General features: G+C 57.0%; 67 protein-coding genes (2 of these 67 running past the window's edge). 36 read left to right on the top strand and 31 right to left on the bottom strand.

Going from position 1 to position 52542, the window contains the following annotated elements; translation table 11 throughout:
* Positions 1–29, top strand: the 3' end of a protein-coding gene (locus GQS_RS09745; protein WP_014013520.1) for an ASCH domain-containing protein. It extends 541 nt beyond the left edge of the window; the window shows 29 of its 570 coding nt (coding positions 542–570); its start codon lies off the left edge, out of view; it ends in the stop codon at positions 27–29.
* Here the strand turns inward: GQS_RS09745 and GQS_RS09750 are convergent.
* Positions 10–276 (bottom strand): hypothetical protein, encoded by a 267-nt coding sequence (locus GQS_RS09750; RefSeq protein WP_014013521.1) that lies wholly within the window; start codon positions 274–276, stop codon positions 10–12. The genes GQS_RS09745 and GQS_RS09750 overlap by 20 nt on opposite strands.
* 149 nt (positions 277–425) lie before the next feature.
* On the opposite strand from GQS_RS09750, the gene GQS_RS09755 reads away from it, so the two are divergent.
* Positions 426–1133 carry a TIGR02253 family HAD-type hydrolase gene (locus tag GQS_RS09755; RefSeq protein ID WP_014013522.1) on the top strand — a complete coding sequence of 236 codons (708 nt, stop codon included), beginning with the start codon at positions 426–428 and terminating at the stop codon, positions 1131–1133.
* Between the two features lie 85 nt (positions 1134–1218).
* Here GQS_RS09755 and pgsA read toward each other — a convergent pair whose 3' ends face one another.
* The 3 genes from pgsA to GQS_RS09770 are packed head-to-tail and all read right to left on the bottom strand — an operon-like array spanning position 1219 to position 3935.
* Complete coding sequence (gene pgsA, locus GQS_RS09760) at positions 1219–1785, bottom strand: archaetidylinositol phosphate synthase (protein WP_014013523.1); 567 nt, start codon at positions 1783–1785, stop codon at positions 1219–1221.
* A 9-nt stretch (positions 1786–1794) separates the two neighbouring features.
* Positions 1795–2331 carry a tRNA (cytidine(56)-2'-O)-methyltransferase gene (locus GQS_RS09765; RefSeq protein ID WP_014013524.1) on the bottom strand — a complete coding sequence of 179 codons (537 nt, stop codon included), beginning with the start codon at positions 2329–2331 and terminating at the stop codon, positions 1795–1797.
* Entirely contained in the window at positions 2328–3935 is a 1608-nt protein-coding gene (locus GQS_RS09770; protein ID WP_014013525.1) for a transglutaminase-like domain-containing protein, read from the bottom strand. Before GQS_RS09770 ends, GQS_RS09765 begins: the two co-directional genes overlap by 4 nt.
* A gap of 50 nt (positions 3936–3985) precedes the next feature.
* Between GQS_RS09770 and GQS_RS09775 the strand changes: the two genes are divergently transcribed.
* Genes GQS_RS09775 through GQS_RS09790 form a run of 4 tightly spaced genes read left to right on the top strand, consistent with a single transcriptional unit; the run spans position 3986 to position 6040 of the window.
* Positions 3986–4756, top strand: coding sequence for an S-adenosyl-l-methionine hydroxide adenosyltransferase family protein (locus GQS_RS09775; RefSeq protein WP_014013526.1), 771 nt, complete (start codon positions 3986–3988; stop codon positions 4754–4756).
* A gap of 45 nt (positions 4757–4801) precedes the next feature.
* Positions 4802–5002: a hypothetical protein gene (locus tag GQS_RS09780; protein ID WP_014013527.1), complete on the top strand. Its 201-nt coding sequence runs from the start codon at positions 4802–4804 to the stop codon at positions 5000–5002.
* Positions 4983–5459 carry a type II toxin-antitoxin system VapC family toxin gene (locus tag GQS_RS09785; protein ID WP_014013528.1) on the top strand — a complete coding sequence of 159 codons (477 nt, stop codon included), beginning with the start codon at positions 4983–4985 and terminating at the stop codon, positions 5457–5459. Before GQS_RS09780 ends, GQS_RS09785 begins: the two co-directional genes overlap by 20 nt.
* 14 nt (positions 5460–5473) lie before the next feature.
* Positions 5474–6040: a nicotinamide-nucleotide adenylyltransferase gene (locus GQS_RS09790; protein WP_014013529.1), complete on the top strand. Its 567-nt coding sequence runs from the start codon at positions 5474–5476 to the stop codon at positions 6038–6040.
* On the opposite strand, the gene GQS_RS09795 is transcribed toward GQS_RS09790, so the two are convergent.
* A complete protein-coding gene (locus GQS_RS09795) occupies positions 6037–7221 on the bottom strand; it encodes an MFS transporter (protein WP_014013530.1) in 1185 nt (394 codons plus the stop codon). The two genes, GQS_RS09790 and GQS_RS09795, sit on opposite strands and share 4 nt — an antisense overlap.
* 161 nt (positions 7222–7382) lie before the next feature.
* On the opposite strand from GQS_RS09795, the gene GQS_RS09800 reads away from it, so the two are divergent.
* Positions 7383–8501 carry a beta-galactosidase gene (locus GQS_RS09800; RefSeq protein ID WP_158306496.1) on the top strand — a complete coding sequence of 373 codons (1119 nt, stop codon included), beginning with the start codon at positions 7383–7385 and terminating at the stop codon, positions 8499–8501.
* A gap of 1 nt (position 8502) precedes the next feature.
* On the opposite strand, the gene GQS_RS09805 is transcribed toward GQS_RS09800, so the two are convergent.
* Genes GQS_RS09805 through GQS_RS09815 form a run of 3 tightly spaced genes read right to left on the bottom strand, consistent with a single transcriptional unit; the run spans position 8503 to position 10987 of the window.
* Positions 8503–9126 (bottom strand): N-acetyltransferase, encoded by a 624-nt coding sequence (locus GQS_RS09805; protein WP_014013532.1) that lies wholly within the window; start codon positions 9124–9126, stop codon positions 8503–8505.
* A gap of 13 nt (positions 9127–9139) precedes the next feature.
* On the bottom strand, positions 9140–10165 hold the full coding sequence (locus GQS_RS09810) for an aminopeptidase (protein WP_014013533.1): 1026 nt from the start codon (positions 10163–10165) through the stop codon (positions 9140–9142).
* Between the two features lie 9 nt (positions 10166–10174).
* A complete protein-coding gene (locus GQS_RS09815; RefSeq protein ID WP_014013534.1) occupies positions 10175–10987 on the bottom strand; it encodes a GNAT family N-acetyltransferase in 813 nt (270 codons plus the stop codon).
* Between the two features lie 65 nt (positions 10988–11052).
* On the opposite strand from GQS_RS09815, the gene GQS_RS09820 reads away from it, so the two are divergent.
* The gene (locus GQS_RS09820; RefSeq protein WP_014013535.1) at positions 11053–11553 is read left to right on the top strand and encodes a hypothetical protein; all 501 of its coding nucleotides are present in this window, start codon (positions 11053–11055) and stop codon (positions 11551–11553) included.
* Here GQS_RS09820 and GQS_RS09825 read toward each other — a convergent pair.
* Positions 11525–12688, bottom strand: a complete 1164-nt coding sequence (locus tag GQS_RS09825; protein ID WP_048056578.1) for an MFS transporter — start codon at positions 12686–12688, stop codon at positions 11525–11527. The genes GQS_RS09820 and GQS_RS09825 overlap by 29 nt on opposite strands.
* Positions 12689–12750: 62 nt before the next feature.
* On the opposite strand from GQS_RS09825, the gene GQS_RS09830 reads away from it, so the two are divergent.
* The 4 genes from GQS_RS09830 to GQS_RS09845 are packed head-to-tail and all read left to right on the top strand — an operon-like array spanning position 12751 to position 14539.
* Positions 12751–13353 carry a class I SAM-dependent methyltransferase gene (locus GQS_RS09830; protein WP_014013537.1) on the top strand — a complete coding sequence of 201 codons (603 nt, stop codon included), beginning with the start codon at positions 12751–12753 and terminating at the stop codon, positions 13351–13353.
* Positions 13354–13378: 25 nt separating this feature from the next.
* The gene (locus GQS_RS09835) at positions 13379–13819 is read left to right on the top strand and encodes a winged helix-turn-helix domain-containing protein (protein WP_014013538.1); all 441 of its coding nucleotides are present in this window, start codon (positions 13379–13381) and stop codon (positions 13817–13819) included.
* Positions 13820–13829: 10 nt separating this feature from the next.
* Positions 13830–14321: a hypothetical protein gene (locus tag GQS_RS09840; protein WP_014013539.1), complete on the top strand. Its 492-nt coding sequence runs from the start codon at positions 13830–13832 to the stop codon at positions 14319–14321.
* Entirely contained in the window at positions 14318–14539 is a 222-nt protein-coding gene (locus tag GQS_RS09845; protein WP_014013540.1) for a hypothetical protein, read from the top strand. The genes GQS_RS09840 and GQS_RS09845 overlap by 4 nt, the downstream gene beginning before the upstream one ends.
* A 13-nt stretch (positions 14540–14552) precedes the next feature.
* Here GQS_RS09845 and GQS_RS09850 read toward each other — a convergent pair whose 3' ends face one another.
* From GQS_RS09850 to GQS_RS09865, 4 genes are all read right to left on the bottom strand, one after another.
* Positions 14553–16442 (bottom strand): hypothetical protein, encoded by a 1890-nt coding sequence (locus tag GQS_RS09850; protein WP_014013541.1) that lies wholly within the window; start codon positions 16440–16442, stop codon positions 14553–14555.
* A gap of 71 nt (positions 16443–16513) precedes the next feature.
* A complete protein-coding gene (locus tag GQS_RS09855; RefSeq protein ID WP_238515765.1) occupies positions 16514–17050 on the bottom strand; it encodes a GNAT family N-acetyltransferase in 537 nt (178 codons plus the stop codon).
* A 4-nt stretch (positions 17051–17054) separates the two neighbouring features.
* Positions 17055–17720, bottom strand: coding sequence for a hypothetical protein (locus GQS_RS09860; protein ID WP_238515767.1), 666 nt, complete (start codon positions 17718–17720; stop codon positions 17055–17057).
* Positions 17721–17878: 158 nt separating this feature from the next.
* Complete coding sequence (locus GQS_RS09865; RefSeq protein WP_014013544.1) at positions 17879–18808, bottom strand: hypothetical protein; 930 nt, start codon at positions 18806–18808, stop codon at positions 17879–17881.
* A 59-nt stretch (positions 18809–18867) separates the two neighbouring features.
* On the opposite strand from GQS_RS09865, the gene GQS_RS09870 reads away from it, so the two are divergent.
* The 4 genes from GQS_RS09870 to GQS_RS09885 are packed head-to-tail and all read left to right on the top strand — an operon-like array spanning position 18868 to position 20670.
* The gene (locus GQS_RS09870; RefSeq protein ID WP_238515769.1) at positions 18868–19191 is read left to right on the top strand and encodes a hypothetical protein; all 324 of its coding nucleotides are present in this window, start codon (positions 18868–18870) and stop codon (positions 19189–19191) included.
* Positions 19160–19837: a carbon-nitrogen hydrolase family protein gene (locus GQS_RS09875; protein ID WP_048056579.1), complete on the top strand. Its 678-nt coding sequence runs from the start codon at positions 19160–19162 to the stop codon at positions 19835–19837. The genes GQS_RS09870 and GQS_RS09875 overlap by 32 nt, the downstream gene beginning before the upstream one ends.
* Before the next feature lie 49 nt (positions 19838–19886).
* Positions 19887–20216, top strand: a complete 330-nt coding sequence (gene metG / locus GQS_RS09880) for a methionine--tRNA ligase subunit beta (protein WP_048056580.1) — start codon at positions 19887–19889, stop codon at positions 20214–20216.
* Between the two features lies 1 nt (position 20217).
* Positions 20218–20670 carry a dual specificity protein phosphatase family protein gene (locus GQS_RS09885; RefSeq protein ID WP_014013547.1) on the top strand — a complete coding sequence of 151 codons (453 nt, stop codon included), beginning with the start codon at positions 20218–20220 and terminating at the stop codon, positions 20668–20670.
* Here GQS_RS09885 and GQS_RS09890 read toward each other — a convergent pair.
* Positions 20657–21220, bottom strand: a complete 564-nt coding sequence (locus tag GQS_RS09890) for a nitroreductase family protein (RefSeq protein ID WP_014013548.1) — start codon at positions 21218–21220, stop codon at positions 20657–20659. The genes GQS_RS09885 and GQS_RS09890 overlap by 14 nt on opposite strands.
* Before the next feature lie 41 nt (positions 21221–21261).
* Entirely contained in the window at positions 21262–22011 is a 750-nt protein-coding gene (locus GQS_RS09895) for an MBL fold metallo-hydrolase (protein WP_014013549.1), read from the bottom strand.
* Positions 22012–22075: 64 nt separating this feature from the next.
* Between GQS_RS09895 and GQS_RS09900 the strand changes: the two genes are divergently transcribed.
* Positions 22076–22540 (top strand): Mut7-C RNAse domain-containing protein, encoded by a 465-nt coding sequence (locus tag GQS_RS09900; protein ID WP_014013550.1) that lies wholly within the window; start codon positions 22076–22078, stop codon positions 22538–22540.
* Here the strand turns inward: GQS_RS09900 and GQS_RS09905 are convergent.
* Genes GQS_RS09905 through GQS_RS09925 form a run of 5 tightly spaced genes read right to left on the bottom strand, consistent with a single transcriptional unit; the run spans position 22537 to position 27980 of the window.
* The gene (locus tag GQS_RS09905) at positions 22537–23526 is read right to left on the bottom strand and encodes an ABC transporter ATP-binding protein (protein ID WP_014013551.1); all 990 of its coding nucleotides are present in this window, start codon (positions 23524–23526) and stop codon (positions 22537–22539) included. The two genes, GQS_RS09900 and GQS_RS09905, sit on opposite strands and share 4 nt — an antisense overlap.
* Positions 23523–24494, bottom strand: a complete 972-nt coding sequence (locus GQS_RS09910) for an ABC transporter ATP-binding protein (protein WP_014013552.1) — start codon at positions 24492–24494, stop codon at positions 23523–23525. Before GQS_RS09910 ends, GQS_RS09905 begins: the two co-directional genes overlap by 4 nt.
* Before the next feature lie 5 nt (positions 24495–24499).
* Entirely contained in the window at positions 24500–25348 is an 849-nt protein-coding gene (locus GQS_RS09915) for an ABC transporter permease (RefSeq protein WP_014013553.1), read from the bottom strand.
* Between the two features lie 10 nt (positions 25349–25358).
* The gene (locus GQS_RS09920; protein ID WP_014013554.1) at positions 25359–26378 is read right to left on the bottom strand and encodes an ABC transporter permease; all 1020 of its coding nucleotides are present in this window, start codon (positions 26376–26378) and stop codon (positions 25359–25361) included.
* 48 nt (positions 26379–26426) lie between these two features.
* Positions 26427–27980: an ABC transporter substrate-binding protein gene (locus GQS_RS09925; protein ID WP_048056581.1), complete on the bottom strand. Its 1554-nt coding sequence runs from the start codon at positions 27978–27980 to the stop codon at positions 26427–26429.
* A 129-nt stretch (positions 27981–28109) separates the two neighbouring features.
* On the opposite strand from GQS_RS09925, the gene GQS_RS09930 reads away from it, so the two are divergent.
* On the top strand, positions 28110–28811 hold the full coding sequence (locus GQS_RS09930; RefSeq protein WP_014013556.1) for a 6-hydroxymethylpterin diphosphokinase MptE-like protein: 702 nt from the start codon (positions 28110–28112) through the stop codon (positions 28809–28811).
* 17 nt (positions 28812–28828) lie between these two features.
* On the opposite strand, the gene GQS_RS09935 is transcribed toward GQS_RS09930, so the two are convergent.
* Together GQS_RS09935 and GQS_RS09940 are read right to left on the bottom strand one after the other, a co-directional pair.
* On the bottom strand, positions 28829–30136 hold the full coding sequence (locus tag GQS_RS09935; protein ID WP_014013557.1) for an ATP-binding protein: 1308 nt from the start codon (positions 30134–30136) through the stop codon (positions 28829–28831).
* A gap of 106 nt (positions 30137–30242) precedes the next feature.
* Positions 30243–31070 (bottom strand): hypothetical protein, encoded by an 828-nt coding sequence (locus tag GQS_RS09940; protein ID WP_014013558.1) that lies wholly within the window; start codon positions 31068–31070, stop codon positions 30243–30245.
* 62 nt (positions 31071–31132) lie between these two features.
* Between GQS_RS09940 and GQS_RS09945 the strand changes: the two genes are divergently transcribed.
* Together GQS_RS09945 and mobB are read left to right on the top strand one after the other, a co-directional pair.
* Positions 31133–31348, top strand: coding sequence for an LSm family protein (locus tag GQS_RS09945; protein WP_014013559.1), 216 nt, complete (start codon positions 31133–31135; stop codon positions 31346–31348).
* Positions 31349–31357: 9 nt separating this feature from the next.
* Complete coding sequence (gene mobB / locus GQS_RS09950; RefSeq protein ID WP_014013560.1) at positions 31358–32092, top strand: molybdopterin-guanine dinucleotide biosynthesis protein B; 735 nt, start codon at positions 31358–31360, stop codon at positions 32090–32092.
* A 2-nt stretch (positions 32093–32094) separates the two neighbouring features.
* Here mobB and GQS_RS09955 read toward each other — a convergent pair whose 3' ends face one another.
* The gene (locus tag GQS_RS09955; protein ID WP_048056582.1) at positions 32095–32493 is read right to left on the bottom strand and encodes a M67 family metallopeptidase; all 399 of its coding nucleotides are present in this window, start codon (positions 32491–32493) and stop codon (positions 32095–32097) included.
* Between the two features lie 64 nt (positions 32494–32557).
* Between GQS_RS09955 and GQS_RS11020 the strand changes: the two genes are divergently transcribed.
* Together GQS_RS11020 and GQS_RS11025 are read left to right on the top strand one after the other, a co-directional pair.
* Positions 32558–32707, top strand: coding sequence for a hypothetical protein (locus GQS_RS11020; RefSeq protein ID WP_014013562.1), 150 nt, complete (start codon positions 32558–32560; stop codon positions 32705–32707).
* A 193-nt stretch (positions 32708–32900) separates the two neighbouring features.
* Entirely contained in the window at positions 32901–33050 is a 150-nt protein-coding gene (locus tag GQS_RS11025; protein WP_014013563.1) for a hypothetical protein, read from the top strand.
* A 37-nt stretch (positions 33051–33087) separates the two neighbouring features.
* Here GQS_RS11025 and GQS_RS09960 read toward each other — a convergent pair whose 3' ends face one another.
* The 5 genes from GQS_RS09960 to GQS_RS09980 all read right to left on the bottom strand — a co-directional run bounded on the left by GQS_RS09960 (position 33088) and on the right by GQS_RS09980 (position 38108).
* Positions 33088–33549 (bottom strand): hypothetical protein, encoded by a 462-nt coding sequence (locus GQS_RS09960; RefSeq protein ID WP_014013564.1) that lies wholly within the window; start codon positions 33547–33549, stop codon positions 33088–33090.
* 75 nt (positions 33550–33624) lie between these two features.
* The gene (locus GQS_RS09965) at positions 33625–36012 is read right to left on the bottom strand and encodes a CDC48 family AAA ATPase (protein ID WP_014013565.1); all 2388 of its coding nucleotides are present in this window, start codon (positions 36010–36012) and stop codon (positions 33625–33627) included.
* A gap of 79 nt (positions 36013–36091) precedes the next feature.
* Positions 36092–36577 (bottom strand): Hsp20/alpha crystallin family protein, encoded by a 486-nt coding sequence (locus GQS_RS09970; protein ID WP_014013566.1) that lies wholly within the window; start codon positions 36575–36577, stop codon positions 36092–36094.
* Positions 36578–36688: 111 nt separating this feature from the next.
* On the bottom strand, positions 36689–36973 hold the full coding sequence (locus GQS_RS10920; protein WP_048056583.1) for a hypothetical protein: 285 nt from the start codon (positions 36971–36973) through the stop codon (positions 36689–36691).
* Positions 36974–37229: 256 nt separating this feature from the next.
* Positions 37230–38108: an MBL fold metallo-hydrolase gene (locus tag GQS_RS09980; protein ID WP_014013568.1), complete on the bottom strand. Its 879-nt coding sequence runs from the start codon at positions 38106–38108 to the stop codon at positions 37230–37232.
* 260 nt (positions 38109–38368) lie between these two features.
* On the opposite strand from GQS_RS09980, the gene GQS_RS09985 reads away from it, so the two are divergent.
* The 9 genes from GQS_RS09985 to rpl18a all read left to right on the top strand — a co-directional run bounded on the left by GQS_RS09985 (position 38369) and on the right by rpl18a (position 47700).
* Complete coding sequence (locus GQS_RS09985) at positions 38369–40057, top strand: methylmalonyl-CoA mutase (protein WP_014013569.1); 1689 nt, start codon at positions 38369–38371, stop codon at positions 40055–40057.
* 130 nt (positions 40058–40187) lie between these two features.
* The gene (locus tag GQS_RS09990; RefSeq protein ID WP_014013570.1) at positions 40188–41120 is read left to right on the top strand and encodes an ABC transporter ATP-binding protein; all 933 of its coding nucleotides are present in this window, start codon (positions 40188–40190) and stop codon (positions 41118–41120) included.
* Positions 41117–41905 carry an ABC transporter permease gene (locus tag GQS_RS09995; RefSeq protein ID WP_014013571.1) on the top strand — a complete coding sequence of 263 codons (789 nt, stop codon included), beginning with the start codon at positions 41117–41119 and terminating at the stop codon, positions 41903–41905. The genes GQS_RS09990 and GQS_RS09995 overlap by 4 nt, the downstream gene beginning before the upstream one ends.
* 4 nt (positions 41906–41909) lie before the next feature.
* Positions 41910–44054, top strand: coding sequence for a hypothetical protein (locus tag GQS_RS10000; protein ID WP_148236390.1), 2145 nt, complete (start codon positions 41910–41912; stop codon positions 44052–44054).
* Between the two features lie 213 nt (positions 44055–44267).
* On the top strand, positions 44268–46208 hold the full coding sequence (locus GQS_RS10005) for a CGP-CTERM sorting domain-containing protein (RefSeq protein ID WP_014013573.1): 1941 nt from the start codon (positions 44268–44270) through the stop codon (positions 46206–46208).
* A gap of 94 nt (positions 46209–46302) precedes the next feature.
* Positions 46303–46458 (top strand): 50S ribosomal protein L39e, encoded by a 156-nt coding sequence (locus GQS_RS10010; protein ID WP_014013574.1) that lies wholly within the window; start codon positions 46303–46305, stop codon positions 46456–46458.
* A 10-nt stretch (positions 46459–46468) separates the two neighbouring features.
* Positions 46469–46738 carry a 50S ribosomal protein L31e gene (locus tag GQS_RS10015; protein WP_014013575.1) on the top strand — a complete coding sequence of 90 codons (270 nt, stop codon included), beginning with the start codon at positions 46469–46471 and terminating at the stop codon, positions 46736–46738.
* Positions 46739–46765: 27 nt separating this feature from the next.
* Positions 46766–47452: a translation initiation factor IF-6 gene (locus GQS_RS10020; protein WP_014013576.1), complete on the top strand. Its 687-nt coding sequence runs from the start codon at positions 46766–46768 to the stop codon at positions 47450–47452.
* 17 nt (positions 47453–47469) lie between these two features.
* Complete coding sequence (gene rpl18a / locus GQS_RS10025; protein WP_014013577.1) at positions 47470–47700, top strand: 50S ribosomal protein L18Ae; 231 nt, start codon at positions 47470–47472, stop codon at positions 47698–47700.
* Between the two features lie 68 nt (positions 47701–47768).
* Here the strand turns inward: rpl18a and GQS_RS10030 are convergent, their stop codons facing one another.
* Positions 47769–48374: an asparagine synthase-related protein gene (locus GQS_RS10030; RefSeq protein ID WP_014013578.1), complete on the bottom strand. Its 606-nt coding sequence runs from the start codon at positions 48372–48374 to the stop codon at positions 47769–47771.
* A gap of 99 nt (positions 48375–48473) precedes the next feature.
* Here GQS_RS10030 and GQS_RS10035 point away from each other — a divergent pair, with 99 nt between their 5' ends.
* The 5 genes from GQS_RS10035 (at position 48474) to GQS_RS10055 (ending at position 51279) form a co-directional block, all read left to right on the top strand.
* A complete protein-coding gene (locus GQS_RS10035) occupies positions 48474–48890 on the top strand; it encodes a YhbY family RNA-binding protein (RefSeq protein ID WP_014013579.1) in 417 nt (138 codons plus the stop codon).
* Positions 48891–48893: 3 nt separating this feature from the next.
* Positions 48894–49346, top strand: coding sequence for a 30S ribosomal protein S19e (locus GQS_RS10040; protein ID WP_014013580.1), 453 nt, complete (start codon positions 48894–48896; stop codon positions 49344–49346).
* Positions 49347–49706: 360 nt separating this feature from the next.
* Positions 49707–50045, top strand: coding sequence for a DNA-binding protein (locus GQS_RS10045; protein WP_014013581.1), 339 nt, complete (start codon positions 49707–49709; stop codon positions 50043–50045).
* 17 nt (positions 50046–50062) lie between these two features.
* A complete protein-coding gene (locus GQS_RS10050) occupies positions 50063–50341 on the top strand; it encodes a hypothetical protein (RefSeq protein ID WP_014013582.1) in 279 nt (92 codons plus the stop codon).
* Between the two features lie 38 nt (positions 50342–50379).
* Positions 50380–51279 carry a transcription initiation factor IIB gene (locus tag GQS_RS10055; protein WP_014013583.1) on the top strand — a complete coding sequence of 300 codons (900 nt, stop codon included), beginning with the start codon at positions 50380–50382 and terminating at the stop codon, positions 51277–51279.
* A gap of 14 nt (positions 51280–51293) precedes the next feature.
* Here GQS_RS10055 and fen read toward each other — a convergent pair whose 3' ends face one another.
* Positions 51294–52319: a flap endonuclease-1 gene (fen, locus tag GQS_RS10060; RefSeq protein ID WP_014013584.1), complete on the bottom strand. Its 1026-nt coding sequence runs from the start codon at positions 52317–52319 to the stop codon at positions 51294–51296.
* 48 nt (positions 52320–52367) lie between these two features.
* Positions 52368–52542, bottom strand: the 3' end of a protein-coding gene (locus tag GQS_RS10065) for a phosphate-starvation-inducible PsiE family protein (protein WP_014013585.1). The gene runs 314 nt beyond the window's last position; 175 of the gene's 489 nt are visible here — the last part of the coding sequence; its start codon lies beyond the right edge, outside the window — the gene reads right to left on this strand; its stop codon occupies positions 52368–52370.

The following is a 52542-nucleotide window of genomic DNA, read 5'->3' on the forward strand; positions in this document are numbered from 1 at the left end:
AGAGGGGCATCATGGGGCCGAAGGTTTGAGCCCCTCGACTACGCTTGTTTCCTCTCCGTTTTTAACGGCCGAGATTATGGCCGGCATGAGCTTGAAGGTTCCGCCGTGGATTACACTCTTGAGGTCTCTCATGAACTCCTCCATCTCGAATTCGTCCCGAAACTCCAGCTTGGCTATGAAGTCGTACTCCCCGTAGAGCCAGTATCCTTCGACGGGGAGCTTTTCCAGAACCTCGTCCCGGACGCCCCAGACGAGGAGTATCGCCTCGATTTCCATCACCTCTGCTTCGTCCCCGGGAGCGGATAAAAGTCTTTCTAACGTTTTTCCGTCATAGGTGCAACTTTCTGAAAGATTTTAGGGCCCAACTTGTCGTTCTGCCGGGCAAGGGTTTTAACGTCCGCACCCAACTCCCTCAGGTGGTCCTGATGAAAGCCGTCTTCTTCGATTTCGTGGGCACGCTCATAACGAAGGAGGGGGAAAACGTTACCCATCAGAACATCGTGAGGGAGGTCCTCAGAAAGGCCGGGAGGGAAGACCTCGACTACGTGAAGCTCTGGGAGGAGTACGAGGCCGAAAGCTCCGCGATGTTCAAGGAACTAACCGGCAAGCCCTACGTCAAAATCCGGGACGTCGACACCGAGGCCATGCGGAAGGTGGCCGAGCGCTACGGCTTTCCGGTTCCCGATGACTTCTGGGAGATAAGCATAGCCATGCACGAGCGCTACGGTCAGCTCTTTCCGGATGTCGTTAAGACGATTAAGGCCCTCAAAGACCTCGGCCTCCACGTCGGAATCGTAACCGACTCGGACAACGACTACATCGAGGCCCATCTCAAGGCCCTCGGAATCTACGACCTGTTTGACTCCATAACGACCAGCGAGGATGCCGGTTTCTACAAGCCCCACGAGATGCCCTTTAGGCTCGCCCTCGAAAGGGCGGGCGTTGAAGCGAGCGAAGCCCTCTACGTCGGCGATAACCCTGCCAAAGACTGCGTTGGGGCCAAGAAGGCCGGCATGATGAGCGTCCTCCTCGACCCGAATGGCGCGAAGAGGGAACTGTGGGGCAACTGCGACTTCGCGGTCTCAAAGCTGGGCGAGGTCGTTGAAATAGTGAGGGGCTTGATGGAAAAATAAAGAAGGATGTCAGGGTCAGCAACGGCAGGGCTCTTCATCGCCTTGGCGGCTCGCCTAGCGAAATTCTCGTCATCCCCCTTCTTTTTCACTCCTTGAGTCTCTGATGGGCCGCGTAAAGCCTCTGGAGAACGGTTATCCACGCCAGAACCGCAACCGCGTAGACTCCGTACTCAACGTAGCCGAAGAGCGCGGTGATGATTATTATCAGCAGCCGCTCCGCCCTCTCGGCTATGCCAACGGCCAGCCTTCCGGAGCCTGCCAGTTCGGCCCTGCACCGCTCGTAGCTCACCAGGTAGCTCCCCATGAAAGCTATGAACGCAACGCGCCAGTCCACGAGGTTTCCGAGGGCTATTCCGAAGAGAACCGCCCCGTCGCTTATCCTGTCGAAGGTGGAGTCGAGGAAGGCGCCAAAGCGGCTCGTCTTTCCGGTTAATCTGGCGAGCGTTCCGTCGAGGGCATCTATAAGCGAGCCGAGGAGCAGAACGAGGGCTGCTATGGCCTGCTCGCCGCGGTAGAAGAAGTACGCGCCGGCGAGGCTTATCAGCAGGCCGAGGACGGTTATCGTGTTCGGCGTAACGCCGGCCCTCGCGAGGGGCCGGACGATGGCTTCAAGGTAACCCCTGACGTTTTCGCGGTAGTTGTTGAGCACCATCCGCAACCCTCACTCAAGCTCGATTATCTTTTTGCCCCTCTCCTGCGGGATTATCCTGAGCTTTGCGTTCTGGAACTCCTTCCTCAGGCCCTGTCCTTCAAGGAGTCTGTCCAGGAAGACCGCCAAAGCGGCAACCTCACTGTGCGGCTGGTTCCCAACGCCGACGTTGTAGTCTGCCATCTCGTAGACCTCCCTGGGCACCTTCTCGGCGCCGACGACGACGAGCACATCCCTGCCTTCCTTCAGCTCTCCCTGGATTTGGGGCATCGCGTCGTCGATGTGGATTCCGTACATCGTGAGGTGGACTATCACCCCACTATTCTCCTTCCATTCCCTCAGGATTCTCTTCCAGCTGGGGTCGAATGCTATCTCGAAGGGCCCTCCCCAGCGCCTCACGACGTCCTCGACGCTGTCCCTCACGTGCTCGTCCACTTCGGCCGCGATGATGATTCTATCCGCCCCGAAGGCCCTCGCCGTTAGGGCCACGTGGGTCGTTATCCTCTTATCCCTCTCTGGTCTGTGTCCAAGGCGAAGGACGGTTATCATCCCACATCACCCGCGAATATTTTCCAGTAGCGCGTGAAATCGTCGCTCCACTCCATGTCCCTGTAAAACTCGTACATGGTTTTTACGTTTTGCTCTATTCTCTTGGTGCTGTACTCCTCCATCACCCTGTTGAGGTCATCGTTGTTTGGCGCCGATGAGAGAAGGAAGAGCGCGTAGAGTCTCTCGTTCTCGTTCAAATTGTCGAGTACCCTGGTGAGCTTCGAGCGCAGCTCCGGCTTCAGCCTTCCGCTCACGACGCTTATGAGCCTGTCTTCGAGGTCCGCGATGAAGTCCCCGGTAACGTCGACATGCTCATGCCCCCTGAGCTCCGTCGGGCTCTGTGCCACCATCCTGTAGCCGTCCTCGGTTATTAGCTGATACAGTCTGGGGAAGTACGGGCTGGCCAGGTACTCCTCGAGGGAGCCTATGAAGCCGTGCTCGATGTCCACGACGTACCAGCCGTCCGTGGTGTAGAACTCCGTCACGGGTCTCTGTGTGCAGTCCGTCCCGTTGTACAGCGTTACGATCCTCGCGGGGATATCTATGGAGCGCAGCATTGCCGTCGTGAGTATCTGGCCCTCCGCGTAGCTCAGCCTATCCTGGAGGAGTATCTTATCCGGCTCAAGGGTGGAGGTCGTGTCCCCGAAGAAGTAGGTGCGCATCATCCAGCCGTAGATGGCCTTCGCAGCGCCCGGCTCGGAGCTGGCGTTTCCTATTATCTTGAGGGTGAGGTTCCTGAGCTCCGTCCTGTTAAAAGCGGGGGTTGAGTTGTAGCGCTCGGACCAGTAGCCGTCAACGAGATATCCGTCGGTGATCCAGTGGTATTTGAGGTCATACGCGTCCTTAAGAGTTCCGCTGTCCGCGTTCCATGGCCTCCACGTTACCTCAAGGGGCACGCTTTCGTTGACGCTCTTCTCGGAGCCGCCTATTTTGTACCGGAGCATCGCCGAGATGTATCCTTTCCTGTATGCGTAAGGGGCCTTCACAGTGTACCGGAGGGTTATCCTCCCGTTCTCGCCGATGCTCTCCGGAAGCGCGTCCGCACTCACCACCCTCATCCCATCGAGGAGGTCGAGTCTGATATCCAGCAGGTCAATCGGAGCCTCCAGCTTGTTCCTTATTGTGACAGTTATCGTGGAGGTCTCACCGCCATGGAGGGTCTCGGGTCCGCTTATCTCGAGCCCTATCTCGTCCGAGGGCGTCGCTCCCGTGGAAACGAACACCCTAAACTGGCCGTAGAAGCCGGTCCAGGTTCGCTTAAGCTCATCGGTCAGTTCGAGGGATAGCTTGAGGTTGTAGTAGCCGGGTATTGCCGGTGCCTTGAGTATCCAGACCAGCTGAACGGAGTGGCCCACGGGCAGGACGTCGGGGAACTTCGGTTCCTGAAGTATCTGGAAGCCCTCGTCGCCCAGGACGAGCGTTGCCCCGGTCAGGCCCACCTTTCCGGTGTTGTTGACGAACACGATGACGTGGAGCGTTCCGTCGGGTGCGACGACCGTTCTATCAACCGAGAACCTAACCTCCGCCGGCGGCTTGAAGAGGCATCCCGAGGTCACCACTATGAGAATGAGGAGAGGAACCAGGATGGCTTTTCTCATTTTCATCTTCCAAACCCTTTAAAGCCCCCACCGTTAATAAGTTTTAGGTGGTGGCGATGATAACCCTGACGACCGACTTCGGGCTTGGCGGCCCCTACGTGGGCGAGATGAAGGTTGCCATGCTCAGGGTTAACCCAAACGCGCGGCTCATTGACGTTACCCACTCGATAAGGAGACACTCCATCGTTGAGGGCTCATTCGTCATGGAGCAGGTGGTTAAGTACTCCCCTGAAGGGACCGTTCACGTTGGCGTTATTGACCCCGGGGTCGGCACCTCCCGCGGGGCCGTTATCATAGAGGGGGAGCAGTTTCTAGTTGTTCCCGACAACGGACTCGCAACCCTTCCGATGAAGCACATCAAACCCCGGCGAGCCTATGAGATAGATTTCGAGAGGATAAGGCGCTTCACAGGCTGGAGGATAAGCTCCACCTTCCACGGCAGGGATGTGTTCGGCCCCGCGGGGGCGCTCCTCGACGCCGGCATTGAGCCGGGCCAGATAGGAACCGAAATTCCTCTAGAAAGCCTTGTCAGGCTCAACGTAGAGCCTCGGCGCGAAGGGGACTACTGGCTGCTCACGGTACTCTACATTGACGACTTCGGCAACGTGATCCTCAACTTCGAGAACTATGGGGCTTTGAGGGCGGTGGAGCTTCCCGACTTGGGGGTTAGGGTTCCCTACCTCGACACCTATGGCCAGGTGAAGCCCGGCGAACTGCTTGCCCTCCCAGGAAGCCACGACTACCTCGAGATAGCGGTCAATCAGGGAAGTGCCGCCGAAAGGCTCGGGTTGAAGGTCGGGGATGTGGTAAAGGTCAGACTGATTTAGAAAGTGTTTTGAGGAAAATGGAGCAATTTGATGTGGGTGAAAAGAATGGGGGAGATAACCCTTAGGGTTCGCGTTCCTGATGGTATGGAACTACTGTTTGAACGGGAGGTAAAGGCGCTGGTTAAAGCTTTCGAAGGCGGAAAGAAGAGACCGAGGGTTACCCTCGATGATGTGTTCGGCATCGTCAGGAGCGAGAAGAGCGCCAAGGAGCTGAGGTTGGAGGCCTATGAGGAGCTCTTTGGTTGATTCGTCGGTTATTATTGAGGCCCTGAAGGGTAATCCCGTTGCCAAGCGAGTGCTTCAGTCAATTGAAAACGATCCGAAGTTTATAAACCCAATAATTTTCAGCGAAGTCCTGTTTGTTTTTCTGAAACTCGTTACTGGCAAGAGCTACCTTACGCTGAGGGGCAATCCTGAAGAGATTGGAAAACACAGGGATAAGCTTGAGAAGGTATATCTTTATCTCAGGGACAATTTCTCGGAGCTTCCCCTCACTGAAGAGATAGAAGAGAAGGCCTTTGAGTTCGTTCTGAATTACGGCCTGCTCCCCAACGATGCCATAATACTTTCGACCGCAAAGTTCTATGGGCTGTCACTCGTAACACTTGATGATGACTTTTTGCTTCCTTCCCGTTCCGAGGGAGTGGAAGTTATCACAGGTGATTCGTTCAGCGAAACTGAACGGGCAGTTCAAAAAGATTGAAAGGGGTGGTTGTCGTGGTCAAGCGCGGTCTATTCGTCGGCCGGTTCCAGCCGGTTCATAACGGCCACATAAAGGCGCTCGAATTCGTTTTTTCACAGGTTGATGAGGTGATACTGGGCATCGGAAGCGCCCAGGCGAGCCATACGCTGAAGAACCCCTTCACGACGAGCGAGAGGATGGAGATGCTCATCCGGGCCCTGAACGAGACGCACCTGGCGGACAAGCGCTACTACCTGATTCCGCTCCCGGACATCAACTTCAACGCCATCTGGGCGACCTACGTGGTGAGCATGGTTCCGCGCTTCGACGTCGTCTTCACCGGGAACTCGCTCGTCGCCCAGCTCTTCCGCGAGAAGGGCTACGAGGTCATCGTCCAGCCGATGTTCAGGAAGGACATCCTCTCGGCGACCGAGATAAGGAAGCGCATGGTCGAAGGACAGCCCTGGGAGGAGCTAGTGCCCAAGAGCGTGGCCGAGTTCATCAGGGAGATAAAGGGCTGCGAAAGGATAAAGATGCTCGCGACGAACCTTGAAAAGAACGAGAAGGAGCTCCAGGCGCCGATAAGGATTCCTGAGTTTTAAGGGCGACTTGCTGCTCCCGTCTTCCTTCTTCTGCTCAGCTTTACAAACATAGCTCCAGCCATTAAAAACAGCCCCAAGCTAGCCGCGTACGGCAGCGTTGCGTGGACGCTCGCCAAAGCGCCGGCTATGAAGGGCGTGAAGAGGCCAATGAGCTTCCTGTAACTCGATATCGCCGCGTGGAACTCGCTGGCCTTCTCCCTTGGAATAAGCTTGAACATCCAGGAGCGGTAGAAGGGGAACCAGAATGTGTTCCCGAAGTCGCCGACCGCGTAAACAACAAGAGCGAGCCAAAATGGAGGAGACAGGGCCATCACCAGAGCGTAGAAGGCGTTAATCAGCATGCCGACCCCTATCGCCTGGAATCCCTTCCCCTTCGGAACCCTCTCGCTCGCGTAGGTCCCTATTATTGAGGCCAGACTGCTCGCGCAGGCTATCAGCGTTACCTCGAACACCGTCTTGTGGAGCACGAAGACGACGTAGTTGATGAGCACCAGCTCAGGAGCGAGCGCCCAGGCGAGCGTTAGTAAGGCCTCGAAGGCGAGGAGAACCTTGAACTCGCCAGCCTTGAAAGTAAAGCCCTCCGGTGTTATCCCCTCCTCCCTGCCGACCGATGGCAGGAAGAACCATATGTAGGCCACCGTGACGGCCGAGAAGAGGCCGAAGAATATGAACGCCCAGCGGTAGTTCTCCGCGCCGGGGTAGAGGTAGCCGAAGATGTAGCCGAGAATCGGGAAGGTTATCAGCCTCGCTATCTCCGGCAGGCGGAGATGCCAGGCGAATATCTCCTCGTACTTGTCCCCGGGGTAAATTATCTGCTCGTAGGCGCGGTAGAGGGGGTAGAGAACCGTTGAGAGCTTCTCCACGGTCCTTCCGGCGAAGAGCATGAGTGGGGCCATGGCGCCTCTGGCAAGGCCGTAGAGGACGTAGGCGATGCCGTCGAGTATGTCTATTGCGATGAGGCCCTTCTTAATGTCCCAGCGGTTGAACAGCCTGCCGAAGAGATACGTTAGGGGAATCGCGAGGATGTTGACGGCAGTGAAGAACGCCCCGACCTCAAGGACGGAGTAGCCGACCTTCATCATGTAGAGCGGGAAGAGTATCCAGACTATCAGGCCGGGAGCGATGAGCGTGTGGTAGAGCATGTATGCCCTGGCTTCCCTCGGAATCTCACTCCAGCGCATCTGAAGCCCCGTTCATATTACAACCGGAATCTTTAAACGTTTCTCAGACACTTGGCGTAAATCAGCGCCGGCTCGCCCTCTCATGAAGACCGCAGGCTTGCTAAACGTACTCACCGGCTTAATTTCTCAAGAAGCTTTAAATGGAGTTCCTCCAAGTTCGGATGGCGGTCAATGTGCTGAGGAGATTGATTCCACTCACGGCGTTTTTCATCATTCTTCTGGTTATTTTTGGTCTGCTGTTCGTCAATCAAACTCCTAACCTTCAGTCCTGCGAGGGCAACGTCACCTATACCCTATCGCCGGATGCCAACGGCTCCCTCGGCGTCCTGATAGTCTACATGGATCCGGGCATAAGCCACGAGAGGGCGGAGGCCGTTTTTGACGCGGCTAAGAAGGCGGGTGCGAAGTGGGTGAGGATAGGCCTCATCTGGGCGCTGGCCGAGCCCTCGCCAGGGGAGTACAACTTCACCGAGTTCGACTGGATAATCAACGCCGCGCTCCAGAGAAACCTCTCCGTGCTTCCCGTCGTGATGTTCACACCAAAGTGGGCCTCGGGAAAACCGGACGCGGAGGATTACTACCTCTATCCGCCGGCGAAGGGCGAATACCTCCACGATTTCGCAAAGGCCCTGGCCATACACTACCGCTGGAGGATAACCCACTGGGAGCTCTGGAACGAGCCGGACATGAGGGGCTTCCTCAAAGACCTCGACGGGGACGGCTCGACCGCCGACGAGTACGCGGAGATGCTGGCCTACTTCTACAGCGGCATAAAGAGCGGAGACCCGAATGCAAAGGTCGTCCTCGGCGGGCTTGCCAATTCCAAGGTCGAGCCCTCCTGCGAGAAGGGCTACCTCCGGAAGCTTCTGAGTGACCCGAATTTTCCAGCCGGGAGGAACTTCGATGTGGCGAACATCCACACGAACTTCCGGAGTCCCGAGGATATAATTCAGGAAATCCGGGAGACCCGGGCGATTCTACATGAATTCGGCCTCGAAAAGCCCCTCTGGATAACGGAGACGAGCTACACTCCCGTTAAGAGGTTCCAGATTCTGCCGTGCTATCAGGGAGGGGAGGGGTTTGAGCGCTACGTCCATGATGCGCTTGTGGTTGAGCTGAACGAAGGCGCCGAGGTGGTCTTCTGGGCGGCCCTCCACGACTACGGGAGCGACAGGCCGGAGAGCGACCCCTACAAACACTCCGGGCTCTACACCTACGACCTTGAGCCGAAAAAGGCGGTGGAAGTGTTTAGAGAGTTGAGCGAGGAGCTGGAAAGATAGGTTAATCCAGCCACCCCTCCAGGGCCCTGTTAACGAGTCTCAAAAACTCTTCTTTTGTTCCATCCTTTCTGTAGAACTCGTCCAGCAGCTCCATGAAGCGTTTCTCCTCCTCTGTGAACTTTTCACCCTTCCAACGGAAGATTCTGAACCTCTCGCCGAGGAGCTCAACGGTATGGAAGCCGCTATCTCTGGGCGTTGGCTCAAGGTCCTTCACGAGCTCGATGGTGTTAATCGTATCGTAGCCGAGCTTTTTCCAGAAGGCTATTGCATCTTTGTCCTGGGGCAGGACGAGGAGGTATATGGCGTCGTCGTGCTCCTTCACCTCCTCCTCGGCCCTCTCAACGAGTGCCCTCCCGATGCTCCTGCCCCTAAATTCTGGCCTGACGAAGAGCTCTTCAATCCAGAAGCAGCCCTCGCGCGAGGAGAGCCGTATGAAGCCCGCCGGTTCTCTTTCGTAGGCGAGGAAGATTACGTCGCAGCGCCTGAAATAGCTCTCCGCTTCCTTTCTATAGCTCTCCTCTTCGTCCGGCCTCCAGCCCTGCTTCTCTCTGAGCTCCTTGAAGAACTCAATGTAGAGATTTTGAAAGTCGGAAAGGCGCTCCTTGGTCAGGCGAACTATTTCCATCTTTCTGTCCCTCCTACATTCTAAGCGTCCCCTCCTCCATCAGGGGCTCCCCGTCCACGAGCACCGTCGGGTTCAGGACGACGAAGTCTATGTGTATTCCCGACTCGTTCGCTCCCCCGAGGTGCAGGTTGTGGCCTATCGCCACGTGAACCGTCCCGAGGGCCTTCTCGTCGAAAATCCTGAGGCCGAGGGGTCTAACCCCAGGGTTCAGTCCGATTCCGAACTCCGCTATAACGTCGCCTCCAGGCGTTTCAAGCCTATCCCTAAGCCCGCCGGCCCTTTCACCACTCACCGAGACGACCCTGCCGGCGCGAAACTCCAGCTCAAGGCCGTCGTGCGGAAGTACGAGCCTCCCGAAGGCGGAGCTCTCCAGGGGGGCTACGTAGACCTCTCCCGCCGGAATCTCGACCTCACACTCCCTCCGCTCCAGCTGGCAGTCGCGGAGCGTCCCATCCTCAAGGCCCGGCTCTCTCCCCTCGACGCTGAATCTAAGCCGTGTGCCGTTCCCGTCCGTTAGGAGGACCTCCTTCGCCCCGCTGAGCCGCTCCATGAGCTTAACTCCGAGCCGGCGCATCCAGGCGTAGTCCACGCTTACTGCGGAGGCGAACTCGCGGAGGTACTCGTCCGGGTCTATCCCGTCCTCCTCAAGCCACGCCGGCGATGGGAGGTTCACGAGGAGTGTGGGAACCTTTTCCTCCTGCAGGAGGCTGTAGACGGCGTCCCAGAAGGAAAACACCCTCCTCCGGACCTTCCCGGGGAGATTATCAACGGCTGTGTACTGGGAGAGCCATACCACGACGTCGGCCCTCTTGATTATTGCCCCGAGGCCATCCGGGGGCCTTTCAGGAAAGTCGCTTACCAGGGAGTCGTCGAAGCCCCATACGAGGGGGAATGCGCCGGTGCGCATGGCTTCCTCCGCTAACAGGCTGGCAAAGTCCCCGTTGTGCGCCCCGTGGATTATCAGCACCGTTTCGTTTTTCCCGACGAGTGCTGAGTCCTGGATTATGCGCCTCGCGGCGCTTCTGAGTTCCCCGTTCATCTTAGACACCTACACCAGCTTTTTCCTGAACACTAAAACGTTAGGCTCCTCAGTCTCCTCCCAGAGGAAGAGACCGAGCCTCTTCAGTCCCGGTAGGAGGGGCTTAACACCGCTCGGGAGCATTACCTCGAACTCCTCCCATCCCCTCTCGCGAGCAACCCAGGCCATTCCCGGGAGCGTGGCCTTAAGCGTTGCCAGTCCAACGTCGAGGGGCGTGAACGTTGCCTCTCCCTTCGGAACGAGGAAGCGGAAGCCGTTGAAGTCGTAGAATTCGGCCTTCGCCTTCAGCCATTCGAGGCTCTCATGACTCCTGCGGAGAAACTTCAATCCGGCGGGAATTACGCCGAGGGTCAGGTCTTCCAGGCTGGGCTCTATCATCGCTGGCTCCTCGGGCTCGAAGGTGGAAACTTTCGCCCCCAGGTTGAAGAACTTCGCGGTTATCGAGAAGCCGTCTCTCTTTGCCATGGCTATGCTCTCGCGGCTGAGGAAGTAGGTCGCAAACTCAAGGGCCTCGATTCTGCCTTCCCTAGCGAGCTTCTCCCCCAGTTCGAGCAGAAAGTTGTGGAGCTTTCTCCCGTAGCCCCTGCCCCTGTAGTCCGGGTGAACCCTGAGGCCTTCCATCCAGCCGACCTTCCTGGGGAGAAAAGTCATCTTCGCAGTGCCTATGACCTTTCCGTCCAGCTCAAGCACGTAGAAGTTTCCATCTTCAAGCCACTCGTCGAAGACCCTCGCGAGGTAGTCCTCGCCGCCCCAGGTGAGCCTCGCTATTTCCTCGATGAAGGGTTTATCTTCCGGTTTAGCCTCGCGGATGAGCGGTTCCATGGTATCACCAATGATGGTTGGGGAAACCTTTTAAGGCCCTTTCCCAATTACGCTCGGTGGTGTTAATGAATCGCCTCGTCTCAATCATCGTTGCCCTGCTCGTCCTCTCAGCTTTCCTCGGCTACGCCTACCATGGGAAGAGCGCCGAGGTTGACGACGCCAGGGTGGGCCTAATGGCCGTCTCCAACACCGCCCTCTTCTGTCTGTCGGACATGGGTGCCCTCGAAACGATGCTCGAAAACAACGCGAGCGAGGAACTCATAAGGGAGCGGACTGGAAGGTACGCCCACTGCGCGCAGATGCTCGCGGAGGCCACAGTATCGCTCTACGATATCAATGGGGAGGAGAAGTACTGGAACCTCCACGTCGCGGCTACAAACCTCATGGATTACTTCAACCACGCTAGGAACAGTGAGGATCCGCGAGAAGTCGTGGCCGAAAACCTAGACGTCCTCCTGCAGATTGACCGCGAGATTTCGAGGATGTACCAGGAGTGGGGAAAGGGCAACGTCACCGAGGACATGACCTCCAAGCTTCTCAACCTGACGGAAGGCCTCTCGTGGTGATGGCAAAGAGCCCCACTGCGAGAGCCCCGATAAGAAACGCCACCGGAGTCAGGCATAACGTTTTTACACCTTTCTCGACCAGCCACGCAAAAACCAGTTGCGACAGCGGAATCACCAGCGTCGCGAGGGCGTCAAAGATACCCCTGACAGTTCCAAGGCTCTCCAGGGGGATGAACTTCTGCATCAGGCTGTTGAATGAAACGTTGAGGAGCTCCCCGCCGAAGCCAAGGAGGAAAACCGCCGGGAACAGCGCTACCACCGCGGGGACGCCGGCAATGAGGAGTGCGGTGCTCTGGAGTAGCATTCCGAGGATCAGCGGCCGTTTTAGTCCGGCCAGCCTCTTCCGGGCCAGGTAGGTCAGCCCCGCGACTGCCACGAGGCTTCCGACCGTCGTGAGTCCCTGGAGGAGACCGTATAGAACCTTACCTTTTGCGAGTTCCCTCAGGGAGGCAAAGACGAATATCCTGAAGGAGCCGATGGCGAAGTTGAAGAGCAGCACCGAGGCGAGTACTCCAACCACGAGCCGACGGCTGATTTGTAGCCGTTTCTCTTCCCTTGCCGCCTCTGTCCCTTCGCGCTTCACCTCGACGTTCAGGTAGGGAAGGAGGGTGAGGGCCCCCATGAGAAGGAGAACCGCGTCGAGGAACATTGCCCTTATTCCGAAGCGATACGCCAAGAACCCCGCCAGCGGAAACGCCACGAGTGAGACACCGTTCCCTACAGTTGCCAGCGCCGCGTTCAGTCCCTGAAGCTCACTCTCGTCAAGGGTCATTGAGGCTACCAGCGAAAGCCCGTAGTAGCGGTGGAGTATGTCCAGGGCGGAGATGCCCGAAACGATGAGGTAGAAGGCCGGGACGTTCGAGGAGAGCGGGATTATGAGAACCGCTAGCAGGGCCTGAAGGATGAGCGCGAGGAAAGCGAGCCTGACTTTCTTGGCCGTTCTGTCGAGGGTTCTCCCGAGGATTGGGGGAAGGATGACCCACGGCAGGTGGGTGAAGAGCGCAAAACCGCCGATGCTCAGTAGCGAGCCGGTGGTATCCAGCAGGCTCCAGGGCAGGGCGACGCTCTCGATTGCATCCCCCGCTATTCTGAGGGACGATGTGAGCATATGCAGGCGGTAGAGGGTTCGCTTCATGAGGGGAAAGTCGGAGGGAGGATTTAAAAGAATTGTGAAATGAATTTCATACGGGATTTGAAATGGGAAAGTGGGACTTTGACAACTGGGCGGAGAGCTACGACGAGGACGTAACAGCGGAGGACTGGATACACAGAGATTACTTGACTGTTCTCAAGCTCGTTGCGGAGAGGGCTAGGGGCCTTGTTGTGGACATTGGCTGTGGCGCCGGAAACATCTTGGGCTTTCTCAACTGTGAGGGGTACATAGGCGTTGAGCCATCCACTGGTATGAGAGGGAAGTTTTTAGGAAAACACGGCTTTGAGCCGCTCAACGGCCACTTCTTGGCCCTTCCTCTGCCGGACGGATCAGTAGACACCGTAATAACGACTTACGCCTTCCACCACGTGCCGGATGAGGAGAAGGAGGACGCAATAAGGGAAATGCTCCGGGTTCTGAAACCTGGCGGGAGAATCATAATAGCGGATGTGATGTTCGAGTCGGAGGAGGAAAAAAGGCGCATCGGCGAGATGGACGGCATAACCGAGGAGATAGAGGACGAGTACTTTGCCACGGTTGATGGGCTGAAGGAAATCTCCGCAAGGCTGGGGCTGGAGTGCCGGTTCGAGAGGGTGAACCGCTACGTCTGGATTGTTGAAATGGTCACCTCTGGCCGGAAAGACTAAATGATTGACCACCTTATGCACAATCATGGCCGACGAGGAGCTTGCCAGGGAAGTTCATGAGCTCAGAAAAGCCCTTGAGGAGCTCAGGGAGAGCTTCGCCATTGTTTCTCAGATGGCGCAGGCCTACCTTAGGCTCATCAACATATACGCCCAGTACGGCGGGCTCAGCGTGGACCTCGTCGTCCCTGAGGTCAGGAGCGACCCGATAGCGCGGGAAATAGTCCGGATTCTCTTCGACCTGAAGAGGGCCAACGTGAGCCAGATAGCGCGGGAGCTGAAGGGGAGGCGCGGAAAGGCCTCGCGGAACACCGTTAGGGCCAAGCTGGCCGAGCTGAGGGAAATGGGCATCGTTGTCGAGGCCCACGGCGAGAGGGGGAAGGTCTACGCCCTTTCCAAGAGAGTGGTCAAAAAGTGGCTCGAAATGATCGGAATGCCGATTAGGCTTGACCAGACTAATGATTATTGAGGTGGTTGATATGGTGGATGAAAGGGTAGGAACCCCGAAGAAACTGGAGGAGCTCCTCGACGAGCTGGTCGAGGGGATAAGGAACGCCCAGAGCGTGGAGGAGGTCGAACTCCTCAAGAAGAAGGCCGAGATTGTAGAGGATCTTATCGAGACCTACGAGGGCGACAAGGACCTCGACAAGATACCGGCCCTCATGGAGAAGGTCGGCGACATGATGGAGGACATCCTCAAACCGCTCAAAGAGCTCCTCAACGAGCTCTACAGCCCGGAAAGGGTCCAGGCTATGGGCAGGAGCGTGGTCGAGTTCTACAAGAACCTCACAGAGGCAGGGATGGACAAAGATGCCGCCCTTGAGCTGACGAAGGAGTACATGGAAGCAATAAACCCCGGAAAGAAGCTCATGGAGATGCTCGGCGAGATGGCTGGCAGGGGACGGCACTTCGGCCCCATCAACATCGCCCAGGGGCAATCCGGGGATAAACGGAAGGGGGATGGTGAGTGAGGCTTCTTCGCTCCGCCCTCTATCTCCTGTTTCTTCGCGTCCCAGCGATTCTGTTCAGGATGGCGGGCATGGTCAGGATAACTAACCGGGCGAAGCGAGGCTTTAAACGGGCGCTTCTGGATGGAGGCCTTCCGGCAGAGGTCGCCGATGAGCTGGTTAGGGACTTTGACCCCGCCTCGCCGCTCAGGGAGACGCTTTTCAGGTTTTCCAGGAGGTAGCCGCTTTTCCCATTTACTCCCACATTGCCTCGGCTGAGATTTTGACGCCCGACCTGTCCCCGTAGAGCAGTATCAGGACGTCCATGTCCCCGTAGGTGGAAACCTCAATGTACACCGCTTTCCCGCTTTTCTCGAAGAGGTCGTTGGCCGCCAGGTGTCTCCTTGCATCATGGGACGGAAGCTCGGCGTAGTCCCTCTCTACCCACCCCGTTTCAAGGAACGCCTTCTTTAGCTGGAGGTAGACCTCCCGGCCGAGGCCGTAGGGGTAGAACAGCACCGCGGCCCTTGCTCCCCCGGAAGAGACGTTGCCCTCCAGTTTGTAGATGTATCCGTCGAACTCCAGTCCCTCCCTAGCTGTCCAATCCCATGGCTTCACGTCGTTCCTTAGTTTGCCGAAGGAGAGCAGCGCGCCGGGACTGGTCCCACCCGTGCCGACCACGTGCCAGAAGAAGTCGCTGGTCGAGTATCGGGGCTTCTTGACGACGACCGCGAGGTAGTGGTTGTAGCGGTACTGGACGAAGACAGTTATCTCATCCGCGTCCCGGGCGAAGGTTCTCGCGTAGGGCTCCCTTCCGTCGTCGGTTCTCTCCCAGCCCCCGGCCAGGAGCTTTTCGGTCAGCTCGTCGAGCGCGGTGAGGTAGGCTGTGGCGTTCGGATAAACGAGGAGCATGAACTCGACGTCGCCGGCCCTGCCCGTGTACCAGGCCGCCGCGGGGACTTCGGGAATATCGACGAAGTCGGTCGTGATGTTGAAGTCCTTCCTGAGGTCATCGAGGACCATCGATATCACCGTTCCCGGCCTCACGCTTCTCTCGCTGACCGGCTTAAACACTCCCCTAGGTAAGTCATCTCCCCGCTCGAAGGAGAGCCCTTCCGTAGGGTCATCCCATTCCCATAACATGTCCATGATGTCTTTAACTTCCTCTGGGTTCCCCGACAGCAGGGTAACGCGCTCCATACCGGCAATCCTCGCCAGTTCGATGTAGATTCCGGTGCCATCCGCCTCGAAGTAGTCGCCAACTACCATACTCCCCGCAGGGTTCCGGGTGTAGGTGTCGACATACTCATCCCCGACCCAGCCGTTTTTGAGGAAGGCTTCCTTGAGCTGGAGGTAAACCTCCCTGCCTTCATAAGGGCGGTAAACAAGGAAGACCGCCTTAACACCGGTGCCCTTAATCACTCCCTCCCTCGCCTCGAGGTAACCGTCGAATGAAATTCCCTCCTCCCCCATCCAGCTCTCTTCCACAACATCCACGGGCAGAAAGAGGCCCAGAACCTTGCCCGGATTGGGCCCAATGGTGATAATGCTCCACGTGAATTCCGAGAGGCGCATCGCCCTCTCTTCCGAATCCCCTCCTGCGGTCCTCGCCACGAACAGGACGTAGAAGTAGCGCTCGTAGGTGTAGAACGCCGTGTAGCTCTCGTTTTCCTTCTCCCAGAAGTTTCCGTCTCCCCGCCGGAAGCCGTTCTCAAGCAGGAGTTCCACCATGTCGTTCATGGCCCCTTCAACCGCGGTTGAATTTGGGTAAGCAAAGAGGCCGAACTCAATTCCGTCCGCAGTCCCGGTAAAGCTTGAGAGGCTCCTCGGGGGCAGGGGTATGTCCACGGGGCTTTCAGTGACGTTGTATTTCTCGGAAATTCTGGAGACCACCCCACTGACGGAGTTTTCCGGAGAATACGAGAACCAGTCCACCCGTTTCGGCTTGAACGTTCCAGATGGGAACGTGGCCTTTGCTTCCTCCAGGGGGGATGTGTTTTCGGAGGTGTACTCGCCCGCACCTTCATGGGTCGTCTCAATCACCGGGCTTTCTGTTTTCTCTCCCTGCGGGCTGTTGATGCATCCGCCTGACATCGTGATCAGAATTATGAGGATGAATGAAACAATAATTTCGACGCGCCTCATGAGAACCCCCGGCAATTTTTGGATTTCAAATTATAAATGCTTTTCCCTTCAAAGTTGTTTTAGCGGGTCGTTCATTGCTCTCTAAACCTCTCGTAGATAAGCTCGTCGAGGTATCGCCCATTACTCCAGACGTGCTCTCTGAACCGTCCGCTCAAAGAGAACCCGTTCTTTTCAAGGACGCGTATGGAGGGCAGATTGTCCTCATGGACCTTCGCCCAGACCTTGTGGAGGTTGAGATGAGCAAAGGCGTAATCACAGAGGAGCCTCACCGTCTCCGTCCCGTAGCCCTTTCCCCTCTCTTCCGGTGAAAGGTAGTAGAGTATCTCCCCCCACCTTGCCTGCCAGTTAATCCAGTTGAAGCCGGCTATGCCCACGAGCTTTCCGCCCTCATTTTCTATCACCGCGAAAGTGGGACTTTTCTCCCTGTTCTTCTTCAGCTCCTCGTAGAACTCCTCCTCTTCTTCGGGCAGGGTGAAGTGGGCCGAGTTAAAGAGGCCCCTAACGGTACTCCTGTCGTTGAACCACTCCCAGCTTTTGCCGAGGTCTTCCTTGAGAAGAATCGCCAGGGAGACCTTTTTACCCTTCAAGATTATCGGGCGCATGGGCATCACCTCACAGGATCATACTGAGCAACCACACGAAAATCGGAACTTTGAGATTTTTAGTCCTCCGGGCAACGAAATACGTGAGCAGAGCAAACGTTGCCATATAAATCCCAAGAAGGAGCGCCTGGGTATGCGGAACAACTATAACGTTGAGGACATGGGCAAGGCCCCAGAGGGGGGCAGGTAAAATGACCGCCAGTCTTTCGCCACCCAGTTTCACCGCTCCAGCGTACAGGAGATTGACTGCCAAAATTTCGAGGAAGTAGTAGATGTACTCGGAGATCAAAGAGGCAACGGCAAGCCACTCATTGGGGGATATTCCAAGGTGATACCGAAATTCCCTGAGAATCTGAAGTGAATAGCCGTCTCCAAGGTAGGCCACCTCAACGGCAAGGAAGAAAAGGACGATAGCAAGTGAATACGTTAGTTCCTTTTTCTCGAATCTCCCTTTTCCGAGGTCACTGAAATCCATATCAAGCCATCTGAGCATAGCGAACATTATCAAAAACCTCGAGAGATTTATAGCCCACACCTTTGATAGATACATTGTCGAGCTCTGGGAAATCCAAGAGCCGGTGATCGATTTAAAGACCCACGCTACTCCAATCTCAAGGCCCCAGATAACGAAGAGGAACCACGCGAGGGCAAAGGCTATGGGTTTCTTCATTCCCATCATTGATTACAACGGGACATTCTTTTAAAGCTTTACGCTATTTCGTTGTTGGATTATGCAATGAAAAGAGGTACTAAAGACGTTCCTGCAGGCCTCAGACTTAGGCCGACCCGGATCTCAGTGTTTTGTTAAACAGAATAAACTAGAAAACGCGGTATTCAGCCCTCGATTGACCGAATCACCATCTCGATTTTCTCCCCTTCCCTCACACCGATGGCGATACCTCCCCTCAGAACCTCGACCCAGCCGTTTTCCCATAGCTCCCTTACCTCCGGCTCTCCTCCCCCGGAAATCTCGACCACAACGGCCTTTCCTTCAAGCTCGCCCCCAACGAGGAGCCTATTGCCTGCGGACAGGAGTGAGGTGGCGCTCCCCTCGCCAAGCTCGATTTCCTGGCCACCAACCTGAACCCAGAAGTTTTTCCCCTGGTAGCCCGCCAGCACGAGCTTCTCATTCCAGCGGCAGGCGTTCAGTGCTATTCCCCCGGCGAGAACCTTTTCGCCGAGCGGCTCGCCGTCTTTGGTAAACTCGAAGGCCCTGACCGTCCACCTTTCTTCTTTGACACTTCCGATGGTCACTGGACCGTTTTCCGACGGGAGCAGGGCCGTGAAGACGGCATCCTCCCAGCTCCCGAAGTCCCTCAGCCAGAGGATCTCTCCCTCGGGGGAAACCTTTCCGATGAGGAACCCCTTGTCGCCTGGCCTTCCGGTTTCTCCTGCGATGAAGAATCCATCTCCCTCAGGGAGGATCGAATAGACCGCCCCGTTGTTTCTAACGTTGAGCTTCAGCTCCCAGAGTGGATTTAAGCTCTCATCGAGCCTCGCCAGATATGCCTTCCAGCCCTCGCCACCCTCGGGTGTTGCAACCCCTTCAACCGCCCCGCCTATCAGGTAGCCGTCGTCGAGATTGAGCGCGCTGTGTCCCTCCCAGTCGTTCTCTCCCGCTAAAAAGCGGGTCTCGGTTATTTCCTCACCGTCGAGCCTCGCGAGCATGATTTTGTAGTTCCTTCCATCATGGACGCTTCCGATTAGGAGGTCTTTAGCCGCAGCAACCGGAACTGTTTCAACGCCGAAGGAGTAGGTTCTCATTCTACATCCCCAAATTACTACTAGAAAAGGTTTTTAAGGTTGTCCCTCAATGTTATCCGGTGGTTCCCTTGCAGGATGACGTGGCAGTGATTTTTGCAGTGATTGCGATAGCCCTTTTCTTTGCACCCGCTCTACTTCTGGGGCAGGTTTACCTTGTCCTTGTCTTTCTATACCTTCTCGCACTCTACATTTCGGAGCGTGCGGGGCTAGCTTGGTTGGAGGGAATGGTTTCAGTCGTGTTCGCTCTGGTCTTTGCCTTCCTACTAATGGAGAAACTCGGACAGTGGGACGTTCGCCTGTTCCTACTCTTCGCTGTCCTTGCTTTGATTTCAGCCATCAGGAGGCTGAAGAATGAGAGTAGCTCTGATACCGATGCGAGTTGAGGTCAGAGATTTTGAGGCCAACTGGCAGGAGTTCGAACGGAGGTTCAGTGAGGCCCTGCAACATGAGCCTGACCTCGTCGCCTTTCCTGAATACTGCCTGACGGGCTTTGCCGAGTGGGACTTTAGCGGGGCGGGGCTCTACGACGAGATAGTCGGGAGGGTGAGCAAGCTTGCCAAGGAGGCGGGCGTTTATATCGTCTTCGGCCTCCTTGAACCCTACAAGAACTGTGTCTACAACTCCGCCCTGCTCATCGGTCGGAACGGCGAAGTTCTCCTCAAGCACCGCAAGTTCCAGGAGCCGATGAAGTTCTGCACCGGCAACACCGTAAAGGCGGCAAGAACCGAGTTCGGAAAGGTCGCGATAATCATCTGCGGCGACCTGTACAACAAGCGGATAGCGAAGTGGATCAGACGGAAAAGGCCGGACTTCGTCTTCACGCCAATGGATCGCTCGCCGTGGGGTGAGTTCAACCTCGAGGAGGAGGTGGCCGACATGGGAAGGCGAGTTGCCCTCCTTGGGGTCAGAACGTTCATAGTAAACAGCTTCAGCCACTGGGACAGCTTCGGCGGCGCGTGGTTCTTTGACTCCGATGGGAAGCTTCTGGCGTCATCGAGGGGAGATGAGATTCTGGTTGTAGAGGTCTGAGCTCCGAAACCCTTAAGCCCAGCCCTACCAAAGATTATCCGGTGATTCCATGGAGCTCTATGACGTTTCCGAATTCTGGAAGTTTGACCTCCGCGTCGGCCTTGTAAGGAAGGCCGAGAAGCTGAAACGAACGAGGAAGCTGATAAAGCTCGACGTTGACTTTGGAACCGAGCGGAGGACGATAATAACGGGCATAGCCGACCAGTACAGTCCGGAGGAGCTTGAGGGCAAGAAGTTCATCTTCGTCCTCAACCTGAAGCCGAAGGAGTTCTCCGGTGTGAAGAGCGAGGGCATGCTTATAGTGTCGGAAAACGAGGACGGGAGGGTTTACCTCCTGCCCGTTCCGGAGGAGGTTCCAGCGGGAACGAAGGTGTGGTAGCATGTGGCGCTCGGCCAAGTTCATAGACGATAACGTTGCCTTCTCGAGGATGCCGGCGAGGAGTGAAATAGACGAAGTTGCCGAAACCTTCGATGCGGTGGTTGTGCTCGTTGAGGAGTTTGAGCTTCCCTACAGCTTAAGCGAGTGGCAGAAACGAAACGTTGAGGTTCTCCACAGCCCCGTTCGGGATTTTTCGGCCCCTGCTCTTGATCAGCTCCTCGAAATCCTCCGCTGGATTGGGGCGAGGGTTGCGGAGGGCAAGAAGGTTCTGATTCACTGCATGGGCGGCTTCGGGAGGAGCGGAACGGTTGCCGTTGCCTGGGTGATGTACTCCAGGAGGCTCCCCCTGAGGGAAGCCCTAAAAAGGGTTCGTGGGGTACGGCCCGGCGCGGTTGAGGTGGAGGAGCAGATGGGTGTTCTGAAGGAGCTGGAAAGGCTCCTCAGAAGCCGTTGAAGCTCACCACCTCTTCGAGCCTTCTCCTCTCGTACTTCGGCTTCGGGTCTGCGGGATAGCCAACCGGCAGTATCGTCTGGAGCTTGTAGTCCTTTGGAGCATTCAAAAGCTCCTCGACGGGCTTCGGGTTGGGCGGAGTGTAGGTTACCGTCCCGAGGCCGAGCTCTTCAAGTGCAAGGAGAAGGTAGCCGACCGCTATCCATGTTGATTGGAGCCAGTAAGGTGCCTTCGTGTGGCCGAAGACGAGTATCAGGTAGGGCGCCTCGCTGAGAAACGGCTTCTCCGGCTTAAAGCCCCTGGCGTTGAGCCATGCCATCAGGTCGCCCTTGGTTCTGGAGTAGAACTTTTCCTCTTCGCCCTCGCAGAGCTCCCGTATCTTCCCCTTGAGCCAGTCGTCGTCCACAACCACGAACTTCCAGGGCTGGGCGTTCATGCCGCTCGGCGCTTCCTTTGCCGCCTTGATGGCCTTCATCACGTCCTCCTTCGGGGGCCTGTCAGGAAGGAATTCCCTCACGGTCTTCCTCCTCTTCGCCAGCTCGAGAACGCGCATGGCATCACCGGTTTCTTTTGGGCGAGAACGGATAAAAACGTTTAGACGTAGAACACCATCCCATCGTAAGCTACGAGAACTCTGTTCCCCCACTTCCTCCTCACGTAGTCCGTCAGCTCTAGGAATGGCAGGTTCTTATGGGAGATGTGGCTGAGGACGGTCCTCTCCGCAAGCTTAAGCCCTATCTCGGCTGCCTCATCAACGTTGTTGTGATACGGGTCGTCGGTCCCTGGGGGATAGGTCGCGTCAACTATCGCCAGCCTGAGGGGTGCCTCCTCCCCGAGGAACTCCCACGTCTCCGTTGGGAGGCCTTTGGTATCGTAGAGGAGAGCAATGCTCTTTCCATCCTCCTCGATGAGGTACCCGAGGGTCTCGACTTGGTGGTTCAGGCGGAGCGCCGTGATTTTAAGGGTGTCTATTTCAACGGTGTCGCCCGGCTTTATCGTCTTCGGCTGGAGGTTCTTGGGCTCACGGAGAATTAGAGCATCGGCATGTCCCTCCGGCGCGTAGAGCGGCGTTTCTAAGGCCATCCATCTGAGCTTGTAGAGGCCGTAGATGTGGTCGTGGTGCCAGTGCGTGAGGAAAATCGCCTCCAGCGGAACGTTCAGGAAGTCCCTTATGTCGGTTCCAACGTCGAAGAGAACGGCTTTTCCCGTTTCGGTTATGATGGCCAGCGTTGAGGGCCTCCTCTGGGCGAAGCCGAACTTCCTCGCCTCGCTGCATGTCGGACAGGTGCAGAGGTGCGCCGGAATTCCCTCGCTCCCACCGGTGCCGATGAAGTAGACTATCAAACCCACCACCTATTTCATGGCTGTGAAATAGTTCCCTTATAAGGATTGCCGCCAACTCCTGAACATGAGGTTCATAGCGGACATGATGCTCGGCCGTCTCGCGAGGTGGCTCCGGCTGTACGGCTACGATACGCTCTACGGCGTTGAGGACGACGATGAGATAATCCGCGCTGCCCTCAGAGAGGGCAGGGTGATACTCACCCGCGACTCCGGCCTCGCCGGGAGGGCCGAAAAGCGGGGTGTGGGTGTTATCCTCCTCTCCTCGAACTCCCTTGAGGGGCAGGTCGAGGAGCTCATGCGTTTTGGCCTGGAGTTCAGGGAGCTTTTTCCGGCCAACGCACGCTGTCCCAAATGCAACGGGCTGATAAGGCCCGTTTCGAAGGAAGAGGTTAAGGATAGAGTCCCGGAGAGCGTTTACGAGCGCTATGACGAGTTCTACGTCTGCGAGAACTGCGGTCAAATCTACTGGCCGGGAAGGCAGTGGATGGAGATGCTGAAAATAGACCGGAAATTAAGAAAAGAAGGCTAGTGAAGAGGGTGGTGGCAGGCCACGAAGTGATTGTGGCTTATCTCCACCAGCTCCGGCTCGTGGGCTATGCAGACCTCGCTGGCGAGCGGGCACCTCGGGTGGAAGCGGCATCCCCTTGGCAGGTTCGCCGCGTTGGGGACTTCTCCCGTTATCTTGAACTTTTTCTCCTTTTTCCTGCGCTCTATTGAGGGAACTGCCTCTATGAGGGCTCTTGTGTACGGGTGGGCGGGGTTCTTGAGAACCTCCTCGGTCGGGCCGATCTCGACTATCTTGCCGAGGTACATCACCGCTATCCTGTCCGCTATGAGCTTGCCGACCGCTATGTCGTGGGTTATGAAGAGCTGGCTGAGGTTGTACTCCCTCTCGAAGCTTTCAAGGAGCTCGAGGATCGAGGCGCGCATGGAGACGTCTATCATCGAGACCGCTTCGTCCGCCACCACGAACTCCGGCTTCAGGACCATCGCCCTGGCTATCACGACGCGCTGCCTCTGGCCGCCGCTTAGATGGTGGGGATACCTGTCGTAGAACTCATCCTCAGGGGTCAGGCCGACGCGCTTCAGCATTCTGAGGGCTATCTCCTTCGCCTCCTCCTTCTCGGCTATCCCATGGACGAGGAGCGGATGGGCTATCGCATCGCCGATCTTCATCCTGGGGCTTAGGCTGGCGTAGGGGTCCTGAAAGATTATCTGCATCCTCCGCCTGAAGGGCCTCATCTCCTCGCGGGAGAGCTCCGTTATATCCGTTCCGTCGAAGATTATCTTACCCTCCGTGGGCTCTATAAGCCTCAAAACGGTCCTTCCGGCGGTCGTTTTACCGCAGCCGCTCTCGCCGATGAGTGCCAGAACCTCGCCCCTGTCTATCTCGAAACTGATGCCGTCAACGGCCCTGACGTAGCGCACCTGTTCCTTCCTGAGCACCTCGAGTATGTTCCTCCTTATAGGGAAGTACTTCTTCAGGTTCTCAACGCGAAGCAGTGGCTCGCTCATTCCCCCGCACCCCCGTAGAGATGGCAGGCCACGAAGTGGCCCTTCTCGTACTCTATCATCTCGGGCTCGACCGCGTCGCAGAGGCCCTTAAGCGTCGAGCGCTCCTTGAAAACCGGGCACCTTGGGTGGAACCGGCAGCCCGGAGGCGGGCTCCTCAGGTCGGGTGGGTATCCAGGAATCGCCCTGACCTCGCTCTCCTTCCAGAGGTCTGGAACCGCCTCGATGAGCGCCTTCGTGTACGGATGGAGCGGGTTCTCGACTATCTGCTCAACGGTTCCGAACTCGACGAGCTTCCCCGCGTACATGACGGCTATCTTGTCGCTCCTCTCGGCTGCAAGCGAGATGTCGTGGGTAACGAAGTAGATGCTCGTTCCCTCGGCCTTGAGGGCGTCTATGAGGTCCATTATGGAGTCCTGCACGATAACGTCCAGAGCGGTCGTCGGTTCGTCCGCGATGAGGAGCTTCGGGTTGAAGGCCATCGCCATCGCTATGCTTATCCTCTGCCTCTGGCCGCCGCTGAGCTGGTGGGGGTAGTAGTCGAGCCTGTCGGGCGGGAGGTTGACCTTCTCGAGGAGCTCCTTCGCCCTCTCCCGCGCTTCATCCTCCGGGACGCCGTGGACGGTCATGACCTCGACCATCTGGTCGCCGACTTTCCTGAGGGGGTCGAGGCTGGTCATTGGGTCCTGGAATATCATGCTGATGTCCTTTCCGCGGATCTTCCTAAGCTCCTCCTTGCCTATCTTCAGCAGGTCCTTTCCCTCGAAGATGACCTCGCCCGAGACTATCTTCCCCGGCGACGGGACGATGTTCATTATCGCGTGAGCGACCGTGGATTTTCCGCTTCCGCTCTCCCCGACGAAGGTGACCCACTCTCCCCTGCCTATGCTGAACGTCACGTTCTCGGCCCCTTTGACGACTCCAGCGAGGGTGTAGTAGTAGATGCTCAGGTTCTTGACTTCGAGCAGCATTCACATCACCTCGTTCCAAGGGAGAGCCTCTCGCTGAGGGCCTCTCCTATCAGCGCGAAGGCCATGGCCAGGAGCATTATCATTATTCCCGGGAAGAAGACCAGCCACCAGTAGCCGTCGAGCAGGAATGGCTGGCCGACGCGCAGGTCGTATCCCCAGTCGGGCGTCGGCGGCGTTACAGACAGTCCCAGGAAGCTCAGGCCGGCCTCCGTCAGTATGGCATCCGCGACGCTGAGGGTGAAGACTACCAGTATGGTCGGCGCGAGGTTGGGCAGGATGTACTTGAACATGACCTCCTTGTCCCTTGCGCCTATCGCGTGGGCCGCCTCAACGAAGAGCTGGCCGGTGAAGCTGAGGGTCTGCCCGCGAACCATCCTGAAGTAGGTCGGCACGTAGACGAAGCTTATCGCTATGGCCGTGTTTATCGGACTCGGGCCCAGAACCACCGCGATGACCATCGCGAGGATCAAAGCGGGGAACGCGTAGATGCTGTCCATTATCACGCTCAGCGTTCTGTCGATTTTTCCACCGTGGTAGCCGGAGAGCAGTCCGAGGGGAATTCCTATCGCCATCGAGAGCAGCGTCGCTATGAATACGACGTAGAGGACGACCCTTGAGCCCCAGACTATCCTTGAGAACATGTCCTGGCCGAGCCTGTTGGTTCCCATGAGGTGGTCCGGGCTGGGCGGGGCGAAGACGTCGTCGCTGCTCTGAGTCGGGTCATAGGGGGCTATCCAGGGGGCGAAGATCGCCATTATGACCACGATGAGGACGATGATTATGCCGAAGATGAGCATGCCCCTGCCGGGTTTCTTCCCGAAGACGAACTCGGTAAGTTTTCCTACTATCTCCATCTTGACCACCTCAGTACTTCACCCTCGGGTCGAGCAGTGCATAGACTATGTCCACTATGAGGCTGATGATGCCGACGAAGAAGGCGAAGAATATCACGGCACCCTGGATGGCGTTGTAGTCGCGGTAGTCTATCCTGTCCACAAGGAACGTTCCCATTCCCGGCCAGCTGAAGGTCGTCTCGGTAAGAACCGCGCCTCCGAGGAGTATGGCGAACTGGAGTCCCATTAGGGTAACGACGGGTATGAAGGCGTTCTTCAGCGCGTACCACATGACCTTTCTGTCGGCAACACCCCTGGCGTAGTAGGCCCTTATGAAGTCCTGGCTGAGGACGTCAACCATGTTGTTCCTCACCAGCCTCGTGTACGCTCCGCTGAGGACGATTCCCAGCGTCAACGCCGGGAGGATGAGGTGTCTGACGGAGCTCACGAAGGCCTCCCAGTTGCCCGTCAGAATGCTGTCGAGGACGTAGAGGCCGGTCACCGTGTGGAGGTTGACCCCCGGATCGAGCCTGCCCGAGGTGGGCAGCCAGTGGAGGTGGATGCCGAAGAGGTACTGGAGCATCATGCCGAACCAGGGTATGAAGAGAGTGTAAGCGATTATGCTGTAGACCCTCATGGCAGTGTCCGTCTTCGTTCCCTTCCGGGTGGCCCCTATCACTCCGGTAAGGAGGCCCAGGAGCACGCTGACGGTGAAGGCCCAGAGGGCGAGCTCAAGCGTTGCCGGGAAGCGCTGGGCTATGTAGTCCCACACGGGCTTCCCCATTGGAAAAGCCAGCGTAACCCCGAAATCACCGTGGAGGACGCCCTTGAGGTAGTCGAAGTACTGGACGTAGAGGGGCTTGTCGAGCCCAGCCATCTGCATGAGGTGCTCCAGCTGCTCCGGGGGAATGTTCTTCGTTCCCACGACTGCCATAACGGGGTTTCCGGGGAGGATTCTCAGGAAGAAGAACACGAGGGTGTAGAGGATTAGGATCGTCGGAATTATCATGAGCGCCCTGATTATTATGTACTGACCGAGTCCCCTGGCCACGTTATCACCCCTTCGTTAATTGAGACAAAAAGGAGTGAAAGAAGGAAATCACTCCTTGTAGAGGGTCGAGTAGCGGAATATCATGTCCGGCCCGATGGTTACTCCCTTGACGTTCTTCTGGGTCACCACGAAGAGCTTGCCCTGTATCAGCGGTATGTAGGGAACGTCCTGGGCGAGTATGTCCTGGACCTGCTCGTAGAGCTTCGTCCTCTCGTTCTGGTCGCTGAGCCTCTGGGCCTGGCTCAGGAGGTCGTCCATCGTCGGGTTGGCGTAGCCGGTTCCGGCCCAGCTGTTGGCGGTGCTCTTGAGGAACGGGGTGGTGTAGTCGTCCGGGTCAAGGTAGTCCGGGTACCAGCCGAGCAGATAGACCTGCATCTGGCCGTTCCTGGCGTAGTCGGTGTAGGTTCCCCATTCGGCGCTCTTGATGGTGACCTTTATCATTCCGGTCTTCTCCCACTGCTCCTTGAGCATCTGGGCGAGGTCAGCCTCGGTGTCGCCGTAGTGGGTCGGCGTGTACCAGAGCTGTATCTCCAGCGGGTTGCTCTCGGAGTAGCCGGCTTCGCTGAGGAGCGCCTTGGCCTTCTCCATGTTGCCGTCGCCGTACTTGTCCTTGAAGACGTCCTTGTGGCTCCACATTCCGTTCGGGACAAGGCTGTAGAGGGGCTCAACGGTTCCCATGAAGACCTTCTGGGCTATCTCCGGCCTGTCAACGGCCGCCGCGAGCGCCTGCCTGACCTTGACGTTGCTCGTCGGGTCGTTCTTGGTGTTGAGGCAGATGTAGCGGATGAATCCGCCCGGAACCTCTATGACGTTGAAGTTCTCGTCCTTCTTCAGGCTGTCTATGTCGCTGGGCCTGAGAGTCCTCCAGGCGATGTCTATCTCGCCGTTCTGGAGGGCGAGGCGCATGGTCGAGGCGTCGCGGTAGAACTTGATGATTATCTTCTCGGTCTTGGGCTTCTCGCCGTAGTAGTTCGGGTTGGCCTCGAGAACGAGCTCTTCATCGCGCACCCACTTGGTTATCTTGTAGGGGCCGGCACCGCCTGCAGTCTGGTCGCTCTGTATCTGGTCCGGGGCGTAGTCGGGGTGGACCGGGAAGTACGGCGGGGTCGTGAGGAGGGCCAGGAAGTATGCGGTTGGCTGCTTGAGGTAGAAGACAACCGTGTAGTCGTCCTTCGCTTCAACCTTGTCAACAAAGTCCGTAACGAGCCAGGACGGGTCGCCCTGGATGGTCATTACCCTCTCGATGCTCCTGACGACGTCCTTTGCGGTTAAGGGAGTTCCGTCCGCGAATTTAAGGTCCTTCCTCAGGTGGAAGGTCCAAACGGTCGAGTCCTCGTTGACCTCCCAGCTCTCTGCCAGAGCCGGCTCGATTTCGAGGGTTCCCGGCTTGTATTTCACCAGGCCCTCCATGACGTTGTTGAGAACCTCCCAGGTGTAGAAGTCGTAGGCGTTCGAGGGGTCAAGGTCAGTCACCTTGTCAGTAACGCCCATCACTATCGTCGCTGTCTCTTCCTCTCCGCCACCGCCGCTTATACATCCGCTGGCCACTACAGAAAAAACAACCAAAAACACCAGAGCCAATGTCGCGTACTGCCGTCGCATAAGGTGTCACCGATGAATATTTACGCGCATTCATGCATTTAAATCTTTCGTAGTGTTCATTATTGGACCGACGAAGTCCACACATGAGCCCGGGGCAAAGTTGATATATGCTCCACCCAATTTCCCCCCATGGACTGGGAAGAATGGAAGCCCCTCTACCTCCGCATCGTTCGGGAGATGGGGTACTCGATTGAGGCTGATAGAAGGGCCGCCCAGCTCCTCAGGGCGCTCCTCCTCGAGGAGGATGAATACATCCTGTGGGACGAGCTGGCGGCCGTCGTCGGGAGAAAGGCCTACGTCTTCGGCTGCGGGCCCAGCCTGGAGGATGCCCTCGGGGAGTTTGATTTTTCAGATGGGACGTTGATAGCCGCCGATGGGGCAACCTCCGCACTCCTAGGGCAGAATATGATGCCGGACATCATCGTCTCCGACCTTGATGGCAGGATTCCCGACATAAAGCTCGCCAACGATAGGGGGTCATTCCTCGTCGTCCACGCCCACGGGGACAACGTCGATAAGCTGACGTCATATGTACCCCTCTTCTCAAGGATACTCGGGACGACCCAGACGGAACCGCTGGACATCGTTTACAACTTCGGCGGCTTTACCGACGGAGACAGGGCCGCTTTTCTGGCCGAGGAGCTGGGCGCGAGGGAGATAGTTCTGGTCGGCTTCGACTTCGGCGAAACCGTGGGGAGGTGGAGCAAGCCCGGGTTGAGGGAGCACGCCCCGATATGGGAGAGCAAGAGGAAGAAGTTCGAGTTCGCGAAGGAACTGCTGAAATGGCTGGAGAAGAATGGGAAGGCGAGGATTGATTATCTGACCCTTTGAAATGAGGTAATCCTCGGTCAGAACCCGGCCACAAAGACCTTCCAGGGGTAAAACGCCACCCTTTCACTTATCTCGTATTTCTCACCCAGCACGATTCCCCTCTCTGCCCCCAGGCGTTCCATGCTCCTCTCCACCTGGTCCTTCCGAAGCTTGCCGAGACCGACCTCGACGACAGCCCTTTCCCCGTTCAGCTCAAGGACGAAGTCCGCTCCGCCCCTGCCGGGCTCGTAGCACAGCCGGCCGTTTCCCGATTTTGAGAGGAGGAACAGGTAGAACGCCACGACGTCTTCGAGCAGAGAAGCGAAGACCTCCTTTCTGTTGAGGTTGAAGCCCGAGCTGAAGAGCAGGGCCGACTTGATCGGAACCGCGAGGAACTTGATTTTGGGGCTTTTCCGGATGGCCTTCGCGGGAGAACCGCAGGGTGGAATCCTCTGCACGAGGCTGGCCTTCTCCAGGGCATCGACCAGCTTCATAACGGTCCCCTTGGCCAGCCCGAGGGTTTTTGACAGCCTCTCGTAGCTGAAGCGCTCGCCCTTCGGGGTCGCGAGAAGGTGGAGCAGGTCGAAGGCCCGGTCGAGAGTTTCGGCGTCGAACTCGTGAACCTCCCGCAGGTCGCGGTAGACAACGCGGTCGAGCATCGCCGTCAATCGTTCGTAAACCTCCCATTCTTCCATTCCGAGGGCGAGCGGCATCGCGCCGGCCCTGACGTAGGTCTCGACGTCCGCCATCACGGGGGGCATCGAGATTTCTTCTCCCCTCATGATTCTCCCCATGAGTTCCGGCAGTTCCCGGCCCGTTTTGAGGTGGTGGTACTCCCTAAAGGTCATGGGAAAGAGCTCCCTGTGAAGGGCCCTTCTCGCGAGATCCGGGCTTTCCCTGAGCTTTATCGCCGAAGAACCCGTTGCCATTATGAAGAACCTACGTTCGTCGTGGAGGAGCTTGATCTTCAAATCCCAATCCTTCTCGTACTGAACCTCGTCGAGGAGAAGTACCGCCTTCTCGGGCCTTACCAGTCGCTTGTACGCCTCAACCACCTCCAGCAGCTCTAGGCCGAGGGCCCTCAGCCGGTCGAGGGAGAGGTAGAGAACCCCGTTGGGGCCGACCTCTTTCAGGGCTTCAAAGTACAGCTGGGCGAGCAGAGTCGTTTTTCCAACTCCCCTGATTCCGAGCAGAAGGATTGTATCGGGGTTTCCACCCTTCAGGTACCTCCCAACCTTTGAGTACAGCCAGTTGTAGAGGTGTCTCTTATGGGGCTTGTTGTAGGGGGTGAGCAGGGTGGGGGTGCTCGTTAGGTGCTCCACAATTAGGTCATCTGGTTGAACCATAACACCACCATTTTGGTTATTATATTGAACCAACTTATAAACGTTTGTTCCCACGGGTGGGCGATTATCGAGAATTCAAAAATAGAACATAGAAAGCGGAAGTTTATTAGACTAGGTCCTTGAGCTTCTTGACCTTTCCGGCTTTTATCTCGATGTAACCGGCCCTCTTGAGGAAGCGGAGGACCTCCTCGACGGCCCTTGGGGAGTAGTTGATGACGAGGGTTCCCTTCTCGGTGGGTATCGAGATGGGGGAGGCCCTCATGAACGCCTTGACCAGGTCTTCCTCAGGAACCTTCTCGTTGCCGAGGGACTTGAGTATCTCCCCCGAGAGAATCGAGCGGCCTATAAGCGCGAAGTAAACCCTCAGAAGGTAGTCCTCGGGGAAGTAGCGCGACGCTATCTTTCCGAGGGTGTTTATCTTGGCTATGTCCAGCTCGAGTATCTCGAACTCGTACTCCATGGTGAGGTCGGTGAAGGCGAACTGCTTGGCTATCCTCTCGGCGCTCTCGGGGCTGTGAACGAGGTTGAAGGGGAACTTGAACTCGAAGCGGAGCTTCGTGACGTCAACGCCCTCCCTCAGCTTGATGACGCCGTCGCTGTAGTCTATGGCGCCGTTCCTCGTGAGCTGGTCGAGGAGCTCAGCCACCCACGGCCCCTCCTGGAGGAGGGTCTCGAACCTCTCGCCGACCTTGATGTGCTCCAGTATGTGGTTGAGGCTCTCCTTGAACGAAACGAAGCCCTCCCTGAGGGCCTCCCTGTCGGCCCCCTCTATGACGTCTATCTGCGCGCTTATCTCCTCGAGGGTTCCCTCGAGCAGGTATCCCACGAACGCCTCGTATCCGAGTCTCTCATGAAGCTCGAACTTGATGCCTTCCCGTCTCAGGTCTTCCAAAAACGATTTCTTTACGGATTCACTCTTCGTGACGAACCTCATTCTATCACCGAACCGGAAACGGTTAAAAGCCTTATAGGTTTTTGGTTTCTGGAGGTGAGCGCATGGGCGAGAAGCAGTACCTGCTCGACAAGACCCTTGAGACATGGAAGGGGAAGAGGGTTGCCCTAGCTGTTAGCAACGAGCACTCCTTCACCGGAATCCTGGATGACTTCGATGAGGAGGTCATACTCCTGAGGGACGTGGTGGACATAGCCGGAAACAAGGCCAAGGCCCTCGTGGTGAAGATAGACGACCTCAACTGGATAATGCTCCTGTGAGGGATCGGAATGCGGGGTATCGCCTTCGTTGGCTTCAAGAAGAGCGGGAAAACGACGACGGTTGAGGCCGTCGCGAGGGTCCTCAAGGAGAGAGGTTATCGTGTTGCCATAGCCAAGAGCATGCACGCCGACTTCGACAGGGAAGGGAGCGATACGTGGCGCTTCTCAAAGGTCGCCGATGCCGTCCTTGTCAGGGCGAACGATACAGATGCCCTCCTCTTCAACGCCAAGGACATCAACGCACTGTTCTCGATGGTTTCCGCCGACTTCCTACTGCTCGAGGGATTCAAATCGGTTCAGCACGTCCCCAAGGTGATATGCGCGAGGAACGAGGAGGACGTGAGGGAGCTCAACGACGGTCTCGCAATAGCGGTGAGCGGCGTTATAGCCTCTGCCGGCGTGGAGGAGGTTGAGGGCCTTCCTGTCATAGACTCCACCGAGGAGCCGGAGAGGCTCGCTGATTTGGTGGAGACGAGGGCATTCATGCTCCCCAACATAGACTGCGGCCTCTGCGGCTTTGAGTGCGCCGAGATGGCGAGGATGATAGTGAGGGGCGAGAAGACGACCAAGGACTGTGTGGTTCTCAGTCAGAAGCCGAAGGTGACCGTTAGAATAGACGGCCAGGTACTGCCGATGAAAGACTGGGTGCAGGAACTGGTTGAGAAGACCATCAAGGGAATGCTCTCGGCGATGAAGGGCTACCGGGAGGGGAGAAGGATAGAGATCGTGATTAGGGACGATTGAAATCAGACGGCCTCAACCCCTACCTCCCGAATTCTGTCCCCTTCCAGCACAAAGGCCCCGTAGTTTCCCTTCTCGTCGACTATCAGCCAGACGACCGGCCAGAGCCTCATACCCTTCAAGTCCCTCCCGCTCGGCCTCGGCGGGCACTTCAGGTGGGAGTGGAAGATTCCGACAACCTCAAGGCCCCGTTCCTCGGCCCGGTCTATGGCCTCGACCATCTCGATGGGCTCCATCTCGAAGGCGGTGGGCGAGTTCAGCCTGTTGGGGATGAAGCGGACTTCCTCGACTTCAATCCGCTCCCAGTTCCTGCGGCCGAAGAGCATGCCACATATTTCAATCCGCGAATTTTCCGCCGCTTTGATAATCCGCTTTAAATCTTCCCGGCGAATAACCATCATCATGTCAATAAATTTCCCGTTAACCTTATAAGTTTTGGAGCGCCGAGAGGTCTTTGCCGGTGATAGGATGAAATGGGCCCTTACACTCCACGGTGGGGAAAACCACGGCGAAACCATGATCCTCCACGCCGACAGCGCCGATGAAGCCAGGAGGATGGCGATAAGGGAAATGAAGCGGAAGGACGCAAGGGTCTTCGAGCTGGAGAAGATCGAGTGATTCTTCTTCCCCAAATTATTCTTTCCGGCACTCCCTGCGGCGGGGCGACACTTGTGGCTATCGCGACGATGATGCACGCCAATGTATATTTTGGTCCGGACTGTTATGTGCTTTGATGTCGAAATCTGTGCGACAATGTTTTTAAATCCTTCCAATTTTTCTATCACCCACAGTGATATACCGGGGTGATGGCATGCTCGTGAGAATCGTCTACTACATGAACAACACCCTCCCCAAGGAGAGGATAGTCGTCACCAACGACATGAAGAAGGCTGAAAGGATAGCGCGGGAAGAGATGGAAAAGCTTCGAGCGAGGGGCTATGAGCTCGAGTGGGTGGCCTGAGCTACCCCCTCCCGATATTGGGCGGACCGACCGTCTGCTAAAGCCCGTAGATTATCAGAATTAGCCCCATCCACGTTGCCACGAAGTACGCGGTTATCGTGGCGAAGTGGAGCGGTATGGCAACCAGGAGCATGAGTCCGCCAGTCTTCAGCATCTCCGCTCCGGTGTCGTCGGACATCCTGGAAATGGCGCGATAGAGGAAGTAGAGGCTCAGAAACTGCAGGGCCAGAAAGGCCGCATGGACCGTGTTTATCACCGCGGGGCTCGCTTCCATTGGGGTTATCCCGAGAGTTTTGCTCCATCCGGAGATTCCGAGGGTTATCTTCGCCCCGTAGAGGGGAAGTGAAGCGATGAAAACGATGAGCGACCTTTTGATGGCCTCCCCGTACTCCGGAAGCTCTCCCATGAGGAGCCAGAGGCCTACGACGGCCAGCGGATAGATGTACATCATCAGAATCAGCGTGAGTGCGAAAAGAACCTCAAGCCTTCTAACGTTCATGGAACCACCGTAGAAGAGTCGGCCTCAAAAGTTAAAAGGTTGGGGCGTCAGCCCCTCCTGCGCGGACGCTGGGCATCAACCGCGCGACTGCTTGAACTGCTCCTGAATCTTCCTGTAGTACTCCATGGTCTCCTCGCCCACGCTCGGGCCTATCTTCTCCATGGCCTCCTCGAAGTCCTTCATCGTTACCTTGACCCTCTGCCTTATCTCGTCGGCCTTCATGCCGGGCCTTATGATGCCATCCTGCAGTGCACGGCGCATGGCCAGCATCGCGGCCTCCCTGACCACCGCCTCGATGTCGGCTCCGGTGTAGCCTTCCGTCCTCTTCGCCAGCTCTTCGAGCCTGACGTCCTCCGCGAGCGGCACGTTCCTGGTGTGCACCTTGAATATCTCCAGTCTGGCCTTCTCGTCGGGTGCTGGAACGAGTATGAGCCTGTCGAACCTTCCTGGCCTGAGCAGGGCGGGGTCTATGATGTCCGGCCTGTTGGTTGCCGCTATGACGACCACTCCGCTGTTCTCCTGGATTCCGTCCATCTCGGTGAGCAGCTGGTTGATGAGCCTGTCGGTTACGTGGTTCACGTCGGTTCCCCTGCGCGGGGCGATGGCGTCGATCTCGTCTATGAATATCACCGTCGGAGCCGCCTGCCTGGCCTTCCTGAATATCTCCCTGATGTTCTTCTCGCTCTCGCCCACCCACTTGCTCAGCACCTCTGGACCCTTGATGGCGATGAAGTTGGCCTCACTCTCGTTCGCTACCGCCTTTGCGAGGAGGGTCTTACCGGTTCCGGGCGGACCGTAGAGGAGTATTCCCTTCGGCGGGGTGATTCCGAGCCCCATGAAGGCCTCAGGATACTTGAGCGGCCACTCGACGGCCTCACGGAGTTCCTCCTTCACGTTCTCAAGGCCGCCTATGTCCTCCCAGTGGACGTTCGGAACCTCCAGGAGTACCTCTCTCAGCGCTGACGGCTCGACCATCTTGAGGGCCTCGTAGAAGTCCCTTCTGGTGACCTTGAGCTCCTCGAGGACTTCCTTGGGTATGTGCTCTGCCTCGAAGTCTATCTTGCCCTCCTTGATGAGCCTCCTCAGGGCTGCCATAGCTGCCTCCCTGGCGAGGGCGGCCAAGTCGGCACCGACGAATCCGTGGGTGACCTCGGCCAGCTCCTCCAGCAGGCCATCGATGAGCCTACCCTTAACTTCGTCGTAGAGCTTCTCGTCTATGCTTCTGAGTATCTCCGGAATCTCCTCGTCCTTCGCGTTCTTGACCTTCATCAGGGCCCTCTCGGCGCTCTCGCGGTAGGCGTCGTTCCTCTCCAGCTCCTCGAGTATCTCGATGACCCTGCCCCTCCTGAACTCGGGCTCGATGGGCATTCCCCTGGTGTGTATCTGGAGTATCTCCTTCCTGCCCTGCTTATCCGGAACACCGACCTCGAGCTCGCGGTCGAACCTTCCTGGCCTCCTGAGGGCCGGGTCTATGGCGTCTGGCCGGTTGGTGGCGGCAATAACTATGACCTTTCCGCGGCTCTTGAGACCGTCCATGAGCGTGAGCAGCTGGCTGACGACACGCTTCTCGACCTCGCCGTGAGTCTCCTCCCTCTTCGGAGCGATGGCGTCGATCTCGTCTATGAAGATTATCGCCGGCGCGTTCTCTTCAGCTTCTTTGAAGACCTCTCTAAGGCGCTCCTCGCTCTCGCCGTAGTACTTGCTCATTATCTCGGGGCCGTTGATGGCTATGAAGTGCGCGTTGGCTTCGTTGGCTACTGCCTTGGCCAGGAGGGTTTTACCGGTTCCAGGCGGACCGTAGAGCAGGACACCCTTGGGCGGCTCGATGCCGAGCTTCTCGAATATCTCCGGGTGCTTGAGCGGAAGCTCAATCATCTCCCTGACCTTCTGGATGACGTCCTTGAGGCCACCTATGTCCTCGTAGGTGACGCCGAGCGCAGCGGTCTTGCTGACCTCCTTAACGGGCTTCTCGCTGACCGTGAACTCGGTGAACTCGGTTATCTGGACTATTCCAGCCGGAGTCGTCGCGGTGACAACGAAGGTCAGCTCCTGGCCGAGGATGCCGACCTTGATGTAGTCTCCTCTAACAACGGGCCTTCCGACGAGCCTGCTGTGGAACCATTCAACGAAGTCGTGGCCGAAGCGAATCGGCTCGGTCGGGGCCACGATGACCTTCTTTGCCTCCTTAACCTCGGCCTTTCTCACCGTAACCTCGTCACCGAGGCCGACGCCGGCGTTCTTCCTTATGGTTCCGTCCATTCTGATGATGCCCAGACCCTCGTCCTCAGGATAAGCGGGCCAGACGACGGCGGCGGTGTTCTTGGTTCCGATTATCTCGATGATGTCGCCGCTCTGAACGCCAATCTCGCGCATTGACTTGCGGTCTATTCTAACTATTCCCCTCCCAACGTCCCTCTGGTAAGCAGAGGCGACCTTGAGCTTAACTTCCCTCTTTTCGGTCATCTTTCACCACCTCCAAACTTTTCATGACCGATGATCGTGAGTTGTCTGATTTTACCCAAAACGGGAAAATTGAAAGGCCTTATTCTATCTTCACCTCGAAGCCCTCGCCCTCTTCCTTCCTGGGGGCCTTCTTGGGTATCTCTATCTCGAGGACGCCGTTGTTGTAGCGGGCCTTGGTCTTCTCCGGGATGACCTCCTCGGGGAGCCTGATGACCCTCCTGTAACCGCTGTAGTAGCGCTCGACCCTTATCGCGCCCTCGGTCTCAAGCTCCTTCTCGCGCTTCACCTGGGCCTCGAGGTAGACGGTGTCCTCGGTAACGCGGAGCTTGATGTCCTCCTTCCTGACGCCGGGGAGCTCGACGGTTATGACGAACCTGTCGCCGCGGTCGAAGATGTCCACGAAGGGCTCGCGCCAGGTCTCGCCCACGAACTCGTAGCGCTCCGGTTCTCTGGCGCTCCAGAGCCTCGGTCCGCGCATGACGTCCCTGAAGATGGCGTCGATCTCCTCCTGAATCTCCCTCATCAGGTCGAAGGGGTCCCAGTAGCGGTCCCTCCTCCAGACCATGCTCTCACCCCCTCAACCTTTTGGTTACCAGTAGTAACTAAAAGCTCAAGGTTTATAAAGTTTTTCGTCTTTTAATGTGCATCGGTGACTAAAATCGGAGAATGGGAAAGATCAAAGGTTGCTCAGCATGCGGACAAGCGGGTAGTACACATCATCAAAGCTCTCGTTTCCCCGGAGGGGGTACACGAACGTCACTTCCTTTCCTTCAATCCTGATCTCCACTTCCCTGGACTCGTTCACCAAGACCAGCTCCGTAACCTCGAGCATATCGCTGACTATCTGACCCCTCCCGAGAAGAGAACCCCTGCTGATGCCTTTATTCAATATATCCTCAAGCCTGGGCCTTAACCCGGTAATCCACTTTGGGCGAAATCTTCGTCTGGTTACAGCCTCCACGGATTCACCCCCTAAGAGTAAATGAGAGAAGAAGGAAAGAGGCGCTTGGCTACCACCTCTTTTGGCTTATTGGCACGACCGACCTATTTCAGGGCGGACTCGGGGCACTGCCGCGTGCTGCTATCACCCACTCACCGTGGGTTTCATTAAAACCCTACGACTTTGAAAAATATTAGCTTTTCGGCCGTCTTTTTGAAAGATTCGTCTGTTTATGTACATTTCAATGGAAAAGTTTGAGTTTTTGCCCTCGTCGGAATCAGGTTTTTGTCATCATGCCCACCGGCTCCAGGGTGGAATTCTGAGACACGGGCCGGGCATCGTAGCCGAGTCCCCGGAGGATCCTTGCGAACTCCTCGGCGAAGCCGTAAACCGTGAAAACCATCTCTGGGTTTACCCTCTCCACGATCCTCATCAGCTCCCAGAAGTCGGCGTGGTTGCTGAGTTTGAGGGTTCCAAAACCGGAAACCGTAAGCTCCCAGGGGGAGAGGGAGTTCTCAACCCTGGGCGAGCGGTAGGAACGCAGGACGACCTCGCCATCGGCCGAGATGTTGCCGAAGGAGAGGCCGAACTTCGAATAAACGCGCGCCACCTTGACCATCTCCCTCGATGCTTTGACGGTGTAGCCGTGAAGATCGAGTATCTTCATGACCTCCTGGGCTTTCCCCATCTGGTTGACGTAGAGAACCGGTCTCTTGCCCCTCTCAAGGGCTTCCTCGACGAAGGCGATCAGCTTCTTCTCGGCCTCCCTCGGTGTGGGAAACGTGAAGTGCGGAACGCCGAAGGTGGCCTCGATGACCAGGAAGTCCGCCCTCGGGAAGCGGCTCTTCTCGGCTGTTCTGAGCTTGAACCACTTGGTGTCGCCGGTGTAGAACAGAGTCCCGTTTTCGAGCCACAGCTTTATCCCGGCCGAGCCGAGCATGTGTCCGGCTGGATAGAGCTTCGCCTTGAAATCGCCGAGGTAGAAGGTCTTTCCGAACTCGATTTCCCTGTAGAAGCCGCCCTTTCGGAGGTGGCTGAGGAACTTGGTCGCCCTGGTGGAGTAGATAACCTCGCCGCTCACAAAGTGGTCGGTGTGGGCGTGGCTCTGGAATGCAAAGCGGGCCGAGCTGTCGAGGCCGACTTTTCCTATTATCATTATTTGAACATAAGCCCCCGAAACCCTTTTTAGCTTCGTTTCGATATCCCTCTTGGTATTCAGATGCCTATTTACATTCTCAAGAGTGAGAAGCCCACCAAGTTCTTCGGCAGGATGAACGTTGTGTATCATCTCAACCGAAGGTTCTCATAAGCCGCGACTTCCCCGAGTGATGGATAATTTATCCGATGTCAAACACAACCTTTAGTTATGTAAAAGCTTTTTATAGACCGGCGCCCAAATAGGGGCAGGTGGTAGGCATGACTTTCGATAAGGAGAAGCTCGCGAAGATTAGGGAGGAGGAAAAGCGCTGGGACGAAACGACCGTTAAAAAGTTCATCGAGAAGAGGCCCGAGAGAAAGGAGAAGTTCATGACCGACGACGGTTTTGAAATAAAGCGCACATACACCCCCGCCGACCTCGGCGAGGAATGGGACTACCTCGAGAAGCTCGGCTTCCCGGGCGAGTACCCGTTCACCCGCGGTGTCTATGCGACCATGTACCGCGGCAGGTTCTGGACGATGAGGCAGTACGCCGGTTTCGGAACCGCTGAGGAGAGCAACAGGCGCTACAAGTACCTCCTCGAGCAGGGGCAGACCGGCCTGAGCGTCGCCTTCGACCTGCCGACCCAGATAGGCTACGACTCCGACCACCCGATGAGCGAGGGCGAGGTCGGAAAGGTCGGTGTCGCAATCGACTCCCTCTGGGACATGCGCGTCCTCTTCGACGGAATCCCGCTCGACAAGGTCTCAACCTCGATGACCATCAACTCGACGGCGGCTAACCTCCTCGCCATGTACATCCTCGTTGCCGAGGAGCAGGGCGTTGCCCAGAACCAGCTCCGCGGAACGGTCCAGAACGACATTCTGAAGGAGTACATAGCCAGGGGAACCTACATCTTCCCGCCGCAGCCGAGCATGAGGCTGACCACTGACATCATCATGTACTGCGCCGAGAACGTCCCCAAGTGGAACCCGATTTCGATAAGCGGCTACCACATCCGCGAGGCCGGTGCCAACGCCGTCCAGGAGGTTGCGTTCACTTTGGCGGACGGTATCGAGTACGTTAAGGCCGTCATAGACAGGGGCATGGACGTTGACAAGTTCGCCGGAAGGCTGAGCTTCTTCTTCAACGCCCACAACAACTTCCTCGAGGAGATTGCGAAATTTAGAGCAGCGAGGAGGCTCTGGGCCTACATAATGAAGGAGTGGTTCAACGCCAAGAACCCGCGCTCAATGCTCCTGCGCTTCCACACCCAGACGGCCGGTTCAACGCTCACCGCCCAGCAGCCGGAGAACAACATAGTCCGCGTTGCGATTCAGGCCCTCGCGGCGGTCCTCGGTGGGACCCAGAGCCTGCACACCAACTCCTACGATGAGGCCCTCTCCCTCCCGACCGAGAAGAGCGTCAGGATAGCCCTCAGGACCCAGCAGATAATCGCCTACGAGAGCGGCGTCGTTGACACGATAGACCCGCTTGGAGGCAGCTACTACATCGAGTGGCTCACCGACCACATCTACGAAGAGGCCCTCAAGTACATCGAGAAGATTCAGAAGATGGGCGGCATGATGAGGGCCATCGAGAGGGGCTACATCCAGAAGGAGATAGCGGAGAGCGCCTACAAGTACCAGAGGGAAGTTGAGGAGAAGAAGCGCATCATCGTCGGCGTCAACGAGTTCATCGTCGACGAGCCGCTCGACGTCGAGATACTCAAGGTCGACCCGAGCATCAGGGAGAAGCAGATCGAGAGGCTCAAGAAGCTCCGCTCCGAGAGGGAGGGCAAGAAGGTCGAGGAGGCCCTCGATAAGCTCAGGAATGCGGCAGAAACCGAGGACGAGAACCTCATGCCCTACATCATCGAGGCCCACCGCCATCTGGCCACCCTCGGAGAGGTCACCGACGTCCTCCGCGAGGTCTGGGGCGAGTACAGGGCCCCGCTGATATTCTGATGCCTTTCCCTTTTTTTTTGTTTGTGTGCAGCCGCTCTCCTTTGGGTGGCGGTAAGGGTCTTTATGGGAATGCTTTTAAGACGTTTAGATTACAGTATTAACGAACAAAACGTGATTAGGGTGTCCCTTCATGGAGCTCATCAGGACTGAAAATCTCACCAAGTTCTTCGGAAAGCGCAACATAGTGTACAACCTCGATTTAAAGGTTCCCAAGGGCGTTGTTTACGGCTTTCTCGGGCCGAACGGGGCCGGTAAAACGACCACTATCAAAATGCTCACGGGGGCGCTGAGGCCCACCTACGGCGAGATTGAGATTTTCGGTATGAACATGCCGAGGGAAAGAGTGGAGATAATGAAGAGGGTTGGCTACATGCCGGAATCGCCGATAGCCTATGAGAACATGACCATCTTTGAGTTCCTGACATATATGGGCCGCCTCTCCGGCATGAAGAAGGACGAGGCAAGGGAGAGGGCGAAGGGACTGATGGCCTACGTCGGTGTGGGGAGGATAGCGCTCAACAGGATGAAGGAGCTTTCGAGCGGGCAGAAGCAGAGGGTCATGTTCGCAATGGCTCTCATGCCGGACCCGGAACTTCTGATTCTGGATGAGCCCACGGCAAACCTCGACCCCCTCGGCAGGATAGAGTTCATCGGCAGGATAGTGGAGCTCTCCAAGAAGGGCAAGACGATTTTCGTGAGCTCCCACATAGTCAGCGAGATAGAGAAGATGTGCAACTACGTGGGAATAATCAACCAGGGCCGGATGATAGCCCAGGGGAAGATAAGCGACCTAACGCAGATAGAGGAAAACGAGTACGATGTGGTGACCTCCGATAACGACAGGGCGATGGAGTTTCTGCGCGAGAAGCCCTACATCCGGGAGGCGTGGGAGGAGGACAACGTCATCAGGGTCATCGTGGAGCCGAAGTTCCGCGACGAGTTCTTCCTGGCGTTCCCGAAGTACCTCAGCTCGAACGGGATAAGGCTCAAACTCTTCAAGCCCCACACGAGCCCCCTCGAAAGAATCCTCATGGAGAAGTTCAGCCTGGAGGTGGAAGGGTGATAGGCGTCCTCTACTCAAGCGAGGTCTCGAGGATACTTAGGGCGAGGCGGTTCAAGGTCATGCTCGCTGCCATGCTCCTGCCCGTGGTGGTCTACTTCTTCACCCACGAGGAGATAACGGAGTATGGAGCAAAGGCCCTTGAGCGGTCCTTCCAGATAGTCACCTCCGAGTTCATGGTGAACTTCTGGCTCGGCGTTATCGGCCAGCTCGTGGCCATAATCCTCATGAGCGACCTCCTCGCGAGCGAGATAGACAGGGGCACCATAAGGCTTCTCCTGACGAAGCCCATACGGAAGAGCGAGATAGTCTTTGGGAAGTTTTTGGCCGGAATGACCGGCATAGCTGTCCTCTTCGGAGTCCCCTATCTCATCCTTCAGATATACGGGGTTCTGCTCTACAAGGCGGGCCTTGAAGGCTTTAGGGCGACTTTCGATGAGGCACTCTACGCCCTCGGCGTCACGCTCCTGCTCCTCGGGGCGCTGGGTGCGCTGGCGGTGCTCCTTTCGGTGGTCGTCTCACGTCCCCTCTACGCTTCACTCTCTGCCTTCGCCCTCGTCTTCGTTGCGCAGTTCATACTGCCCCAGCTGCCGTTCTTTGACAACCCGGAGCGCTTCACTCTCAACTACCAGGTGGGGGTGCTCCTCAAGAGCCACTTCACGCTTCACGCCGGCCTCGACGCCTACAAGGGCGAGCCCAGAATGACGGCGCTGTTCTTCATAGGGAGCATAATCGCGGCCCTGCTCCTCACGCTGCTCGGCATGTACCGCAAGGAGTACCCTGACTGAGGTGATGGCGATGAGAAAGGTGCTGATTCCTCTAATCCTCCTCATCCTTGCCGGGAACGTTCTCGCGTATCCGGTCGAGATTGGACTCGACGAGGTTCTGCTCGTTGATGATAACGTGGTCACCTTCGATCCCTCCCCCTCCGGAAGCCTGATATACCTGCGCGTTGAAGGCCCCAGCGGGTCTAACTCAAGCGTGCTCGGCTTTGGGGGGAGCCTCTTTTTTAATGGGGTTAACTACACCGTCGGGCGCTTCGACCCGACCACCCGGAAGCTTGTTCTCCACCTGAGCGGGAACTATTCGAGGCTGGAGATAGTCAAGAAAAAGGACTTCTCCGTTAATGTGGTTGAGGCCTTTGACACCTACACAAGGCTTAACCTACGGTGGGACGGCTACTACGGCATAAACGACACGCTGAAGGTGTATTCAAATGGCCTCCTCGTGAAGGAGCTCCCCGTGAGTTTTGAACGGGGGGACGAGGTGAGCTTTAAGGTTAAAACCCCTCCTTCCGGCATTTTGGTGCTGTCCCTTGGGGGGCTGAGCAGGGACGTGGTGCTGGAGGGGACGGAGAAGCAGGTGGAGATAACCTCCCTAAAACGCGATGAGGAACTGCACGTCACGCTCCTCAACCGTGGGGATGCGGTTAACGCAACGGTCGCGCTCACGGCCGGAGGGCTCACCCTGGAGAGGAAGGAGGTTCACCTCGAGAGGGGCGAGCAAAAGGAGTTAACCTTTGAGAGGAATCCCCTCCAGGGGACGGTGGTCGTTGATTACGGTGCCGTTACCCAGGAGAGCTTCTACTTCCGGCCTCCGGATATCTCGGTCGTCTCTTACTCCCTCGACGGGGAGAGGCTGAGAATAAGGCTCAAAAACGATGGCGGCCACTTCCACGGAAAGGTCAGCGTTATGAGCAATTCCGTTGTCGTCGGCTCACCCCTCTACCTCGACCTCAGCCTCCGCGAGGGCGAGGAGAAGGAGGTGGCCTTCAACCTGACCGAGGATGTGGATTACGCCACCGTCGTTATCTCCTCGGCCGATTTCACGACAAGCGTGCCCCTCATGCTCGAAAGGGGCCTCAGCGTGCGGTTCGTCAACGACTACGCGAGAACGTACCTCGGCGGGTCAGCGGTTTATAACCTCGTGGTTACGGGGAACGGAAGGGTGGAGTTAGCTGTTGCCGGACTGCCGGATTCGGTTAGGTACGCTTTCTATTACGGCCAGAACGAGGTCAGGACCCTCAACGTCGAGGGGAGCGTCCAGCTGACCCTCGTCGTCTCGCTCCCGAGCTTCCCCTCGGGCTTTCGGGTGGAGGCGCCGTTGAGGTTCAACGCCACAGTAAACGGTGAGGACTATCCGCTCACGCTGGAGGTCAGCGGTGCCGGCAGGCTCCCGGTTTACGGGGACAACTGGCTCGCCAAGAGCAACTTCACGTCGGAGGTTCACCACCTCGGGCTTCCCTACCACGTGGTCTGGCGCGACGTGACGCCCCCTTACATCTTCGAGAACATCACCGGGGAAAAGATAGCCTTCCTCTACGGCCGCTACGTCCGCCAGGGGGAGGATTTGAAGCTCCACGTCCTCAGCCCCTACGGCGAGATACTCCACACCTCCTCTTCCCCGGAGGGGAGGTCTGACTTCGTGATCTTCAACGAGAGCGAGTTCATGCTCATGGTGGAAGGAAAGGGCTTCTTTGACTCGGTCCTGCTCGTTGCGCGCTACATGGAGAAACCGGAGAACGTCACGCTTGAGCTGGAGAGGAAACCTTTCGGCGAGGGGCTGGAGGTTATAATAATCAACGCCACCCCCCTCCGCGGGAAGAAGCTGACAATTAAGGCCAGCGGCAAAAACCTGGAGCTAAAAGCCTACCACTTCACGCTCAACAGCGAGAGGGAGGACTTCGACCCCCTCGGAACCGGGAAAGCTGTCTTTACTGTGAAGGGGAACAATGTCTCGGGAACCATGGCCGTCAGGAGCGACGAGGACTTCGTGGCGGTAGTCGTCAGGGGCGATGGGCGCGTTGGTCTCTCCTTTGAGGTCGGCGGAACGGGTGTAAGCGCCTCCGAAGTCACGACGCGCTGGCCCTACCTGGCCGTTCTGGGGCTGGGGCTTCTGCTCGTGCTGGCCGTCTTCCTTGAAAGGCGGCTCGGGTGAGTGTTTCTCATTTTTCTTTGCCTTCATCATGTTCCGCGGGCAACCGTTGGAGCCAATCTTACAGAAAAAAGTTAGCCAGAAGGCGCCGAGGATGCTGGTGGAAATACAAGTACAGAGCTACAGAGCCCCTCTGATATTCTGACGCAGCTTATCGTTTTCTTATTCCTTTCCAAAACGTTTTTAATTCTGTGCCGTAGTTAAATTGGTGATGACATGAGAACCTCCCGCTTCCTTGTTATTCTGCTCCTCATCGGTGCCGTTCTCCCCCAGCAGGTTATTGCCGAACCTGCACCAGGATATCGGTTTCCGGCCCATCCGGTCATGATGCACCTCAGCGTCGCCAGCAACGGGGGTCTGGCCCTGATTGCAATTACCGTATCTGAGTACGGAAAACCAGTTGAGCACATGTGTCCGATAGACTCTCCAGACACTTACATTGGGTGTCGTGAGCTCTCCGGAAGGAAATATCTCCTCTTCGAAGTCGGTGACGGAGTGAAGTACGTTAACCTCACGGACTCGCTGGCGGGGTTCAACTTCACAGCCCTTTCAGCTGCTCCCGTCGGGAGGAAGTGGTTCCTTGTCGGTGCCCGCCACATTTCCCCCTGCGAGTTCGACGTCTGCACCAACGTAAGCTATACCGTCATGGAGTACCTCCCGGAGGAGGAACGGATTGGGAGGCCCGTTCGCCTTTCTCAAATTGACTCGGACGTTCTCTTCAACCTGCCTGATGCCATGGCTGTGAGCGGAACCATCTCCAACGGCTCATTGGTCTTCTCCTTCCCCTACGCCAACGAAACTTACTCCGTTCCGGTTGAGGCCTTTGAGGAGTACCTCCACCTCCTGAATTTCAGCGACTCCAGCGGCCTGAACGCGGAGAGCCTGCTGAAGCTCTTCCGGGCGGTTCCATTCCGGGGAGGGCTTATCCTATACCTCCCAAGCTATGGAATTGAGGCATACACTCCAGAGCCATACTCCCTCAGAGAATACCTCCTCATTGGGAATAGGTCCAGCGTTTACTTCCCCTACATGTGGGTTGGACATTCCGGTTTCGTCTGTTCCCCCAATAACGCCAGCGCGACTCCATTGACAGGACGGCTTTTCCCGCCTCTGTTGTACTACCGCAACGGGAGGCTGAGCCCCCTCTTCAACCTTTCGGTTGAAGTCCCTCCCAGTGCTTTCGGCAATGCCAGCGAAACGCTCACATGCCCCAATCCGGTTCTGAAGCTTCCAAACGGAACCCTCGCCCGGGTTGGGGGAAACTCCTTCGTTCCCGAGCTGGAACTTTCCCCCGGTGAGGGCAGGGTCTACATCTCCATCGTCCGCACCGTACCCCATTACTCCCCCGAAAACTCCACCTTTGTGGACTTCTGTGTCAACCGGGAGAAAATCCTTCACGCCGAGTTTAGCGATTCCTCAGTGCAGTTTCTTAGGATGCCTTTTCCGGGGCTGTTTATGAACGTTAACGGCTCGTGGGTGTACGGGAGGCTGAGCGATAGAGGATTTAGAAACTTCTGCGTCTATTACTGGGGACCGGCTTTCAACGAAACCTTCGTCTACGACCCCGCTGGGAGGACTCTTCGCCCCATTGAAGAGAGCACTGTGGAGTACGGTTCCTCCAATGAGTTCCATGCGTGGAAGGCCAACCAAAGCGCCGTTAGTTTCATAACGCCATCCTTCGACATCTCCAGAATCCCCCTTGAAAACCTCTCCCGGTGTGTTCCCTCTTCGAGAGCTGCATCAATGCTCCGGGGGGTTAAAGTGGGGGAGGGAATACTCTTTTATTACCCCTTCTACGTTACGGGAATCGCGCTCGAGGGGCGCGGCTGGGCAACCGTCTGGGGAGACTACTCCTCAAACGCCCGTACCACATTCGACGGTACCTGCCTGGCATTCTACTACTCAGACGGCAGAATAACCTCCGCTCTGAAGGCTGAAACTGCCGTTGTAGCGGTGCCAGTCGGGAACTGGAGCGTTAAACTCGTCATTCCGTATATTGATACGGGCAACGCCCTCAACGTCTCCCCGGAGCCCCCTGAGGAAAACACGCCCGCCCAGACCCTACCGGCTGAAGAGGGTTCGGGCGTTTGCGGTCCGGCCGCGATAATCGGGTTCTCGGTAATCCCTCTCCTCCTGAGGAAAAAACGCCGGGGATAGCTCCGGGTGGAAAACCTTAAAACCCCACGAAAAAGCTTAAAAAAGAATACCCAAAGCATCAACAGGCATCATGATAATCCCGGGAGGTGTAGTTATGGCGAGAAACAAGCCGCTTGCGAAGAAGCTCAGACTTGCCAAGGCCGCCAAGCAGAACAGGCGCATTCCGGTCTGGGTCATCGTCAAGACCAACAGGAAGGTCATGACCCACCCGAAGAGAAGGATGTGGAGGAGAACCAAGCTCAAGGAGTGAGGTGATTTAGATGATCAAGCCCGGAGAGGAAGTCATATTCGTCGTTCCCATCAAGAAGATAAAGAAGCGCGTTCCGCGCTGGAAGAGGGCCCCGAGGGCCGCCAAGTTCGTCCGCGAGTGGATAGCCAGGCACGCCAAGGCCGACGAGGTCGTCATCGGCACCGACGTCAACGAGAAGCTCTGGGAGCGCGGAGCGGAGAAGCCGCCCAACAAGCTCCGCGTCAAGGTCGTCGTTGAAGAGGAAGAGGGCAAGAGGATTGCCAAGGTCTCCCTTGCCTGATTACTTTTAATTTAACGAGGTGACGAGATGCACATAGAAAGGCTCGATTTTGAGAACTCTCCATACCTGGGCGTTTACGGCACCGCCACCGACAGGTTAGCCCTTATCAGGGAGGGCCTCGGCGAGAAGAAGCTCGAGGTTCTCAGGGAGGTTCTCAAGGTTCCGCTCATTGAAACGAGCATAATGAAGTCGCGCATAGTGGGTATATTCGCGGCCGGGAACTCCAACGCGATAGTCGTCCCCTGGTACGTCTGGGACGCCGAGCTGGAGAAGATAAACGGCCAGCTCAGAGAGCACGGGATTGACACCGAGATAGTCCCGTTCCAGAGCACCCTCACGGCCTTCGGCAACCTCATCCTTGCCAACGACAGGGCGGCACTGGTGAGTGCAAAGTTCAGCCGCGAGGAGACCAAGAGGCTCGAGGATGTACTCGGCGTCGAGGTCGAGAGGGGCATGATAGGCGACTTCCACGCCGTGGGAAGCGTTGGAGTGGTCACCAACAGGGGCGGACTCGTTCACCCCGAGGCAACCGACGAGGAGCTCGAGTGGCTCCGCGACCTGTTCAAGGTTGATATCTACGTTGGAACCGCCAACATGGGCGTTCCCTTCGTTGGTTCCTGCATGCTGGCGAACTCTCACGGTGTTGTCGTCGGGCACCTGACCACCGGACCCGAGATAGTGAAGATTGAAGAAGCCTTGGGCTTCCTTGACTGATGATGGAGGTGTGAGCTATGGAGGTTAAGGTCTTCCGCGTTAAGGGCGTTTTCGAGAGGAACGGAAAGAGGGAGAGGTTCACCAGGGAATACCGCGGCCTCAAGGCCGAGGACGTCGTTGAGATACTCTACTCTGAGGTCGGCAGCAAGCACCGCGTTCCGAGGAACAAGATATGGATCGAGAGCGTCGAGGAGATAAAGCCCGAAGAGGCCGAGAACCCTATAGTCAGAAAGCTCAGCGGGCTCTGATTTCCTTTTCTATTCTCCTTCGAACCGGATGAGGGTCTGCCCGTTGTGCATCCCAAAAAAGTGTGGATTTAAATCCCTTTCTCCCTCCAGCCGAGAACCCTCGACTGGTAGTGCCTCTTCGGGAATATCTCCAGGGGGTTGATTCCCCTCTCACGGAGCAGGTGCCTCAGCTCGACCTCGTAGTCGGCCTTCTCCAGCTCCTCGCTCTCCCTGATTTCAACGACGAAGAGCTTCTCCGTCAGCTCCCTTATCGTCTTGTAGCCGAGGCCGAGTAGTGGTCGTATGTAAGCGACGTTGAAGCGGTCCTCCAGGGAGCGGGCCTTCGGCAGGTCGAGGAAAGGAACCCTGTCGTCCCTCCTCGTTCCGTCGCTCACGCGCTCGACTTCGGGCATTGAAGCCACAGCCTCTAGGGCCCTCTCGTGAATGAACTGAATAGCGTTGTTAGGGTGGCCGTCTTTGATCGCCATGTCCGCGGCTTTCTCCAGAATCTCCCCTGGCAGATAGACGACCTGGTGCTCGAAGCCCAGCCTTTCTGCGGTCTCTTTAGCGAAGTTCCAGTTGTCGAGCAGGCCGAAGCTGACGGTTACCAGTCTCACATCGTAGCCGAGTCTGGTTAGAATCCACGCGCTCAGGCTTGAGTCCTTTCCGCCGGAGTAGAGATGATGGACGAGCATAGCCTCACCCCGTTTCATCGATGATTGTTGCCAACACCTTTAAAAGGCCAACCTTTATAAGGCCTTCAGCAAACCGCGAGAGGCTTAGAGGTGAGAGAGATGGAGAAACGCTTACCTGGAAAAGTGAGACGCGCCGTGCGGGCGAGATACTACGATATCCCTCCACGTGCGTGGATAGGCAAGAGAGGGCTTGATGAGGGTGTCATCGAGGAGATAAACACACAGCTTGAGAAGGACGGCATCCTCAAGGTCGAGATAAGGAAGGGTGCCCTTATCAACACCGGACTCGACAGGCAGGCCCTGGCCAGAAAGGTCGCGGAAATGACTGACAGCGAACTCATCGACGTGCGCGGCAAAAGGTTTATATTGTTCAAACCGAGGGAAGGTTGGGAAAAGTATTTAAGGAAGCTCCAGAGAAAGGAGCTTTCGAAGGAAAAGCGGGAGGAGAAGCCCGTTAAGAAAGTCAAGCTCGATATCGCTCAATTCAGGAGGAAATTCAAGAAGGGGAGGGATTGAAGGATGGCGACTGTTTACGACGTTCCCGGTGATTTGCTCGTTGAGAGGGTTGCTCAGAAGCTCAAGGAGATAGAGGCCATAAAGCCGCCCGAGTGGGCTCCGTTCGTCAAGACCGGCAGGCACAAGGAGAGGATCCCGGAGCAGGACGACTGGTGGTACTACAGGGTCGCCAGCGTCTTCAGGAAGGTCTACGTCGACGGCCCGGTCGGCATCGAGAGGCTCAGGACCTGGTACGGCGGCAGGAAGAACCGCGGCCACGCCCCGGAGCACTTCTACAAGGCCGGAGGAAGCATCATAAGGAAGGCCCTCCAGCAGCTCGAGGCCGCCGGCTTCGTCCAGAAGGTTCCGGGCGAGGGAAGGACCGTCACCCCGCAGGGACAGAGCTTCCTCGACAAGATCGCCACCGAGCTCAAGAAGGAGCTCGAGGAGCAGATCCCCGAGCTCAAGAAGTACTGAGCTCGGCCTTTTTTCAAACCTCTGTCCCCTTCTGCCGGCTTTCTATGCCAGGAAATGTTTTTTAGGGCCGCCTCGAATTTTTCTATGGGTTTCGATTAATACTCCGAACGCTATCCACCTGTGGAATCCTCATAAGACCGCTTATACATAGCCCTCATCCTCCTGGCCAGGGCAGGTCAGTTTCAGCTATCCCCAATGTTCTGACGGCTCTGAACCCTTTGGAGGCTTCAAAACGGCGGTGTGGCTCGTCGTGGCAATCCTCGGGGCGGCGGTTCTCATCCTGACCCTGGGGAGAAGATGAGACCCTGAAACGCAAAGCCTTTTAACCCCCTCCCCAATCTTAACCCGGAGGTGAGGGCCATGGCTGAGGACATAGAGGAAATCAGGAAGCGCAAACTCATGGAACTCCAGAAGAAGTATCTTGAACAGCAGAAGGCCCAGGAGGAGGCTTTGAGGCAGGAGATGGAGCTTGAGGCCCAGCTCGATGCCATAATGCGGAGAATTCTTACCCCCGAGGCAAGGGAGAGACTCGGCAGGGTTAAGCTCGTCAAGCCAGAGCTTGCGAGACAGGTTGAGCTCGTTCTGGTCCAGCTCTACCAGGCGGGCCAGATAAGGGAGCCCATCGACGACGCCAAGCTCAAGAGGATTCTGGCCCAGATAGACGAGAGAACGCGCAGGGACTACACGATTAAATGGTGAGCCCGGAAGGTGACCCAATGGACGCCAAGCAGATAGTGGACATCCTTGACGAAAAGGGAGAGGTTAGTCTGGACACCTGGAAGGCCGTCTCGGTTAAGAAGAACAAGGACGGGACGGTCGATCTTCTCTACCGCAACCTCCACGTTGGGACCGACGACGACCCCGTTTTCCTCTGGATTTACGCGAACATAGTTGAGGAGGACTGGGACGTCCGGGTTCTGGAGAGGATAACCTTCAAGCGCGAGGACCTCGCCTGGTTACTCCGCTACATAGTTAAAAAAGGCGAAGGTTTATAAGGGCTATATAAAATAGCCGGCCGGTTGGGGGTGTTGGAGTGAGCAATCGTAGGGTTTGCCCGGTCTGCGGCTCGACGGAGTTCATATACGACCCGGGTAGGGGCGAGATAATCTGTAAGGTTTGCGGTTACGTTATTGAGGAAAACGTCGTTGATACGGGGCCGGAGTGGCGCGCTTTTGACGCCAGTCAGAGGGAGAAGCGTGCCCGCGTTGGAGCCCCTGAGAGCATTCTCCTTCACGACAAGGGACTCTCAACCGACATCGGCATCGACAGGAACCTCTCCGGACTGATGCGTGAGAAAATGTACAGGCTCAGGAAGTGGCAGAGCCGCCTCCGCGTCAGCGACGCCGCCGAGCGTAACCTCGCGTTCGCACTGAGCGAGCTGGATAGAATCGCCTCCCAGCTGAAGCTCCCGAGGCATGTCGAGGAGGAGGCCGCGAGGCTCTACCGTGAGGCCGTGAGAAAGGGGCTTATAAGGGGCCGTTCAATTGAAAGCGTAATAGCGGCGTGCGTTTACGCATCCTGCAGGCTTCTGAAGGTTCCGAGAACCCTCGACGAGATAGCCGACATATCCCGCGTTGACAAGAAGGAGATAGGAAGGAGCTTCCGCTTCATAGCCAGGAACCTGAACCTCACCCCCAAGAAGCTCTTCGTCAAGCCAACCGACTACGTCAACAAGTTCGCAGACGAACTCGGCATGAGCGAACGTGTCAGGAGAAGGGCCATCGCGATACTGGAGGAGGCTTACGACCGCGGACTCACAAGCGGAAAGAGCCCGGCCGGCCTGGTCGCGGCCGCCCTCTACATAGCCGGCCTCTTGGAGGACGAGAAGAGAACCCAGCGCGAGGTGGCCGAGGTAGCGCGCGTCACCGAGGTCACCGTCAGGAACCGCTACAAGGAGCTCGTGGACAAGCTCAACCTGAAGATTCCGGTTTGAGGAAAAGAAAAGGGTCAGCGCTTCCCGAACCAGCTTTCCAGCGTTGCCTGCTTTCCCGCTTTCACCGCTTTTTTCAGCCTCTCAAGTCCGTTCTTCACCCTCTCCTCGCTGAAGTCGTGCTCGTCGCAGAGGAACTTGAGGATTCCCTCCTCGTCCGGCTCGCGCCACTTGAGCTCGTATTCGTCGGTGACTGGGGGATTCAGGAAGAACTCCTTTATCGCGTAGAGGTCAACCTCGCTGTCCTTGTTGTACTTCTTCAGCGGGTCTTTTGTGCGCTTGACGATGGTGAGGGCCTTTTTCGGTCCGATTCCCTTTATTCCGCCGGGGTTGTAGTCCGTGCCGACCAGTATGGCCATCTCTATGAGCTTCTCCCTGTCTATGCCGAGCTCCTTGAGAACCTCCTCCAGAACTATCAGCTCGGGCCGAACTTCAACGTAGACGTTCTTTCCGGGGAGCTTTCTCCGGCCGGTTATCGTGACGTTCCTCACCAGCCTGGGCGCGCCGAAGAGGAGCGAGTCGTAGTCCTGACTTGCGGAGGCGTAGACCTTCTTTCTGGCGGCCATGTATGCCGCCTGGGCCTCACCCTCGCTCGGCGCTTGGATCACGGGGATTCCCATCAGCTCAAGGAGCCTCTTGGCGTCGTTTATCAGCCCCTCATTAACCCTGGTTGCGCGCATTGCGTACTTCTTCGCCTCCTCAAGGTTGCCGCGCTCCAGGGCCTCGTACCACTTCTCCTTGGCCTCTTCCCTCGCCTCGCGGCGCTTCTCTATCTCCTTCTTCTTGAACTCCGGCGGCTTTCCGTCGAAAACGTACGCGGGCTTTATTCCAGCCTCCATGAGGTTGATGTTCCTGTAGAAGAGGCCGCTGAGGTGGGAGGTTATCCTCCCGCGGGAGTCCATGAGCGGCGTCCCGTCGCGCTGCCTTATGGTTGAAAGGAACTGATATATGGCATTGAACGCGTCAATTGCGACCTTTCTGCCGTAGAGGTTCTCCAGTTCTATCTCCTTCCTCGGAACGAGCTCGCCTATCTGTACTCCCATACCATCACCCCTTGGAGAAAGAAAGTCATGGGGCTATTTAGGGTTTGTCTATACCTTTGCCTCATCCAGGGTCTTCGTCAGGTCGTCCACGTCCTTCTCCGTGATGCCCCGCTCTATGAGGAACCGGTTGTAGTTGTCTTCCCGCTGCCTCTCCCGCGTGTACACCCAGCCCATCGCGGCTATAAGGGCCGCCATGCCGAGGAGCACCTGCCAGCCGAGCTCC

Source organism: Thermococcus sp. 4557 (assembly GCF_000221185.1).
Taxonomy (GTDB): domain Archaea; phylum Methanobacteriota_B; class Thermococci; order Thermococcales; family Thermococcaceae; genus Thermococcus.

What these genes read in the sequence shown, in the direction of transcription:
- GQS_RS09875 (WP_048056579.1), top strand. Translation starts at nt 19,160, where the DNA reads ATGAGAGTAGCTCTGATACCGATGCGAGTTGAGGTCAGAGATTTTGAG.
- GQS_RS11020 (WP_014013562.1), top strand. Translation starts at nt 32,558, where the DNA reads ATGAAATGGGCCCTTACACTCCACGGTGGGGAAAACCACGGCGAAACC.
- GQS_RS10030 (WP_014013578.1), bottom strand. Translation starts at nt 48,374, where the DNA reads ATGCTCGTCCATCATCTCTACTCCGGCGGAAAGGACTCAAGCCTGAGC.
- GQS_RS09825 (WP_048056578.1), bottom strand. Translation starts at nt 12,688, where the DNA reads ATGAAGCGAACCCTCTACCGCCTGCATATGCTCACATCGTCCCTCAGA.
- GQS_RS09795 (WP_014013530.1), bottom strand. Translation starts at nt 7,221, where the DNA reads ATGCGCTGGAGTGAGATTCCGAGGGAAGCCAGGGCATACATGCTCTAC.
- GQS_RS09770 (WP_014013525.1), bottom strand. Translation starts at nt 3,935, where the DNA reads ATGAAAATGAGAAAAGCCATCCTGGTTCCTCTCCTCATTCTCATAGTG.
- GQS_RS09890 (WP_014013548.1), bottom strand. Translation starts at nt 21,220, where the DNA reads ATGCGCGTTCTCGAGCTGGCGAAGAGGAGGAAGACCGTGAGGGAATTC.
- GQS_RS09765 (WP_014013524.1), bottom strand. Translation starts at nt 2,331, where the DNA reads ATGATAACCGTCCTTCGCCTTGGACACAGACCAGAGAGGGATAAGAGG.
- fen (WP_014013584.1), bottom strand. Translation starts at nt 52,319, where the DNA reads ATGGGAGTACAGATAGGCGAGCTCGTTCCGAGGAAGGAGATAGAACTG.
- GQS_RS10005 (WP_014013573.1), top strand. Translation starts at nt 44,268, where the DNA reads ATGAGAACCTCCCGCTTCCTTGTTATTCTGCTCCTCATCGGTGCCGTT.
- GQS_RS09980 (WP_014013568.1), bottom strand. Translation starts at nt 38,108, where the DNA reads ATGATAATAGGAAAAGTCGGCCTCGACAGCTCGGCCCGCTTTGCATTC.
- GQS_RS10000 (WP_148236390.1), top strand. Translation starts at nt 41,910, where the DNA reads ATGGCGATGAGAAAGGTGCTGATTCCTCTAATCCTCCTCATCCTTGCC.
- GQS_RS09905 (WP_014013551.1), bottom strand. Translation starts at nt 23,526, where the DNA reads ATGAGCGAGCCACTGCTTCGCGTTGAGAACCTGAAGAAGTACTTCCCT.
- GQS_RS09945 (WP_014013559.1), top strand. Translation starts at nt 31,133, where the DNA reads ATGGGCGAGAAGCAGTACCTGCTCGACAAGACCCTTGAGACATGGAAG.
- GQS_RS09850 (WP_014013541.1), bottom strand. Translation starts at nt 16,442, where the DNA reads ATGAGGCGCGTCGAAATTATTGTTTCATTCATCCTCATAATTCTGATC.
- rpl18a (WP_014013577.1), top strand. Translation starts at nt 47,470, where the DNA reads ATGGAGGTTAAGGTCTTCCGCGTTAAGGGCGTTTTCGAGAGGAACGGA.
- GQS_RS09830 (WP_014013537.1), top strand. Translation starts at nt 12,751, where the DNA reads ATGGGAAAGTGGGACTTTGACAACTGGGCGGAGAGCTACGACGAGGAC.
- GQS_RS09835 (WP_014013538.1), top strand. Translation starts at nt 13,379, where the DNA reads ATGGCCGACGAGGAGCTTGCCAGGGAAGTTCATGAGCTCAGAAAAGCC.
- GQS_RS09780 (WP_014013527.1), top strand. Translation starts at nt 4,802, where the DNA reads ATGGGGGAGATAACCCTTAGGGTTCGCGTTCCTGATGGTATGGAACTA.
- GQS_RS09810 (WP_014013533.1), bottom strand. Translation starts at nt 10,165, where the DNA reads ATGAACGGGGAACTCAGAAGCGCCGCGAGGCGCATAATCCAGGACTCA.
- GQS_RS09910 (WP_014013552.1), bottom strand. Translation starts at nt 24,494, where the DNA reads ATGCTGCTCGAAGTCAAGAACCTGAGCATCTACTACTACACCCTCGCT.
- GQS_RS09965 (WP_014013565.1), bottom strand. Translation starts at nt 36,012, where the DNA reads ATGACCGAAAAGAGGGAAGTTAAGCTCAAGGTCGCCTCTGCTTACCAG.
- GQS_RS09805 (WP_014013532.1), bottom strand. Translation starts at nt 9,126, where the DNA reads ATGGAAATAGTTCGCCTGACCAAGGAGCGCCTTTCCGACTTTCAAAAT.
- GQS_RS09960 (WP_014013564.1), bottom strand. Translation starts at nt 33,549, where the DNA reads ATGAACGTTAGAAGGCTTGAGGTTCTTTTCGCACTCACGCTGATTCTG.
- GQS_RS09860 (WP_238515767.1), bottom strand. Translation starts at nt 17,720, where the DNA reads ATGGGAATGAAGAAACCCATAGCCTTTGCCCTCGCGTGGTTCCTCTTC.
- GQS_RS09925 (WP_048056581.1), bottom strand. Translation starts at nt 27,980, where the DNA reads ATGCGACGGCAGTACGCGACATTGGCTCTGGTGTTTTTGGTTGTTTTT.
- GQS_RS11025 (WP_014013563.1), top strand. Translation starts at nt 32,901, where the DNA reads ATGCTCGTGAGAATCGTCTACTACATGAACAACACCCTCCCCAAGGAG.
- GQS_RS09750 (WP_014013521.1), bottom strand. Translation starts at nt 276, where the DNA reads ATGGAAATCGAGGCGATACTCCTCGTCTGGGGCGTCCGGGACGAGGTT.
- GQS_RS10050 (WP_014013582.1), top strand. Translation starts at nt 50,063, where the DNA reads ATGGACGCCAAGCAGATAGTGGACATCCTTGACGAAAAGGGAGAGGTT.
- GQS_RS10020 (WP_014013576.1), top strand. Translation starts at nt 46,766, where the DNA reads ATGCACATAGAAAGGCTCGATTTTGAGAACTCTCCATACCTGGGCGTT.
- GQS_RS09940 (WP_014013558.1), bottom strand. Translation starts at nt 31,070, where the DNA reads ATGAGGTTCGTCACGAAGAGTGAATCCGTAAAGAAATCGTTTTTGGAA.
- GQS_RS09865 (WP_014013544.1), bottom strand. Translation starts at nt 18,808, where the DNA reads ATGAGAACCTACTCCTTCGGCGTTGAAACAGTTCCGGTTGCTGCGGCT.
- GQS_RS09840 (WP_014013539.1), top strand. Translation starts at nt 13,830, where the DNA reads ATGGTGGATGAAAGGGTAGGAACCCCGAAGAAACTGGAGGAGCTCCTC.
- GQS_RS09820 (WP_014013535.1), top strand. Translation starts at nt 11,053, where the DNA reads ATGAATCGCCTCGTCTCAATCATCGTTGCCCTGCTCGTCCTCTCAGCT.
- GQS_RS10045 (WP_014013581.1), top strand. Translation starts at nt 49,707, where the DNA reads ATGGCTGAGGACATAGAGGAAATCAGGAAGCGCAAACTCATGGAACTC.
- GQS_RS09800 (WP_158306496.1), top strand. Translation starts at nt 7,383, where the DNA reads ATGGCGGTCAATGTGCTGAGGAGATTGATTCCACTCACGGCGTTTTTC.
- GQS_RS10035 (WP_014013579.1), top strand. Translation starts at nt 48,474, where the DNA reads ATGGAGAAACGCTTACCTGGAAAAGTGAGACGCGCCGTGCGGGCGAGA.
- GQS_RS10015 (WP_014013575.1), top strand. Translation starts at nt 46,469, where the DNA reads ATGATCAAGCCCGGAGAGGAAGTCATATTCGTCGTTCCCATCAAGAAG.
- pgsA (WP_014013523.1), bottom strand. Translation starts at nt 1,785, where the DNA reads ATGGTGCTCAACAACTACCGCGAAAACGTCAGGGGTTACCTTGAAGCC.
- metG (WP_048056580.1), top strand. Translation starts at nt 19,887, where the DNA reads ATGGAGCTCTATGACGTTTCCGAATTCTGGAAGTTTGACCTCCGCGTC.
- GQS_RS09970 (WP_014013566.1), bottom strand. Translation starts at nt 36,577, where the DNA reads ATGGTCTGGAGGAGGGACCGCTACTGGGACCCCTTCGACCTGATGAGG.
- GQS_RS09985 (WP_014013569.1), top strand. Translation starts at nt 38,369, where the DNA reads ATGACTTTCGATAAGGAGAAGCTCGCGAAGATTAGGGAGGAGGAAAAG.
- GQS_RS09915 (WP_014013553.1), bottom strand. Translation starts at nt 25,348, where the DNA reads ATGGAGATAGTAGGAAAACTTACCGAGTTCGTCTTCGGGAAGAAACCC.
- GQS_RS09815 (WP_014013534.1), bottom strand. Translation starts at nt 10,987, where the DNA reads ATGGAACCGCTCATCCGCGAGGCTAAACCGGAAGATAAACCCTTCATC.
- GQS_RS09990 (WP_014013570.1), top strand. Translation starts at nt 40,188, where the DNA reads ATGGAGCTCATCAGGACTGAAAATCTCACCAAGTTCTTCGGAAAGCGC.
- mobB (WP_014013560.1), top strand. Translation starts at nt 31,358, where the DNA reads ATGCGGGGTATCGCCTTCGTTGGCTTCAAGAAGAGCGGGAAAACGACG.
- GQS_RS09955 (WP_048056582.1), bottom strand. Translation starts at nt 32,493, where the DNA reads ATGATGATGGTTATTCGCCGGGAAGATTTAAAGCGGATTATCAAAGCG.
- GQS_RS09785 (WP_014013528.1), top strand. Translation starts at nt 4,983, where the DNA reads ATGAGGAGCTCTTTGGTTGATTCGTCGGTTATTATTGAGGCCCTGAAG.
- GQS_RS09755 (WP_014013522.1), top strand. Translation starts at nt 426, where the DNA reads ATGAAAGCCGTCTTCTTCGATTTCGTGGGCACGCTCATAACGAAGGAG.
- GQS_RS09775 (WP_014013526.1), top strand. Translation starts at nt 3,986, where the DNA reads ATGATAACCCTGACGACCGACTTCGGGCTTGGCGGCCCCTACGTGGGC.
- GQS_RS09935 (WP_014013557.1), bottom strand. Translation starts at nt 30,136, where the DNA reads ATGGTTCAACCAGATGACCTAATTGTGGAGCACCTAACGAGCACCCCC.
- GQS_RS09900 (WP_014013550.1), top strand. Translation starts at nt 22,076, where the DNA reads ATGAGGTTCATAGCGGACATGATGCTCGGCCGTCTCGCGAGGTGGCTC.
- GQS_RS09885 (WP_014013547.1), top strand. Translation starts at nt 20,218, where the DNA reads ATGTGGCGCTCGGCCAAGTTCATAGACGATAACGTTGCCTTCTCGAGG.
- GQS_RS10010 (WP_014013574.1), top strand. Translation starts at nt 46,303, where the DNA reads ATGGCGAGAAACAAGCCGCTTGCGAAGAAGCTCAGACTTGCCAAGGCC.
- GQS_RS09930 (WP_014013556.1), top strand. Translation starts at nt 28,110, where the DNA reads ATGGACTGGGAAGAATGGAAGCCCCTCTACCTCCGCATCGTTCGGGAG.
- GQS_RS09855 (WP_238515765.1), bottom strand. Translation starts at nt 17,050, where the DNA reads ATGCCCATGCGCCCGATAATCTTGAAGGGTAAAAAGGTCTCCCTGGCG.
- GQS_RS10040 (WP_014013580.1), top strand. Translation starts at nt 48,894, where the DNA reads ATGGCGACTGTTTACGACGTTCCCGGTGATTTGCTCGTTGAGAGGGTT.